A 57,671-nucleotide genomic window follows, 5' to 3' on the forward strand; every position below is an offset into this window, starting at 1 on the left:
AAAGATAAACAAGAGCAATTTTATTACATTATGGATGATTTAATGTCATTTGATTGTATCGAAAAAGCTTAAACCAAAAGAAAAGAATTGTCTTATGACAGTTCTTTTTTTGTGTTAAAGAGATGATTTTATTAAGCAAAAACGCTATAATGTAATAACTGAAAAAAATACGACCTTCAAATCGTAGTAGATTTTCAGAATCTATAAAAAGAAATGATGGTGAGAAATTTGACAGATAATAGTCAAATTAAAGTAGTAGTTGGTATGAGTGGTGGCGTAGATTCTTCAGTAACTGCCCTAATACTAAAAGAACAAGGATATGATGTAGTTGGAGTCTTTATGAAAAATTGGGACGATACGGATGAAAATGGTGTCTGTACGGCAACTGAAGATTACAAAGACGTGGCGAAAGTAGCGAATCAAATAGGTATCCCTTATTATTCTGTGAATTTTGAAAAAGAATATTGGGACCGTGTATTCGAGTACTTTTTAGCTGAATACAAACGTGGTAGAACACCAAATCCTGATGTCATGTGTAACAAAGAAATTAAATTTAAAGCCTTTCTAGATTATGCCATGCAGCTTGGTGCTGATTACGTGGCGACAGGTCACTATGCGCAAGTTGTGCGTGACGAAAAAGGAATATCTCATATGTTACGTGGGGTAGACCAAAATAAAGATCAAACGTACTTTTTAAGTCAACTTTCTCAAGAACAATTATCTAAAACAATGTTTCCACTTGGACATATGGAGAAAAAAGAAGTTCGTGAGATTGCCGAAAAAGCTGGACTTGCAACTGCTAAAAAGAAGGATTCAACAGGTGTTTGTTTTATTGGTGAAAAGAATTTTAAAGAATTTCTTGGGGAATATTTACCAGCACAACCTGGTAAAATGATCACGTTAGATGGTGATATTAAAGGCAATCATGCTGGATTAATGTACTATACCATTGGTCAAAGACAAGGATTAGGAATCGGTGGAGGTCAAGGTGAATCGAGTGAACCGTGGTTTGTTGTAGGGAAAGAGTTATCAACAAACACTTTATATGTAGGACAAGGATTTCATCATGAAAACTTGTATTCAACACACCTTGAAGCAAGTGAAGTACATTTTACTGTTGATACACCAAAACCAAAAGAATTTAGATGTACAGCTAAATTTAGATATCGACAACAAGATATTGGTGTACGTGTGGTATTGTCAGATGATCAAACACAAGCAACCGTTTATTTTGATGAACCAGTAAGAGCAATTACCCCAGGACAAGCCGTTGTTTTTTATGATGGGATGGAATGTTTAGGTGGCGGATTAATCGATGCGGCATTTTATGAAGATAAACAACGTCAGTACATTTAATTAAAAAAGGTGTTGACAGAATGTTTTTAATACGATATAGTTCTGTGTGTAAGAAAAATAGATTAGTTAGGTGAGGCTCCTATACAAACATAGGCTACTGCCCAAAAATGTCGAGAGACGCCAATGGGTATAACAGAGATGATCGATATAAGGTTTTCTTTAACGTAGCTAAAGTTCTTTGTAACTTTTACGTTGTATAGTGCTAAAACTCAACGATTGGATCTCACAAGTTTATTTAATGTGTCTTTATGCCTTTCGTCGAGTTTTTGGACGGAAGGATTTTTTGCGTTTTCTAATCAATCAAAGGAGGGTTAACTGTTTTTTTTAAAACTATTATTCTTATAAAAAATAACACACAAAGGAGATGGAAACACATGGAAGATAGTAGTCACGGTCGAAGTTACAAGGGTCATGTAGAGTGGGAAATAAAAAAAGTTTATTATTATCTATCTGTTTCTACCTCAGAGAGATAAGTTGATAGCTTGTAACCACTTCTCAAAAGGACCCAATAAAAAGGGGGAATACACATGATTCATACAAATATGAGTGGCATACTCTTTTTTATGATCGGGTGTTTCTTATGGACACAACAAGTGGGAAAGAAGGTTACAACAATGGAAAAAAAAGAAGTAGCAAACTACAAATTTTTTGCACAAACTAGTATTGATAAATTATTTTCAACATTTAAAACAAGTCTTAGTGGTATAAATAACAATGAAGCAGAAGTATTAAGAGATGAGTACGGTGAAAATGTTATTTCACATAAAAAGAAAACACCCTTTATTATTGAAGTATTAAAAGCATATTTTACACCGTTTACTACCGTATTATTAGCTTTAGCTATTATTTCGTTTATTACAGATTATGTGATTGTTCCAGCTGATGAAAAAGATTTAACTGGCGTATTAATTATTGTAGCAATGGTGCTGTTAAGTGGCACAATGACACTTGTTCAGTCAGTTAAGTCAAATAATGCGGCTGAAAAATTAAGCAATATGGTCAAAGTCACAGCGACAGTTCTTAGAAAAGGTGAGGAAGTTGAGTTACCTATCGAAGAAATTGTGTGTGGCGACATTATTAAATTATCAGCAGGAGATATGTTACCAGCAGACGTTAGATTGATTCGTACAAAAGATTTGTTCGTCTCACAAGCTGCTATGACTGGTGAAAGTTATCCTGTTGAGAAAAAAGACACATTTACTATGAGAAACAAAGACACAGAAACAGATTATGAAAATATTGCATTTATGGGAAGTAACGTAGTAAGTGGTAGTGCAATAGGTTTAGTTATTGCTGTTGGAAATGGCACATTATTTGGTCAAATTGCGAAAGATGTGTCCGAAAAACACACGATTACTAGTTTTGATGTAGGGATTTCAAAAACATCTTGGTTATTAATTCGTTTCATGATGGTGATGGCACCAACAGTATTCTTGATTAATGGTTTAACAAAAGGTGATTGGTTAGAAGCATTTCTTTTTGGTCTATCTGTTGCAGTAGGATTAACACCTGAAATGCTACCGATGATTGTGACAACGAACCTTGTAAAAGGTGCGTCAACTATGGCAAAAAAAGGAACAATCATTAAAAATTTAAACTCTATTCAAAACTTTGGTGCCATCGATGTGTTGTGTACAGATAAAACAGGAACCTTGACACAAGACAAAATCATTTTAGAGTATCATTTAGATGTTGATGGAAAAGAAGATGATAGAGTTTTAAGACATGCCTTCTTTAATAGTTATTATCAAACAGGTTTAAAAAACTTAATGGATAAAGCAATTATAGAATCAGCTGAAGAAGAGTTAAATATGAATGTCAATGCGTATAAAAAAGTCGATGAAATTCCATTTGATTTCCAACGTCGTCGTATGAGTGTGGTGATTGAAGATGCGTTTGGCAAAACGCAAATGATTACAAAAGGTGCCGTTGAAGAGATGCTTGACGTATCAAGTTATGTTGACTACCGTGGTAGTGTGGTTCCTTTAACAGAAGAAATCAAATCAACTATTTTAAAAACAGTAGACGAGTTAAATGAAGATGGATTACGTGTGATTGCGGTTGCTCAAAAAACAAATCCAAGTGTAGTTGGTGAGTTTTCTGTCAAAGACGAAAGCGACATGGTATTAATTGGATACCTTGCTTTCCTTGATCCACCAAAAGAAACAACGAAAGACGCTTTAAAAGCATTAAAAGAACATGGTGTTGGTGTTAAAGTATTAACAGGGGACAATGCTTTAGTCACTAAATCTGTGTGTAAACAAGTCGGATTAGAAGATGAAGAGTTAATTACAGGATCTGAGATTTCTCGTATGAATGATGTAGAATTAAAAGTCATTGCAGAAAAATACAATATTTTTGTTAAATTAACACCGTCTCAAAAAACACGTTTAGTAAAAGTATTACGTGATGCTGGTCACACTGTTGGCTTTATGGGTGATGGTATCAATGATGCACCTGCTATGAAAGAAGCTGATGTAGGTATTTCAGTAGATACAGCCGTTGATATTGCTAAAGAAAGTGCGGATGTTATTCTATTAGAAAAAGACTTAATGGTGTTAGAACGAGGTATTTTAGCAGGACGTACAACGTTTGGTAACATTATGAAATATGTCAAAATGACAGCAAGCTCAAACTTCGGAAATATGTTCTCCGTTGTTGTTGCCAGTATTTTCTTACCGTTTTTACCAATGTTACCAATTCAACTGCTATTCTTGAATTTAATTTACGATATTTCTTGTATGTCAATTCCATGGGATAATATGGATGCCGATTATTTAGAAGAACCTAAAAAATGGGATGCAAGCCGTATTGGGTCATTTATGAAATGGCTTGGACCTACAAGTTCAGTGTTTGATATTACTACGTATGCTTTAATGTATTTTGTCATTTGTCCAGCAGTGGTTGGTGGCTCATATCACACATTAGGAGCTGAACAACAAGCATTGTTTATTGCTGTATTCCATGCTGGTTGGTTTGTTGAGTCATTATGGTCTCAAACATTAGTTATTCATACATTAAGAACACCAAAATTACCATTTATTCAAAGTAGAGCATCATTTATTTTAACAACGATTACGTCTATCGGTATTGCAATTGGTTCATTCTTACCATTTACAGCGTTTGGTCAAGATTTAGGATTGATGCCATTACCAGGGCAATACTGGATTTATTTAGCACTGACTATCGTTGCTTATCTAATGCTAGTAATGGTTGTTAAAAAAATCTATGTAAACCGTTTTGGTGAGCTATTATAATAGAAATTTAAAAAGAAACGAGTGATAACTTGTTTCTTTTTTTTTAACACGATAAAATAGATAAGTCGTAAGATTTGTCAATTTAGACATTTTCACATAGTCTATAAGTAAAGTGTAAAAGAAGGGCGGACAAATAGATGTATCAAGTTATTCAGACTTATAGTGAAGATGAGCCTTGGTGGTTTTTTGAAGAATGGGAAAAAAATATAAAATCAGAAGAGGTTTTTGATAAATTTCATGATGCAGAACAAGCATTTATGAAACAATATGATCAATTAAAACAAGACTACGAAGAAGTAAAATGTAAAGATCCTTATTTAGTCGCTTTTTGGAACGATGAAGAATACGTATATTGTGAAGACTGTGATGAAGATTTACAAGCATACAGAGGATTAATGCTGGTAAGTGAGTACAAAAAATTAGATTTAGGAGATAATAACTCAGATGAAGCAACTGGTAATAGCAGAAAAACCAAGTGTTGCCAGAGATTTAGCCAAAGTGCTAGGGGCAACCAAGAAAACTAAAAATTATATCGAGGGCGATAAATATATCGTGACTTGGGCTTTAGGTCATTTGCTTGGCTTAAAGATGCCTGAAGATTATAACAAAGATTGGGCAGAGTGGAACATGAATACCTTACCAATGATTCCTGAACGAGTAGGGATAAAACCACTACCTAAAACACGTCCACAATTAAAAGCAATTAGTCAATTAGCTAATCGCAAAGACGTATCTGAAGCCATTATCGCAACTGATGCAGGACGTGAAGGAGAGCTAGTTGCACGCTGGATTTTACAATTTGTCAAGTTCAAAAAGCCGGTGAAACGTTTATGGATTTCTTCTCAAACAGATAAAGCCATTAAACAAGGATTTAAACAATTAAGACCGAGTAAAGAGTATGATAATTTATATTATTCAGCTGTGGCTCGTGCCGAGGCTGATTGGTTAGTTGGGTTAAATGTGACACGAGCGTTAACTGTAAAATACAAAGACAGTTTATCAGCAGGACGTGTTCAAACACCGACGCTAGCGATGGTTAGACAACAAGAAGAAGTCATTGAGAAATTTAGACCGGAAACCTATTTTACGCTAGACGCTGAATATGATGGTGTCATAGGACATTTGCAATTAAAAAATCCTAGACAGTATAAAGAGAGACAAGCATTAGAAGATTTAGTCGCATCATTTGATGGAAAATCGTTAATGGTTGACGAGATTCAAGTGAAGGAAAAAACAGAGCATGCACCGCTTCCTTATGATTTAACAGAAATTCAGCGTGAAGCAAATCAACGTTACCAATATTCTGCTAAAAAAACACTGTCAATTATTCAACGTTTATATGAAACGCATAAAATTGTCACGTATCCACGAACTGATTCGAAACATTTGACGACCGACATGAAATCAACAATGAAAGAACGTTTGACTGCTGTTACTCAAATGTCACCAGAATTAGTGAAACGACTTGTTAAAGATGGTGCAGTAGTAAAACAGCAAAAAGTGTTCCAAAATGCAAAGGTAACTGATCATCATGGATTGATACCAACAGAACAATCGGCTCGCCTTGAAAAATTAGACAATGATGAGTTGAAAATCTATCGCATGATTGTAGAACGTTTCTTAGGCTTGTTTTTACCGCCATATAAAGTATCAATTGAAACGATTACAGCTAAAGTAGACCAATCAGCGTTTGTCTTTAAACAACAACGTGTCCTTGAAACTGGATGGAAACAATCAGAAGAAACAGCCAAACAATCTGTTGTTTTTAAAAAAGGAGCTGCAATCAAAGCTGTTTATAAGATTAATAAACAACTGACAACTCCACCAAATCCATTATCAGAGGGAACGTTACTTGGAAAAATGGAAAAACATAATTTAGGAACACCCGCAACACGTGCCGAAATTATTGAAAAATTAATCAGTTCAGATTTAATTGAACGTCAAACCAATCGTTTAGTGGTTACAGCAAAAGGAAAACAACTATTACAATTAGTTAATCCATCACTTGTCACACCAGAGCTGACACAACAATGGGAGCTTTCTTTAGAAAGAATTGCGAATGGTGATCTTAAACATCAAGTATTTATAAAAGATATTGAAAAAGAAACTACTCGTTTAGTTAAAGAAATTAAAATGAGTGAAGAAAAGTATGTCGATCATTCATTAACCAATAAAACCTGTCCAGATTGTGGTAGCCAATTAAAAGAAAAAAATACAAGAGATGGCAAAATCTATGTATGTAGCAGTGAGACTTGTCATTACAAACGACGTAAAGATCCAAAAGTATCCAATAAGCGTTGCCCGCAATGTAAAAAGAAAATGATGATATTAGAAAATAAAAATGGATCATATTTTAAATGTGGTGGCTGTCAATACACAGAAAAAATGCAAAGTGGCTCAAAAGGTAAGAAAAAAATCTCGAAACATGAAGAAAGAAAATTGATTAAAAAATATAATCAAGCAGAAGAGATGGAAAGCCCACTTGCGGCAGCTTTAAAAGCAGCAATGAAAGAAGACTAATAAAAAAGGAATGACACAAGGGTTATCACCTTACTGTCATTCCTTTTTATTATATGTTTAATACTTTATTTAAGAAGTCTTTTGTACGGTCATGTTGAGGATTTTCAAAGACTTGTTCAGGTGAACCATCCTCTAAGAAATTACCCCCATCAATAAACATCACACGATTTGCCACTTCTTTAGCAAATCCCATTTCATGAGTGACAATCACCATTGTCATCCCTTGCTCAGCTAAATCTTTCATAACGTTTAGCACGTCTCCTACCATTTCAGGGTCAAGTGCTGATGTTGGTTCATCAAAGAGCATAATATCAGGATTCATGGCTAATGCTCGGGCAATGGCAACACGCTGTTTTTGTCCTCCTGATAAAGAGTCTGGATAGCTATCTTTTTTATCAGCTAAGCCAACTGATTCAAGTAAACTAATTGCTTTTTCATTTGCTTCAGCTTTAGATAATTTACCCAAGTCAACAGGAGCAAGGGTCACATTTTCTAAAATGGTTAAATGAGGAAATAGATTGAAATGTTGGAAAACCATTCCAATGTGTTGACGGACTTTATTGATGTTAGTATTTTTGTCAGTCAAATTAGTTCCATCCACAATAATATTTCCACTCGTAATTTCTTCTAATTGATTTAAGCAACGAAGAAACGTGCTTTTCCCAGAACCTGATGGGCCAATGATACAGACCACATCGCCTTTTTTGATAGAAACATTAATATCGTTTAATACAGTGTGTTCATCATATTTTTTTACTAAGTGCTCAACTAATATTTTTTCAGCCAATTAGTTCACCTTCTTTTCTAAAACTTTTGCTAATTTTGTTAATGTTGTAATCAAAATCAAATAAATCAATGCGATAGTAAAGTAAACCATCGTACTTTGTAAGTTTCGTGCCACAATAATTTTACCTGATTGAAGTAATTCAATTAAACCAATTGATGATAGAATGGTTGTATCTTTTAGAGAAATAACAAATTGATTAACAAATGATGGAATCATGATTTTAATGGCTTGAGGTAAAATAATCTTTTGCATTGCACGATGATACGAAAGACCTAAACTTCTAGATGCTTCCATTTGCCCTTTAGGAACAGCATTTATCCCACCACGTACGATTTCTGATAGATAGGCACTTGAGTTTAATGTTAGTGTGATGATACCAGCTAAGAAGACAGGAATATTAAAACCTAAAATCCCTGGCATACCAAAGTAAATGAAGAAAGCTAGCACCATAAGTGGAATACCACGAATAATATCCACATAGATTGTTGCGATAAGACGTAGCACTTTTGATGGTGAAACACTAAATAATCCAATTAAAATACCGATAATAAGTGCTAAAACAAATGATACTAGAGTTAACTTAATTGTCATCCATAGTCCATCGAGTAAACTTTTCCAGTTATTTTTTAAGAAACCAGTAAAACTTGTTTCGTCAACAACGGTTTCTTCTGTACTTGTATCTTTTCCAGTTGAAATATATTTATTGATAATTTTGTCGTACTCGCCAGACGCTTTTAAATTCTTAAGACCAGCGTTGAATTTTTCCAATAATTCTTGATTCTGCCCTTTTTTAACGGCAAATCCATAGGCACTACCAGTCTCTTTTTCACCAACTAATTGAAGAGCTTGCCCATTTGTAATGGCATATCCTAAAACAGGGTAATCATCAAATATGGCAACAGTTTCGCCATTTTCTAATGATTTATACAGTCCAGTGGCGTCATCAAAGTTTTTGATTGTATAACCATATTTTTTTTGATTCTTTTCTAAGAAAGTCGCACTTTCAGTTCCAACTTTTGCAGCGACCGTTTTTCCTTTTAAATCGTCATAACTTTTGATTGAGTTATTTCCTTCTTTAACAGCCATTGAAATACCGCTATCAAAATAAGGATCAGAAAAATCAAATGATTTTTTTCGTTCCTCGGTAATACTCATACCAGCAACCATACCATCCGCTTGATTTGATTGGACAGCTTGTACCGCACTATCAAATCCTAAAGGTTTTAAATCCACTTTAAATCCTTGATCTTTCGCGATAGCATTGATTAAGTCAACGTCAATCCCAATATATGTTCCACTTGAATTTTGGTATTCAAAAGGGGCAAAGGTTAAATCAGTTCCAATTGTGTAAGTTTTTTCTTCTGCTTTGACGTTGACTCCAAAAACTAAAACAACTAAAGAGGCAAGTAAAGCTACGAATGAAAATAAAGAATATTTATTTTTCATAAAGTTTCTCCTTTTTTTCTATTTTTTTCATTATAATTTAAAAAAACAGAAAAACACAAATTTTATGTCAGATTATCTTACATGAAATTTGTGTTTTTACAAAAAATACCAAAAAACGGTTTAATTTTTACACTAATATCTATATACAACTTCTGCACCAAATGGCATCAGTGCTAATTTTGCCAATTTAAAAGATTGTTTTCCAAAAGGAATCCCAATAATGGTGATGCATAAAAGTATACCGCTAGTAACGTGGACAATGGCTAATGGAAGTCCTGATATGATAAGCCAGAGTATATCAACAACAAATGAGATACCACTTCCATTGTAAACAATGTCTTTTCCAAAAGGCCAAAATGAAAGACCAGCAATTTTAAAGCATTGAAGTCCTATTGGAATCCCAATAATAGTAATACACCACGTGCACCCAGCGATAAACCAAGAAATTCCACCAGCAAATCCTCCAAAAATTAACCAGATAATGTTTCCTAAAAAAGTCATTGTCATTCTTCTTTCTAAAATATGATAGATTAATAAAAGCATTTTGTTCATCATTCTGATAGAATGTAGTTAATCGATTATAACATAGACATATAATGTATACAAAAGGGGAAATGATAGTGGAAAATATCTTTATGACATTTATTACCTATTCCATTGTAGGATGGCTGTGGGAAAGTTTTTATTGTTCGTTAAAAGCGCGACATTTTGTGTATCGAGGCTTCTTATTAGGCCCATATTGTCCTGTTTATGGGTTTGGTGTGACAGCTGTCTTATTACTTGTCCCAGACAAATCAGGTACACTTTTAAATCTTTATTTTAATTCTGTTGTGATTGTGACTATTATTGAATTTATAACAAGTTGGTTACTAGAAACATTATTTAATATGTCATTGTGGGATTATAAAAATGTTCCCTTTAATATTGAAGGACGGGTAGCTGTCCCTGTTTCAATGTTCTGGGGAGTGGGATGTTTGTTCCTAATTAAAGTGATTAATCCAGTCATACAAGATGGCATTACAAACTTTATACATGCAACTAACAATATTGGACCCATTATTTTATTTGTTTTATTTACGGTAGATGTTATCTCAACATTAATTTTTACAGCGACTACGAAAAAAGAAGTTGCTTCATCAATTGATACGAGTGATAAGGAAAATGCTGGTATTAAAGAATATCGGTTAAAACACTTATTTGAAAACAAAGAATCAGACCATAATAGATTGAAAGTTTTACAAGACTTGAAAAATAAACCACTGAAATTAAAACATCACAATCTAAATCGTTTGCTTAAAAACTATCCAAATTTAAAATTAAAAAAATAGGGTTAGGCCTATTTTTTTTGTTGCTCATAAATGAAGTGGCTATGTTATAATGGTTCTATTACATAAAAAGAGGTATGGTATGAATAATAATGATCGGTTAACGCGTTTAAGATACGCACTTGATATTAAAGATAATGATATGGTCGAGCTTTTTTCATTAGGTGGCGTGACTGTTACAAAAGAAGAGTATTTATCAATGTTAAATAAAATAGATGACGACTTATATGAAAACATGTTAGAAGATGAAATGTTTGAGCGATTTTTAAATGGCATGATTATGTCACAGCGTGGGAAAAAAGATGATGACAAGGTAGTCTATGAATTGCATGAAGGAAATGCAAATAATGTCTTTTTAAAGAAAATAAAAATTGCATTATCTCTTACAACTGATGATATGCTTCATTATTTAGATGAGGCAGGGGTGAGTGTTTCCAAAAGTGAATTAAGTGCTTTTTTAAGAAAAGAAGGACATCGAAATTACAAAGTATGTGGAGACAACTACACAAGACATTTTTTAAAAGGCTTAATGACTGATTATAGATAATGATTATTTTAGGAGGTGACTTATGCGTTTTGTCATTGATGGGGATGGGTCTCCGGTAAAAAATGAAGTGATCCAATTAGGAGAAACGTATCAAATTCCTGTTGTTATCGTGACAAGTATTGATCACTACACAAATAAAATTTATCCAGACTTTATTGAGTTTATTTACGTAGATAAAGGAAGTGACAGTGCTGATTATCGTATCGTAAAAGAAGTAGAGGATCATGATATTATTATTACTCAAGATTATGGTTTGGCTTCTCTTTTACTAACAAAACCAGTACGAGTATTTCATCATAGCGGACAAGAGTATACAACACGCACGATTGATACATTACTTAATCAACGTTTTATAGGTAGTCAAATGCGTAAAGCAGGAAAGAAAACAAAAGGTCCTAAAGCATTTACCCAAAAAGATAAAGAGATATTTATTGGGAAAATGTTGGATATTATTAAGACCAAAAATAACCTTGGCTAAAAAGTTAAGGTTATTTTTATTGACATGTTCAAAAAATACAGGTATAGTCATTTTAATAAAAAGATTAAAACACGATGAGAAAGAAAGTAAGATAGTGATATTTTCCATTAGAGAGTCTTGGTAGCTGAAAAAAGACGTTAATAAAACTATTTGAAAATGGCTTTTGAGTGGACTTTCTAACATGATTGAGGAAAGTACGGCTTGTTCCGTTAGAAAACAGCAGTCTCCAATATTAAAGGGTACTGTTAGAGGTTGCTTTTGTGAAAAAGCAACAAATTAAGGTGGTAACACATGTCAATTATGTCCTTAGATATCAATCTAGATATCTAAGGATTTTTTATTTTTATATAATAAGGAGGAAAAATGATGAGTGAAATTCCGTTTCGTTATGATCAAGTAGGAAGTTTATTAAGACCAAAAGAATTAAAAGAGGCTAGAAAAAAATTTCAAAATGGTCTATTAACTAAAGAAGAACTAACTACGATAGAAGATGTTGAGATTATTAAAGTTATAGAAAAACAAAAAAAGATAGGCCTAAAAGCAGTCACTGATGGTGAGTTTAGAAGAAGATGGTGGCATTTGGATTTTATAGCTGGGTTGAATGGTATTACAGTTTATGATTTCGTAACGACAGCTTTTGGTATCACTACAGAAGCTCAAGGAACTTATGTTTCCGGGAAATTGTCATACAATAATCTGCATCCTTTTATTCATCATTTTAAATTTACCAAAAAGCATGCAGGTAATGATGTCGTTGCTAAACAAACAATTCCTGGACCAAACATGATTTACTTAGATTCATTTATACTATCTAAACAGTATAATGAAAAACCTGTTTATTCAGATAAGGACGGTTTTGTTGAGGATTTAATTAAAACCTATCAAGATGTCATTCTAGCATTTTATGAAGTAGGATGTCGTTATCTTCAATTAGATGATACTAGTTGGGGAGCACTTTTTGATGACCGTTTTAGAGAATTAATTAAAAATAATGGTTATGATCCGGATGAACTCATTCAAGAATTTGGAGATATTACAGAAAAAGTTTTAGAAAATAAACCGACAGATTTAGATATTACATTTCATTTTTGTAAAGGGAATTTTCAATCAAAATGGTTATACAACGGTTCATATGAAATGATAGCAAAAAGATTATTCAGTATTGAAGCGTTTTCTGGTTTCTTTTTAGAGTTTGATGATGAACGTTCTGGCGGTTTTGAACCACTGAGGTTTATTGGTAATCAAAAAGTAGTTTTGGGTCTAGTCACTACTAAAACACCAGAATTGGAAGATAAAGAAGTCATCAAAAATAGAATTATTGAGGCAAGTAAAACAGTGCCACTTGAGCAGTTATGCTTGAGTCCACAATGCGGATTTTCATCAACACATGAAGGAAATAAAGTGACTGAAGACGACCAATGGAAAAAATTGTCATTAGTAATTGATATTGCCAAAGAAGTGTTTTAAGAAAGGAAGAGAGACATGACAATTATTGATACGATCAATCAACTAAAACAAAGAGAATGGGTTGACTTGACACACACATTATCAAAAAGTATTCCATACTTTTCTGCATTTTCACCAATGAAAGAAAAAACATTATTTACAATAAAGGAAGATGGCTTTTATGCGAAAGAATATACTTTGGCAACGCAATATGGTACTCATATTGATCCACCAGGTCATTTTTCTGAAGGCAGTGGTTTGTTAGATGTTTTAACATTAAAAGATGGGATTTTGCCATTATATGTGATTCACAAAGAAAAAGAAGTTGAGAAAAACTCAGATTATGAATTGACGGTAAAAGATATTCAACATTTTGAGAATGAAAACGGAAAAATCGAAGCAGGAAGTTTTGTTGCATTTTCAAGTGGTTGGTCAAAAAAATGGGAGGATCATGAAGCATATTACAATAAGGATGATAAAGGGCAAGCACACACTCCTGGTTGGTCAATAGAGGCGTTAAAATTTTTGCATGAAAAACGCAATGTTCGAGCTATTGGACATGAGACACTTGATACTGATAGCGGAAAAGCATTTTTTGAAAATCAAGCGTTGTTAGGAGAATTATACTGGTTATCTACCGGAAATTTTCAAGTGGAAGCTTTAAGTAATTTGTCTAATGTACCAAGTAGTGGTAGTGCTATTGTAATAGGTATTCCTAAAATAGAAGAGTCTCCAGGATTTAGCGTCCGAGCTTTTGCTATTATTTAAATTAGATATTAAAACAAAAAAGACAAAGTGTTGACATTGATCATTACATTGTCTTTTTTGGGCTTTGATAAGCTTTTTAAGAATATATTTTTGTACTTTGTAAAAAGAATTGAGAATTAACATAATGATAGATTTTTTTAGAAAAATCAAAAGCTTCTCCTGAGGATAAGTAAAATAACTCGTCAATTAATAATCCTGGATCACCTTCTTTTAATTCTAATAGATCACTTTCATCTTTATTTAATTTTATGACATGGATATATTTATCTGAAAAACTAATATTTAATTTCAAAGCTGTTTTACAGTAATCAAAAATAGAATGCTCTGCTATTTCAACATTTAAGTAAGGGATGATCGTTTTATTGTAATAGGATTCTTCTATACAGAGCACTTGGGAATTGATATATCGCATTCTCTTAACATAATAAACACTCTCTTTATCATCTAAACTTAAATGCTCTCTAACTTCCAATGGTGGAATGACTTCACTAAGTTTTAATACTTTAGATGTAATATCAAATTCACCTAAATCAGCTGTAAACCCTTGATTTTCACTGAAATTAATATAGCCTTTTCTTTTTTTCTCCTAACAAATACACCACTACCTTGTATTTGGTAGATAATTCCTCGTTTTTCTAATAAATCCAATGCTTTAACAATAGTACTTTTACTGACATGATAAGTCTCTATCAATTCTTTAAAGTTTGGTAACCTACTACCATGGTTTAAGTTGTTTTCAACAATTGATTCCTCAATTAATAATGCAATTTTTTCGTATTTTAACATCATAATAATTCCCTCATTTATATCCCCTAAGTTTTGTTACGATAGTTTTCTTTATTTTATCACAAAAAAATAAAAAAGATAGGCATTGACAAATTGTGCATGCACAATTATTATTTGTATATAAAGTTTAGAGAGGAAGGCGAATCATGAGTAAAGTGAGAGACTATTCAAAGTTGGCACAAGATATTGTTGAAATACTCGGTAAAGATAATATTTTAAATGCTACACGTTGTGCAACAAGATTAAGATTGGTGTTAAAAGATATTCCAACTGATGCAAAAGAAAAAATTTCAACATTACCTGGTGTTATATCGGTCGTCATAAATAATGGACAATTTCAAATAGTGATTGGTCCACACGTAGGGGAAGTGTATGATGCGTTTACTGAATTAGTAAATGTTGATACAACTGAGGAAGAACCAAAAGGAAGTATTCTAAATCGTATAATTGCTACGATGTCTGCTGTATTTGCACCATTTGTTTATATTTTAGCCGCAGCGGGTATTCTACAAGGTGCACTTATCTTGATTAATTTAGCTTATCCTGCCTTTGCGACAACTGATACTTATCGTGTTTTTAGTTTCATTTCTTGGGCACCGTTTACATTCTTGCCTATTTTTATCGCAATTACGGCATCCAAGCATTTTAAAGTAAATACATATATCGCTGTGGCAATATCAATGGCACTTGTGTCACCTGATTGGACAACAATGGCTGGAGAAATTGCATCCGGAAAACATTTAACATTTTTAAATATTCCGCTGAGCGAGACCGTTTACACTTCATCTGTACTACCACCGCTTATTATGGTTTGGCTATTGTCTTATTTAGAAAAATTTGTAGAGAAAAGATTGCCGGGAGTTGTTAAGCCATTACTTACTCCTCTGATTTGTATGGTTATCATGGTTCCTGTGACTATTTTAGTATTTGGCCCGGCATCAGCTTTCCTTGCAAACGGTATCGCAAATGGTTATAACAGTTTAGTACAAGTGGCACCTCCCCTAGCAGGCGCATTAATCGGTGGATTCTGGCAAGTAGTTGTTATTTTTGGGGTTCATTGGGGAATTACGCCAGTTGTTATGGCAAACTTTGATATGTATGGAAGAGATTCATTCCAAGCATTTCAAACCATTGCAGTCGTAGCACAAGTAGGAGCTGTTTTAGGAGTGTTCTTGAAAACTAGAAACAAAGAACTTAAAGGGGTGTCGTTATCAGCCTTTATTACTGGTTTGTTTGGTATAACAGAGCCAGCCATCTATGGTGTAACACTTCGATTTAAAAAACCATTTATTTTTGGCTGTATATCTGGAGCAATCGGTGCGATAGTTGCTAGTTTCTTCAATCCATACTATTTTGCTTACGCTGGGTTACCAAGTTTATTAACGGTTGTTAATGGAATTAATAGTGAGTTTCCAACTTCATTCATCGGAATCGTAATTGGATGTCTGATTGCACTTGTTGGTTCAGCTGCATTAGTCATGATTTTCGGATTTGGTGAAACAAATGAAACAGATAAAGAGTTAAGTGAAGACATTGAAGGAAAAGTAAAAAAAGAGACATTAGTTAATTATGATATGCCAACCCCAATTATTGGAGAAGTCATGGCTTTAACTGATGTACCAGACGAAGTATTTGCTAGTGGTGCGATGGGGTCTGGAGTTGCCGTTAAGCCAACTGATAATAAAGTTTATGCCCCATTTGATGGTGTTGTAACGATGGTGATTGATTCAAAACATGCCATTGGTTTAACGAGCGATACTGGAATCGAATTACTGATTCATGTTGGATTAGATACTGTTAAATTGGAAGGAAAACCATTTAAATGTCATATTGTTCAAGGTCAATCTGTTAAAAAAGGTGACCTGCTATTAGAATTTAATGCAGAAGAAATCGAAGAAGCGGGTTATTCATTAATTACGCCAGTTATTATTACGAATTCTTTTGAATTTAAATCTATTCAAACAGAGGAAAATAATATAGTTAATGTAAACGATAGTCTTTTAAAATTTAATTAGAGGTGATAAAAATGGATAAAAACTTTTTATGGGGTGGCGCATTAGCTGCTCATCAATTCGAAGGCGGATGGAATCAAGATGGAAAAGGACCAAGTGTTATTGATGTTATGACAGCAGGCGCACATGGTGTACCAAGAGAAATTACAGACACAATTGAGGTAGATAAATTCTATCCAAACCATGAAGCAATTGATTTTTACAATCGGTATAAAGAAGACGTAGCATTGTTTGCTGAAATGGGATTAAAGTGTTTAAGAACATCTATTGCGTGGTCACGTATCTTTCCAAATGGAGATGAAGACACACCAAATGAAGCTGGGTTACAATTTTATGATGATTTATTTGACGAGTTATTAAAAAATGGTATCGAACCAGTTATTACATTGTCTCATTTTGAAATGCCGTTGCATTTAGCTAAAGAGTATGGTGGATTTAGAAATCGTAAAGTGATTGACTTTTTTGAAAAATTTGCGATTACATGTTTTGAGCGTTATAAGAATAAAGTAAAATACTGGATGACTTTTAATGAAATCAATAACCAAATGGATACAAATAATCCTATCTTTTTATGGACAAACTCTGGTGTAAGTGTGGCAGAGGGTGAAAATGCGAAAGAAGTCATGTATCAGGTTGCTCATAATGAATTAGTTGCTAGTGCTAAAGCAGTTATTGCTGGTAAAAAAATAAATTCTAATTTTGAAATAGGTTGCATGGTCTCTCATGTTCCAATTTATCCCTATTCATGTAATCCAGCTGATATTATGGCTGCTGAAGAGGCGATGCATCAACGATTCTTTTTTGCTGATGTTCATGTACGTGGTTACTACCCAAATTATGCCATGAAAGAATTTGAACGTGAAGGATACAATTTGGATATTCGACCAGAAGATTTAGAAATATTAGCTAAGGGAACAGTTGATTATGTTGGATTAAGTTATTATATGTCAACAGTTGTTAAAGCTGATGTGAATAACGATAACCTAGGTAATGTGGTGAATGGTGGATTACCAAATAGTGTAGAAAATCCATATATCGAAATAAGTGATTGGGGATGGGCAATTGATCCTGAAGGCTTACGTTATGGTTTGAATCGCTTGTATGATCGCTACCAAATCCCATTATTTATCGTAGAGAATGGATTTGGCGCAATTGATGAACTAACTGAAAATAATGAAGTGCACGATCAAAATAGAATTGACTATTTAATGAAACATATTGAAGCCATTAAGACTGCGATTGACTATGATGGCGTTGAAATCATGGGCTACACACCATGGGGGATTATTGATTTAGTGTCCTTTACAACTGGTGAAATGAAAAAACGCTATGGAATGATTTATGTTGACCGCGATAATGAAGGAAATGGTTCGATGAATCGTTATAAAAAAGATTCGTTTGATTGGTATAAAAAAGTGATTGAAACAAATGGAAAAGAGCTTTAAACAAATGGAAAAGAGCTTTAAACATAAAAAACTATTAGTCTGTACTGGCTAATAGTTTTTTAATGGCAATTAATTAACCTATTTTTTAAAGTGTGTTATCCTACTATATAAGAAGAGCTTCATATAGGAGGAAAAAACATGGGAGACAATAAATCTGCCAAAACAAATCAGTCTGAAACAAAATTTATTAAGTATATCAGTTGGATTGCAACGATTACAGCAATTCTAATGTATGTATCGTACATCCCGCAAATAAGTAATAATTTAGCTGGAGATAAAGGTAGTCCTGTTCAACCCTTAGTTGCTGCAATTAATTGTTTACTTTGGGTTGTGTATGGTTTTTTTAAATCACCAAGGGACTGGCCACTTGTTTTAGCTAATTTTCCTGGTATCGTCTTTGGACTTCTTACTTTTTTTACTGCTTTGTAGTAAAAAACTTAGATTAAACCAAAAAATTTGAAAATTGACGTAAATTTGCCTTGGAATAGTTATAATATGAAAAGAGTCTATGACTTAAGTAGTATTATATTGTTTCAGGGGGTTGGATCAATGGATATTTTAGAGATAACAAGTATCATTGGGACGATTGCTTTTTCGTTTTCTGGAGCACTTGTTGCCATAGAAGAAAAATATGATTTATTAGGGATTGCAGTATTAGGATTTGTCACGGCATTTGGTGGTGGTGCGTTAAGAAATTTGATTTTAGGATTATCAATGGATATTTTTTGGAGTCAGACAACACTGTTTTATGTGTCATTTGCAACGATTGGCATTGTTTATTTATTTCCAAAAAGGTTATCTTCAATGAAAATGCTAGAACTTATTTCTGATGCGATTGGATTAGCGGCATTTAGTATTCAAGGGGCTTTATATGGCTTGGGAATTAATGGTCATATTGGACCTGTTATAATGGCGGCACTTCTGACTGGTACAGGAGGAGGATTAATACGTGATCTTCTTGCGGGAAAAAAACCAAGTGTGTTATGTGCTGAAATATATGGTAGTTGGTCGATTTTAATAGCAATCGCTCTTTATGTGTATCGTCCAACACATTCATTAGTGTATCTTTTTATCATTGTGTTAACAGTGTTACTAAGAGTTGTTGGGTTAACATATGATTGGAACTTACCGAAGTCTAAATTTAATAAACATGATGATGACAATAGCCACCCAACTCTAAAAATTGACTTATAAAACGTTGCGTGATATATTTTACAGATAATATAGACTAAAGACGTTATATAGAATCATAAAGTGTTAAGTTGAAAACAATTGATTGATTTTTCAATTGTTTTCTTTTTTTATGATGATTTTAGTAAAAAGGAGAGTCAAAAGTGAGTATTTTAGAGATTGATGACTTAAAGTATGAATTACCAGATAAGATGCTTTATGAAAATGGATCACTTCGTTTAAATAAGGGTGAACATCTTGGTTTAACAGGAAAAAATGGGGCAGGAAAATCAACTTTATTAAAAATGATTCAAGGTGAGATTATGCCTGATGAAGGTCGGATTGTTTGGCAAAATAATATAACGATTTCCTATTTGGAGCAACAATTAACCTATAGTGAAGGTGACACAATGTTTGATTATTTAAAACAAGCATTTAGTCATTTATATAAAATTAGTGATGAAATCCAAGAGATGTATGAAGAGTATGCCACAACTTATGATGATGAGTTACTTGAAATAATTGGGAAAAAACAAGAAAAACTTGAAGCCAGTGATTTTTATTCAATAGAAACACAAATCGAACAAGTTGCAAATGGACTAGGATTGACTGCAATTGGTTTAGATAAAGAAGTGGCTAAGTTAAGTGGTGGACAACGTTCCAAAGTTAGTTTGGCAAAATTATTACTAGAAAAAGCAGATGTGTTTTTACTAGATGAGCCGACAAACTACCTAGATGTTTCACATATTGACTGGCTATCAGATTATTTAAATCAATTAGATAGTACTTATATCGTGATTTCTCATGATAGAGACTTTTTAAACAACGTAACGACATGTATTTGTGACATTGATTATCATACGTTGACGAAATACAATGGTAATCTAGAAGCTGCGATGAAACAAAAACAAGCAAAAGCAGAACAACATCAAAGAGATTATGAAAAACAACAAAAAGAAATTGATAAATTGGAAGCTTACGTTAGAAAGTATAAAGCCGGAAGTCGTTCGAATATGGCAAAAAGTCGTGAGAAACAGTTAAATAAAATTGATAGACTGGCTGCGCCACCAAGTGGTAAACCAGGTAAATTTGAATTTCCATATGAAATGAGCCATAGTCATTTGGTTCTTGAAACAAATGATTTATCAGTAGGTTATGAGTTTCCTTTATTAGAAGACATTAATTTCAGACTTCATAAGGGTGAGAAAATTGCGATTAAAGGATTTAATGGGATTGGAAAATCAACTTTATTAAAAACGTTAATCGGTGAGATAGATAAACTGTCAGGAACGATTGAAATTAGTAATGATGTGAAGATTAATTACTTTTCACAAGATTTAAATTGGGAACACCCAAACCAGTCAGCAATTGATTGGTTACAAGTTGTTCATCCAAAATTATCTAATAAAGAAGTGCGTCGTGTTCTCTCAAAAAGTGGGATTAATGATGATAATATGAGTAAACCTTTATCCCAACTTAGTGGGGGAGAGCAGTGTAAAGTGAAATTGTGTCACTTGACTTTAATCAAGAGTAACTTATTAGTACTTGATGAACCAACCAACCATTTAGATCAACAAAGTAAAGATGCATTAAAAGAAACACTGAATCAATTTGAAGGAACGGTGTTACTTGTTTCTCATGAGATGGACTTTTTGGAAGACTTAGTAGATCAAGTTTATGATGTTGCATTAGGAAAAATGATGTAAAACGTAAGACCTCGAGAAATTGAGGTCTTTTTTTAATGCACAAAATTGTATTTTATTTTAATATCTATACGATTTTTGTGTTATACAAGTGAAACAATTAATTAACAATACATTAAAATACGATTAATGTTTGAAATAACGAGTTTGTAAACGTTGTATTAACAAAGTTTATAGAACCTATAAATAAAACCAATAGTAAGATAAAAAACAACAAATTGTATGCGTTTACATTAGTTGGTACAGTATGAGTGTAGTCACAAAGAAATAAATGAGGTGAATAAAAATGATAACAGTATCAATCGCCGGAGGTTCTCAACCAGAGATTTTAACGTTGGTAAACGAAGCGAAAAATCGTTTTAAAGAAAGTCTGAATTTTGTTGTATTTGACCAAACAGAAGATATAGGAAATTCAGATACGTGGGAATATATCCACTGTAAAGACGAGGCTGAAATAGTTCAAAAGGCAGTGCAATATGTAGCTGATGGACATGCTCAAATTCTCCTCAAAGGTATTATTCAAACACATACATTATTAAAAGAATTACTAAAAAAAGAGTATGGCTTAAAAACGCAATCTGTTTTATCACACGTTGCCATGGTAACAGTTCCTTCCAAAGATAAAACATTTCTGTTAACTGATTGTGCAATGAATATCACACCAGACACTCAAACAATGATTGAAATTGTTGAAAATGTGAAATCTGTTGGACACAAAATTGGATTAGATCATCCTAAAATCGCGTTACTAAGTGCGGCGGAAAATTACAATCCAAAAATGCCATCATCGGTATTAGCGACTGAAGTAACAGAAGCATTTAAAGATGAACAAAATGCCACAATATTTGGACCAATATCATTTGACTTAGCAATGTCTAAAGAAGCAGTTGAGCACAAACGATTCGTTGGACCAATTATGGGGGATGCGGATGTATTGGTTGTGCCACAAATAGATACAGGAAATAGTTTATATAAATCACTGACACTATTTGCTGACGCGACAGTCGGTGGAACAATCGTTGGGACAAAAGTTCCAGTGGTATTGACTTCAAGAAGTGATACAACGGCAAGTAAACTTGACTCTTTAGAGTTTGCCATGAAACAAATTTAGAAAAGAGGTTTTTTGATGGAACATATATTAGTTATTAATCCTGGCTCGACATCGACTAAGATAGCTATTTTTTCAAATCATGAACAAATTGCAGAAGAAACGATTCGCCATACAGTAGAAGAAATTTCGCAGTTTGAAAATGTGATTAGTCAAACGGATTTTAGAGCAGAATTAATAAAAGAATTTATCACAAAACAACAAGTAGAAGACAGTTTAGTTGCTGTAGTTGGTCGTGGTGGGTTATTAAAACCAATACCAGGTGGCACATATAAAGTAAACGAGGCTCTACTAAGTGACTTGATAGCTGAAAAATATAACACACATGCGTCTAACTTAGGGGCTATCTTAGCCAATGAGTTTGCAAAAGAATACGACATTCCAGCATTTATCGTAGACCCAGTAGTAGTCGACGAAATGGAACCGATTGCAAAAGTATCTGGACTAAAAGGAATTAATCGTAGAAGTGTGACACATGCACTTAATCAAAAAGCTGTTGCACGTGTGACAGCAGAAGAATTAGGTAAAGAATATGAAACCTCATCTATGATTGTCGCTCATTTAGGCGGTGGGATTAGTGTTGGTGCTCATAAAAATGGGAAGATGATTGATGCTGTAAATGGTTTAGATGGTGAAGGTCCTTTTTCACCAGAAAGAAGTGGCGAATTACCACTGGTTGATTTCGCTCATCTGATTATTGAAGAAAATCTATCGTTAGATGATGTGAAAAAAATCATAGCAGGTAATAGTGGGCTGAAATCATATCTTGGGGAAACTGATTTAAGAGAAGTCGAAAAACGTATTAAAGCTGGCGATACTGAAGCAGCATTTTACGAAGAAGCCATGTCTTATCAGGTAGCTAAAAGTATTGCGGAAATGTCTGTTGTACTAAAAGGTGAAGTAGATAGCATCATCTTAACAGGCGGTGCCGTTTATTCGGACTCAATTCGCAAACAAATTACTTCGCGAGTTGAATGGATTGCACCAGTTAAAGCTTTCCCAGGTGAGATGGAAATGCAAGCTCTATATGAAGGAGCATGGCGTGTACTAAAAGGAAAAGAAGAAGCAAAAGATTACGCTTTAGTGTAACAAATAGAAGGAGTGAAAAAGATGGCAGAACAAACAGACTTGCTTATTTTAGGTGGCGGAACTGGTGGTTATGTTGCTGCAATTAGAGCAGCGCAAAAAGGGTTGGATGTCACGATTGTTGAAAAAAGTAAATTAGGTGGAACATGTCTACATAAAGGATGTATCCCAACAAAAGCATTATTAAGAAGTGCAGAAGTATTTGACACAATCAAAGATGCACAGGAATTTGGTATTGAGAATGTAACAGACTTTTCTGTCGACTTTAAAAAAGTACAAGAAAGAAAACAAGGGATTATTAATCAACTTCACCAAGGTGTTGAAGGATTAATGAAAAAAAATAAAATCCGAGTTCTTGAAGGTGAAGGGGCGATTTTAGGACCATCTATCTTCTCGCCGGTTTCTGGAGCAGTTGCTGTGACATTTAATGATAAATCAAAAGAAGAAGAAATCATCGTCCCAAAAAATGTCATTATCGCGACAGGTTCATCACCGAAAACTTTACCTAATTTGCCATTAGATGAAGAATTCATACTTTCATCAGACGGAATGTTAGAAATTGAAACATTGCCTAAATCAATTGCGATTGTTGGTGGTGGCGTAATTGGTGTTGAATGGGCGTCTCTATTAAATAGTTTAGGCGTTGAAGTAACCATTATTGAATTCTTAGATCGCTTGTTAATTAATGAAAGCCCAGCCATTTCAAATGAATTGAAGAAAAGCCTAGAAAAACGCGGGATTAAGGTACTTCTAAGTAGCAAAGTATCTAAAGCAGACATCAAAGGCAAAGAAGTTGTGGTTGATATAGAAGGCCAAGATAGTCTAACAGTTGATAAAGTTATGGTTGCTATCGGACGCAAGCCGAATGTAAACGGTATTGGCTTACAAAACACATCAGTTAAGTTTGATGATAAAGGCATTCAAGTAAATGAGTTCTACCAAACAACTGAAGATCATATTTACGCAGTAGGAGATTGTATTAATACACTTCAATTAGCACACGTTGCGATGAAAGAAGGAGAAATTGCCGTTAGTCACCTACTAGAAGAAGACGTTGACACAATCAACTATACAAATGTTCCACGTTGTGTTTATACAAATCCAGAAATCGCAAGTGTTGGGTACTCAAAAGATGATGTCCCAGAAGGTGTGAAAGCAAAAGTTGGAACATTTAGTTTTGCTGGAAACGGAAAAGCACTTGTTTATGGCGGCGAAGGTGGATTTGTTGAAGTTATAAGAGATGAAGAAACAGATGATTTATTAGGTGTATCCATTATCGGTCCACATGCGACAGATTTAATTTCTGAAGCAAGTACGTCTATTTATTTAGATGCAACACCAATTGAATTAGGGGAGGCGATTCATCCACATCCAACATTGTCAGAAGCAATTCAAGAAGCAGCACTCGATACATATAAAAAAGCAATTCATAAATAAAGGAAAGGTTGATGAAAAATGAAAACGTTAAAAAAATCAGGTTTAAGTAAAGAAGAAATTATACAAGCTTATTACGAGGTTAAAAGAGGTCGTCGTTTAGATGAACGTTTATGGCAATTAACTCGTATTGGTAAAACGTCATTTAACATTTCAGGACAAGGAGCAGAAGTTGCTCAAGTTGCTATGGCTATGGCTTTTGAACACGATAAAGATATTTTCTTACCATACTACCGTGATATGACTGCTTGTTTAGTATGGGGGATGACTTCTAAAGACATTATCTTAGGTTCATTTGGTAAAGATGCAGACCCTTCTTCACATGGTCGTCAAATGCCTAACCACTATGGTTCAAAAGAACATAATATTGTGTCATTTGCTTCTACTGTAAGTACACAAATGCCTTTAGCAACTGGTGTAGCATATGCAGCACAATTAGAAGGAAAAGACTATATTGCTTTAACAACAACAGGTGAAGGATCAGCTAACCAAGGTGAAGTACAAGAAGCAATGAACTTTGCTGGAGTTAAGAAATTACCAGTTATCTTCGTGGTAGAAAATAATAACTATGCGATTAGTGTTCCGATTGAAGAGCAATATGCTAACGAGAACATGTCTGACCGTGCTCATGGCTATGGATTTGAAGGAATCACTGTTGATGGAAATGACTTTACAGAAGTTTACTTAACATTTAAAAAAGCAGTTAAAGATGCTCGTAGTGGTAAAGGTCCAAAATTAATCGAATTGAAAGTATACCGTTTAACTTCTCACTCTGCAGATGATGATCAAACGATTTACCGTTCTAAAGAAGACATCGAAAAAATGAAAGAAAGTGACCCAATTGATGTATTTGAAAAACAATTAATCGACGAAGGTTACTTAACTCAAGCAGAGATGGACAAAATGGATGAAGAAATTCGCGCTGAAATCGACAAAGCAACTGACGAAGCAGAAGCAATGCCAGATCCAGCTCCAGAATCATTATTAGACGAAGTATACGCGAAATAATTTTAGGAAAAAGAGAGGAATGAATGACAATGGCTGAAATGACATATTTAGAGGCAATTAATTTAGGAATATCTGAAGAAATGGCTCGTGACGAAAAAGTTGTAATCTTTGGTGAAGACGTAGGTGGAGATAAAGGTGGCGTATTTGGTGTAACAAAAGGTTTAGCAGCCAAATATGGAGATAATCGCTGTTTTAACACACCATTAACTGAAGGATTGATTGGTGGATTAGCAGTTGGTTTAGGTGTTATGGGATACCGTGCAATTGGAGAATTCCAATTTGCTGACTACATTTTACCAGCGACAAACCAAATTTTATCTGAAGCAAGAACAATGCGTTACCGTACTAAAGGTGATTGGACAGCACCAATTGTTTACCGTACGCCTTATGGTGGTGGAGTTCGTGGTGGATTATATCACTCTCAGTCAACTGAAAAAATCTTTGCAGGTCAACCAGGATTACGAGTGGTAACACCATCAAATCCATATGATGCAAAAGGAATGATTAAAGCAGCAATTCGTTCAGACGATCCAGTTATCTTCTACGAACACAAGCGTCTATATCGTTTGTTAAAAGCAGAAATTCCAACTGATGATTATATTGTACCAATTGACAAAGCAAACGTTGTTCGTGAAGGTAGCGACATTACAGTAATTAGTTATGGAATGATGTTACAATACGCTATTTCTGCAGCTGAAAAACTTGCTAAAGAAGGCATTGATGCAGAAGTTGTTGACGTTCGTTCATTGTATCCTTTAGATAGAGAAACACTAGTTAACGCGGCTAAGAAAACTGGAAAAGTTTTATTAGTAACAGAAGACAACAAAGAAGGAAGTATTATGAGTGAAATCGCAGCAATGATTTCTGAAGATGCGTTATTTGATTTAGATGCACCAATCAAACGTTTAGCTGGTCCTGATGCACCAAGTATGGGCTACGCTTTAACATTAGAACGTGAATTCTTAGTAAATGAAGACCAAGTAATCGAAGCAATGAGAGAATTGGCAGAGTATTAAAAATTTAGGAGGAAGTTAGTTATGGCTATTAAAGAAATTAAAATGCCCAATTTAGGGGAAAGTGTTACAGAAGCAAGTGTTGTTTCATGGATTGTTAAACCAGGTGACACAGTAAAAAGATATGACCCATTAATGGAAGTTGTATCAGACAAAGTAACGACTGAAATTCCTTCAGACTTTGCTGGTGTTGTGAAAGAAACATTAGTTGAACTAGATGTAGATGTTCCAATCGGTACCTCTTTAATGACGCTTGAAGTTGAAGGCGAAGATGATTCAACACAAGAAGTTGAAGAAGTGAAAGAGGAAGTAAAAGAAGAAGTAATCGCATCTTCACCTGCTCCAAAAGCGAAAAAATCTGTTAATAAAGCAGCAGGACGTTTCTCTCCAGCAGTGGTTCGTTTAGCGCAAGAAAAAGGCATTGATTTAAATGACGTTGAAGGTACTGGAAAAGATGGACGTATCACTCGTAAAGATATTATGAACTTTGATCCTGCGAAAGTTGTTCAATCAGAGCCAGTTGTTGAAGAAACAGTTATTAAAGTTGAAGAAACAACAACAGCACCAAAATCAGAAACAGCAGCACCAGTTGCAACATCACCTGCTTCTCAAGACGTTGTACCGGCTGATGGTGTAAGAAAAGCAATCGCTAAGAAAATGGTACAAAGTGTTAATGAAATTCCTCATGCTTGGATCATGGTCGAAGCTGATGTAACAAATATTGTTAATTTACGTAACAAAACAAAAGATGAGTTCAAGAAAAATGAAGGGATGTCTTTAAGCTTCTTCCCATTCTTTGCTAAAGCTGTTGTACAAGCAATGAAGAAAAATCCAAAAATCAACACATCTTGGGATAATGGAAACATTGTTTACCATAAAGACATTAACTTATCAATTGCTGTGACAACTGACGAGCATTTATATGTTCCAGTAATTCACAATGCTGATAATTTATCTCTAGCTGGTATTACCAAAGAAATTAACCGTCTAGCAACTGATGTAAGAGATGGCAAATTGCAAGGAAAAGATATGCAAGGTGGCACATTTACATTGAACAATACTGGTACTTTAGGGTCAGTTCAATCAATGGGAATCATCAATCACCCACAAGCAGCTATCTTACAAGTTGAATCAATTAATAAACGTATTGTTCCAACTAAAGATGGTGGATTCAAAACAGCAGATATGGTTAACCTATGTCTGTCAATCGACCACAGAATTTTAGATGGACAACAAGCAGGTCAATTCTTAAGAGATGTGAAAGAAAACCTAGCTAACTTCTCATCTGAATCTGATATCTACTAAAAAACTATCATTATCTATTAAACTGTCATGTAAAGAATTAGATTTCTCAATTTACTTTGGGAAATCTCCTTCTTTCTTTAAGTAAGTGCAATCATTCTCAAACTAATTTAAAAATAATATTAATAGGAGTTTTTGATATGACAAAAACAGAAGAAACAAAATTAACCCCACGCCTATTTCTTAATAAGGTTTTAGCAGGTACAGCTCAAGGTACGATTATTGCCTTGATTCCAAACGCGGTATTAGGAGCAATTTTAAAATATTTTTCACAATATGACATTATACAAATGATTATCCATGCAGGACTTATTTTCCAATTAGCGACACCACTAATTATTGGGGCGTTAATTGCTCATCAATTTGGTCTTAGTCCGGCAAAAATGATGATAGCAGGTGGTGCAGCATTTGCTGGATCAGGTGTGATTAAATTTAATACTGAAGTGAGTTCGTATGTTGGAGCTGGAACAGGTGACATCATTAATATTATGATTACAGCTTCTGTCGCTGTTTTAATGATGCTATATATTGGAAGTAAATTTGGTTCTGTTGAAATTATTGCGATGCCTATTGTTGTAGGGATTGGTGCAGGTTTAATTGGGATGTTAACTTATCCATTCGTGACACAAATCACTGTAGCAATTGGAAAATTAATTAATAACTTTACTGATTTCCAACCAATCGTGATGAGTATTTTAATCGCGTGTTCTTTTGCCGCACTGATTATTTCACCAATCACAACAGTCGGAATTGGTTTAGCCATTGGATTAAACGGCGTATCAGCCGGTGCAGCCGCTATGGGAATAGCAGCTACAACGATTGTATTAGTTATCAACTCATGGAAGATTAATGAGTCAGGTGTGACATTAGCTATTGCATTAGGCGGAATGAAAATGATGATGCCTAACCTATTTAAATACCCAATCATATTAGTGCCAGTGTTATTTACAGCGGTGATTTCAGCAATCCCAGTTGCATTATTAAATGTATCTGGTACACCACAATCAGCTGGTTTTGGTTTAGTTGGTCTTGTTGGACCACTAGCATCACTTGATTCAGGATTAAATATATTCCTATTAATTATTTGCTGGTTCTTAGTTCCAATTGCTGCTGGATTGTTATCTAAATTTATCTTTGAAAAAGTTTTAAAACTTTATGATAGCAAAGTAGTCTTTGCTTACCAAGGTTAGTTTTGCTTAATTGCTTGTATGAAGTCTTCTATATCAGAAGTGATATTAAAGTCTTTTCTTAAAGCAATACCAATTGGAAAATGAGCATATCTATCTTTAAGAGGAATCCACTTAACATTGTCACTTTTTCCAACAATTTCATATTCAATTGGTAACAAGCAGATGGAGTCGTTTTTTTGCAAACTATGGATTAAAACTTGCAGATCATCATTTTGCAAAATAATGTTAGGTTCGTATCCAAAGAAACGACTTCTTTCTAGTAGTAAACGGCCAATCATATACTTCGTTGATAGAGATGAAAAACGTTGGCCTTTTAAGTCATTGAACGTCAATTCATGTTTCTTAGATAATGGATTATTTTCAGGAACAACGACATAAACGTTATAACCTTTTGTTGTTGTTTCTAATGGCTCTATATTTATTTGTTCTGGATGATTATTTGGAAAAGAGATTAAACCAATATCAATTTCCTTATTTTTAAGTTTAGTTTGTAATTCAGGTGATCCATCTTGAATGATATTTAAATCTATGTATGGATGCGTTTGCAAAAATGTTGAAATTTCTTTCATAAACTGTACAGAGAATAGGGTCGTTAAACCAATCTTGATTCGTTTTTTTTCAGTTCGATCATTCATTTGATGAATGTCTTCAATCAATTGGTCGAACTGTTCAACGATATCAACCCCTTTTTCATATAAGTAAGCCCCAGAAGTTGTTAATTGGAAGGGTTCATCAGTATGAACAAATAATGATGTATTTAATTCGCTTTCAAGTTTTTTTATAGAAAGTGACAAAGTTGGTTGTGTGACAAATAAGTTTCTTGCCGCACTTGATAAGTTACGGGTTTGTGTAATCTCAATAAAATACTTTAATTGTTGAATATTCATAGTTGGACCTCTTTTCAAAATAGTGTTCATATTATTAAATATACGTTTATTATATTAAATAAATAATACAAAACAATACGTTTGTAAACGATTTATACTTATAATAACATAAAGATTGAAAAATATTAATAAGAATAATTGGAGGAATTATAGATGAATATAGTTATTGCAGGTGCTGGAGCAATGGGAAGTCGTTTTGGTATTATGTTAAAACAGGCAGGAGAAAATGTGATCTTAGTTGACGGTTGGCAACAACACATTGACGAGATTAACCAAAATGGATTAAAAGCTAATTTCAATGGTAAAGATGTAACAGAATTCATTCCTGCATATAATCAAAATGATTTATCAGATGTTGATTTCTCAGCAGATTTAGTTATTTTATTTACAAAAGCAATGCAACTAGATAACATGCTTCAATCACTTGATAACATGTTAGGCAAAGATACAATTGTACTATGCTTATTAAATGGTATTGGTCATGAAGATGTGATTAAAAAATATGTTGATTATGACAACATTCTACTAGGTAATACAATGTGGACAGCTGGAATGGAAGGTCCTGGTAAAGTGACTCTCTTTGGTAATGGAAGTGTTGACTTACAAAACTTAGGTGAAGGCAAAGAAGATGTGGCACAAAAAGTAGCTGACGTATTAACGAATGCGGATTTAAACGCCCGCGTCTCATCAGATATTTTAACATCAATTTATCGTAAAGCCTGTGTGAATGGTACGATGAATGGTTTATGTACAATCCTTGACTCAAATATGGCAGACTTTGGCGATACATCAGTTGCTAACCCAATCGTACAAAAAATTGTATCTGAATTCTTAGCTGTAGCAAGAGCAGAAAATGTCTTTTTAGATGAAGAAGCAGTGATCGAACAAATCAATGGTTGTTTCAACAGAGAAACAATAGGATTGCATCACCCATCAATGTATCAAGATTTGATTATTAATAATCGTTTAACAGAAATTGATTACATCAATGGTGCGATTGTCCGTAAAGGTAAAGAATATGGTATTCCGACTCCTTACTGTGAGTTCTTAACGCAATTAATTCACTCGAAAGAAGAAATCGTAGAAGCAAAATAAAATATAATATAATACATCCTAGACTTTGAGTATATTATAAAGTTTAGGATGTCTTTTTTTATACAATCTTATATAGTTTGTTATATTAAAACTTTAATTTGTTCATTAAAACCTCTTTATGTAAGCGTTATTATTATGGTGAATTAAATATAATAATTAGGGGGAATATGAATGCTAGGAAAACAAATCAAGCATTCATCAATTGTGATGATGTTGATGTCAACAGGTTTAGTGGTTTCAGGATGTTCGAATAGTAAATCAGCCAATGACTTTGTCTATTCAGAAACACCATCAAGCAAAATAGATCGTGGGATGGATAATCAACCAGAGTCTTCTTATTGGTTTCCAGAAGATTTTTTAGCATGGGATGTTACGAAAGACCCAGATGCAAAATATAATGTCAGTAATATTCCGTTAGCAAAACGAGTGAATAAAAAAGAATTAACACCATCAAATGATAGTCAAGATAAACAAACTAAAGTGGTTGCTTTATCTATTATGAATAGTAGTACAAGTGGTAACGCCCCATTTGGTATTAACACATTTGATGCAAATGTTTTTTCATACTGGCAGTACATTGATCAATTGGTGTATTGGGGTGGCTCTTCAGGGGAAGGGATTATTGTTCCACCTAGTCCGGATGTGATTGACGCCTCCCATAAAAATGGTGTACCTGTTTTAGGAACAATCTTTTTCCCTCAAACAGAGCACGGAGGAAAAATTGAATGGTTAGATGAATTTTTACAAAAAGATGATAAAGGTCATTTTCCAGCAGTTAATAAAATGATTGAGGTTGCTGAAACATATGGTTTTGATGGCTGGTTTATCAATCAAGAAACAGATAATCTTGTGACTAGCTTTGATGATGTCAAAGATGGAAAAGAAATAGAGAATACGACAGAAGATGGTTTAACAAAAGAACATGCTACGTTAATGATGGAGTTAATCAAAGAATTTAAAGAAACAGCACCTGAAACACTAGATATTATGTGGTATGATTCGATGACATCTGAAGGGAAAATGGATTGGCAAAATGCGTTAACAAATGAAAATAAATCCTATCTTGTTGATAGTCAGATGAATCCGTTATCTGATTCCATGTTTTTAAATTTCTGGTGGAATACTGAAAAATTTGCTAAAGATGAATTATTAAAAGAATCAAATATTAAAGCAAAAACAGAAGGAATTGACCCTTATTCGCTTTATGCAGGAATAGATGTTCAAGAAAATGGTTATTCAACACCTGTTAAATGGGACTTATTTATGGATGAGAAAGGGAAACCTTATACATCATTAGGTCTTTATGTTCCTAGTTGGACGTATGCCTCAACAGATAACCCTGATGATTTCCAAATGAAAGAAAATATTTTCTGGGTAAATCCACAATTAGATCCAAGACAATCTACATTACCAAAAGAGGGTGAATGGCCAGGTATTTCCACTTTTTCTATTGAACAAACTGCAATTACTAGTGTGCCATTTAAAACGAATTTTAATCTAGGAAACGGTTATAATTATTTCATTGATGGAGAAAAAGTCTCTAGTAGAAGTTGGAACAACCGGAGTTTACAAGATATTATGCCAACATATCGTTGGGAAATAGACTATAGTAAAGGAAATGAGGGCAGTATGTCGATTGACTATGCCGATGCTTATAACGGAGGAAATTCACTAAAATATCGTGGAAACATGAAGAAAAATGCCACCAATACGATTCATTTATATCGAACAGATATGACCATAGATAAAAATACGTTGATATCTACAACGGCTAAAGCTAATGAAGAAACAGAATTAAATTTGGTTGCAACATTAAAAAATGGTAAAAAACAAGTTCTTAGTCCAAGTGGTACAATTAAGGAAGATTGGACACGAGTGACTTATGACACAGATAAACTAGTAGGAAAAACGATTACTGATATCTCTTATGAGTGGAAAACAACATCAGATGCATCTGATTATGAGTTTAAGTTGGGTGAATTGGCTATGTTACCAAAAGAAGAAAAGTCAGAGATGGAGGTTAAAAAGTTAACAATAGAAGACGCCATGTTTGATGAAGAAGAAAACAATTTTGCTGGTGTGCGCTTAACGTGGGAATCAGATAAAACAGATGGTTTAAGTCATTATGATATTTATCAAGTGAACGATGACAAGTCTCGCTCTTTTATTGGTGCAACATTATCAACCACTCATTATATTAATGCATTAGAAAGAGTAGGAGAATCCAATAAAACAACACTTGAAGTTGTGCCTGTTGATGTATTTGGTAAAAGAGGCAAACAAACAGAAAAAATCATTTTGGAATGGCCTGATAATAGTTTACCAAAAGCTGACTTTACAGCTTCTCAAACATTAATTGCACCAGGTAAAAAAGTAACATTTACTAACCAATCAACAGACAATGCTGAGGAACTTGTTTGGGAATTTGAGGGGGGCGACATAAAATCTAGCACGAAAGAAAATCCCGTTGTAATCTTTGATAAAGAAGGAAGTTATAAAGTTAAATTAACAGCTAAAAATAAATCTGGTGAGTCAGTGATGGAACAAGAAAAATTCATTGTTGTTAGCAACGAAATCAAAGATGAACTTGAAAAGTTATCAACAAAAGATAGTCAAGTTGAAGCATCATCATTTATTAATGATGGTGAAGCCCCACAATTTGTTTTAGATGGTAATTTAGAGACAAAATGGTGTGCAGTTGGTTCAGCACCACATGATATTACAATTGATTTAGGTGCTGTTAAAACAGTAAGTCAAGTAAACATGTTTCATGCAGAGGCAGGTGGAGAAAGTCCAGATATGAACTCAAAAGCTTATAAAATCGAAGTGAGTGAAGATGGAAAAGAGTTCAAACAAGTTAAGCGTGTTATTAGTAATGCTTCTGCTGAAACAACAGATACCTTTGCACCAGTTAAAGCACAATATGTTCGTATTACGCTTGATAAGCCAAGTCAAGGGGCTGATTCGGCTGCCAGAATATATGGAGTAGATATACTAGGGATGAAATAGTAAAAATTTATTTTTCATAAACACATAGAGATAAATGTTGATAAAATAAAAATACGACTACTTGTTTTAATTAAAACCATTGAAACAAATAGTCGTATTTTTTTATTATAAATAATTCAGATTATATCTTGATGCGTGTTTATTTTAGGTTTATTAATAATATGCTATTTTGTTTTAAAGTCTGATTTTAACAGACTGTATTTATTCATCGTCACAAATTTGTTTTGTCTAAATAGATCTTCTCGCTCAATACCATCTAAGTAAAATCCTACCTTTTTAGCAACTAAGTTACTTGCCGTATTTGTTTCCTCAGCAAGAATAATCAATTTGTTAAGTTTTAATTTATCGAATGCTAGTTGGCAAATTTTATTTACGCAGTCACTGGTAATATTATTTCTCGTGTAATCTTTATCTAACCAATAGCCAATTTCAGCTTTTTTATGTGTCATATCAATATTATGTAAATCAATACAACCGATTATTTTATCATTATCAGTTATAAAAAAGACATTTTCTTTTCCTTGTGCTTCCTGGGAAATAGATCGTTTTATAAAATTCTCGCTATCTTTTACTTCTTTAGTAAGACTAACAAAATCTAAAAATTCAGCTAAATGTTCACTATTTTTTTGAACTAAATTGAAAAATTCGTTAGACATATTGATTTCTGGTTTGACTAAACTAACTTTATGGTTAACAGGTAACTTGAAATATAGCATAGGCACCACGTCCTTTTCTTTTTTGTCATTATACCATAAGTTTTATTTAACAAATAAATAACTAGCTGATGATTTATAGAGATTAAATTCTTTATTATTTTATTAAGAAACTAATATATTAATAGTAAAAAAAACCTTAATTAACGAATGGTTTCTCCTTGTAAAACGCTTATAAACAGATAGTTCGTTTTATAACCGAACGTTTTTAGATATAAAAGCTAGTTTCGTTAAACTTTACATATATTTTACATAAACTTTACAAATGGAATTTATACTTTGATTAGTCAGCAAAATAACTGACAAAGAAAAGGAGAGAAAGAAATGAGAAAGTCTAGGTTCACTTCGCGTTTGTTGCTAGTTCTAGCAAGCGCAATGTTTGTTTCTGTTTCAGTTGGAGCTGAAACAGCACTTGATAAAGCACCGGAGATAAACGCTTCAAGTGTGGCAATCAATCATAAGAAAGTGTTGTTTGATAACACACATGGTCAAACAGCAGGAGCGGCAGATTGGGTAATTGATGGTGCTTTTTCTGATTTTGCAAACGCTTTAGCAAATAAAGGGTATTTTGTGAAAGAATTAAGAAAAACAACCCCTATTACTTTAGATGACTTAAAAGAATATGATGTCTTTGTTTTACCTGAAGCTAATATTCCTTATAAAGTTGGTGAACAACAAGCTATCGCAGATTACGTGAGCCAAGGCGGGGCAGTATTTTATATAGCTGATCACTATAACGCCGATCGAAATAAAAATCGTATTGATTCAAGTGAGGCTTTTAATGGTTATCGTCGTGGAGCATATCATGATATGACAAAAGACATGAGTGCAGAAGAAAAAAATTCTGACGCAATGAAAGATGTTAAAAGTAGTGATTGGTTAAGTGATACGTTTGGTATTCGTTTTAGATATAATGCTTTAGATAATATAGATAACAACAAACAAGAGTGGATTATTGAAGAGGCATTTGGTATTACAAAAGATGTGAAAAAGGTTGGTTTACATGCTGGAAGTACGCTAGCCATTACAGATAATACAAGAGCAAAAGGTTTAGTCTACCCACCAAAAGGCTTAACAAGTGCTCATAAATGGGGACACGCAGTTGACGATGGTGTTTATAATGGTGGTGGTATTGAAGAAGGTCCATATATTGCTATTAGTAAACGTGATAATGGTAAAGCGGCCTTTTTAGGCGATACATCATTAGTTGAAGATGCTTCTCCAAAATATTTAAGAGAAGAAAACGGTAAATCGAAAAAAACATATGATGGGTTTAAAGAAGCAGATGATGCCAAAATTTTAATGCAGTTGGTTAATTGGTTAGCTGAAAAAGAAACATATAAAAACTTTACTCAAAGTGATATTGTTTTATCAGAAATGACTAAGATACATGACTATGAACAACCAGAAAAAACGACTGAACCCCAAAATGAACCATGGGCGGCTCCACAAGCTGGATATAAATGGTTTGATTCTTCGACGTTTGCTCCTGGAAGTTTTGGTTCAGCTGATAAAGCACCAGCACAACCAAGAACAACCGTTGTCTTTACAGATAAACCTGTTGCTAATCAATTAAACAAAGCGACAATCACGATGGAAGGTTTAACACCAAATTCAGAAGTTAAAGATTATCAGTTTGGTGTTTATACACCAACAGCTCAGAATGGGTTTGAACTTGGAAATCAAGTAGCTAAAACAAAAATTGCTGACGGACAACTAAGTGAAAAAATTGGTTATTCTGATAAGTTCTCAGTGAAAGCTGATAGTAAAGGAACAGCAAGCGTTGAGGTTTCTTATTTTGTTGAATTTGACGGAGAGTATAATTTCCGAGTAAAACTTGGTAAAAACAATGTTCTAACTCAAAGTATCAGAATAGAAAAAGAGTCGGACACGCCACCAACGCCAGAAGATAAACCATCACTTGATTATAATATTATTGGACAAATTAAGTTCAATAAATCTGATGGTGTAGTGAAACCAGTTGACCCTGAAAATCCTAATGACACCTTAACACCAGTCAATCCTGATGGAACAGATACTAAACCAGGAACAGGTGGATTATTATCAATTGATTATGCATCTAATTTTTCTTTCGGTCAGCCAATGATTGAAACAACATTAAAAAATTACGGTGCATTTGCACAACGCTTTAAAGATAGTGATGTATTAAGAGGTAATTACGTACAAGTCAGTGATAAACGTGGTTCACAAGCTGGATGGGTGTTACAAATTGTACAGGATAATCAATTTAAATCATCTAACAATGATGAATTAACGGGTGCAAAATTAGTACTTGGTAACGGAAATATCCAATCTCCAAACATGTTACAAGAAGGTTTTGATGTAAAAACAATGCCAGTACATACTGCCTCATCTCTAAAAGCAACTGACTCCAGCTTAACAGGTGGGCTTGAATTAATTCCAGGGCAAAGTCATATCGTCTTAAAAGCTGATAAAGGTCAAGGTATGGGAACATGGGTACTTTCTTACGGACAGTCGAAAGATGGAAATATTGGGTTGTTAAACGATAACACACCACATAAATCATCTGTTATCTTAAGTGTGCCAAGTACAGCTAATCCTAAAGAAGCGTTGTATGAATCAAGTATTACTTATAAATTATCAATGGTGCCAACACCATAATGATACTATCGTTCGATGGAGTAAGATTATTCTTATTCCATCGAATTTAAGTTTATTGTAAGGAGAGTTTTAATGAAACACGTACTAAAAAAAATTTTTGTCTTGCTATTATTTTTTATGATTACGTTGTCTTTTTATGACACAACAGAGGCAAATCAGGTGGGGTTCTCCGTTGATCCAAAGTTTCCTTCCAATCAATTAGATAAAGATAGTGGGTATTTTCATATTCAGTTAAAACCAGGGAATAAACAGCAATTAAGTATCGAATTAAAAAATTACACTGACAAAGAAATTACTTTAAAAACAACAGTGGCAAGTGCCACTACTAATGTAAATGGAGTGGTTGACTATACACCAACTACTAACAAAACGGACAATAGTTTACCAGTTGATTTATCAAAGTTAATAAAAATTGATAAGGAGATTGTATTAGCAGCTACTGAAACAAAACAAGTACCTGTGTTTGTTTCAATGACCAATGAATTTGTTCCAGGCGTGATTGCTAGTGGGATTTCATTTGAAGAGATTAATTCAACCAATCAAAAAGCATTGACAAACCAAACAACGGTGAATAATAAATTTTCGTATGTATTAGCATTATTAATGCAACAAGAAGCGAGTTTGGACGTTCAACCTGAACTTAATCTTGGTAAAGTGATGGCAAAGGATATAAATACCAAAACAAGTATTTCAGCATATATTAGAAACGTTGCTCCTGCGTATTTGAATCAAGTAAAAATAGAAACTACCTTAACAAAAAGAGGTGCGGATAAACCTTTTTATCAATATAAAAAGGAAAATATGCAACTTTCACCAAACTCAGTTTTTGAATTTCCAACATTTTTGAATGGTAAAAAACTAGAAAGCGGTGAGTATAAGTATAAAGCAGTGATTTCAGGTATGACAGCAGAATTAAACAAAGAAGAAAGAGAGAAATTGACATGGGAATTAGAAGACGTGTTTCATGTTGAGAAAAAGCAAGCGAAAGAATTAAACGACCATGATTATCAAGTTGAAACAACTAAAAAGACATCAACAAAATGGTTAATGTTAGCTATTGTTCTAAATATCGTTTTAATTACTTCTTTTGTTAGTTATATTCTCTTTAAAAAGAAAAAATCGTCAAATTAGCATAAAATCGTTCTTATTTTTCCTTTTAATGTGGTAGGATACGTTAAAGACGATATAAAGTTTAAAAGGAGAAAAGAAATGAGATTATGGCATGAACGAATCATTCCCAAATTGCCAAGACAACAATTATTAGGGCAACATAGAGAGTGTTGTGCGTTAAGAGGAAAAGGATGGGGGAAACCTCATTCGACTGTTAACTATGTTTTTGATTATTCACCTTATAAATTGTTTCAATATCATTGGTTAATCATGGAAGAAATGAAACATCGAGGATACAAACCTGATGAAAGTTGGGAAAGCCCACTTTATCGCGGTAAATCAATAGAAGCATATACTTTTCTACCAGAAGTAGAGCTTGAAACGCCTATTTACCCGGAACATAACGAAGCCTATTTGAAAGAATGTCTTGATAATTTGGCACAAAAAGATATTTATCTATAAAAAAAGAATCGACTAAGATTTTTCTTAGTTGATTCTTTTTATTGTTTTGAGTCCATTCCAAATATCAGACCTAAAGCTAACATGGTTGATACAAGAGCAGTTCCACCTTGACTTAAAAACGGTAGAGGAATACCTGTTAATGGAAGTAATCCAATTGATGCTCCAATATTCTCAACAGTTTGGAAAACTAACATGAATACTATGCCGACGCATATGTAAATATTAAAGGTTGAGTTACTTCGAATACCGGTATAGAAAATTTGGAAAAATAGATAGAAGTACAATAGTATTACTGCGGTTGCACCGACAAATCCGTATGCCTCTCCGATAAAGGTAAAGATCATATCAGATTCTCTAACGGGAACATAAACTTGTACCCCTGTCGTTCCAGTTCCAAACATCCCACCTGAGCCAATAGCAAGTAATCCTTGTACTTGTTGATACGCAATAGACGTTGCATACTCAAAAGGATCTACCCACGCTCTAATACGGTTTAATTGGTATTCTTTGAAATGCAGTGAAGATAGAATCGATTGTCCGAACTCTGTGAATACTAAAAAGATAAGTGTTCCACCTAGTAAAGCAGAAATCCCACCTAATACGGCGACAATACGCCAATTAATTCCAGATGCTATTATCAGTGCACCTAGAACGCAAATAAACACAAGACTTGTACCAAAATCTTTTTGGACAAACATTAAAAAGAAAAGAGGTAACGAATATAAAAAGAGTTTTTTTACCATATTAATATCGCTATGCAAGTCTTTAACAGGAACATTTTTATTATATTTTACCAACTCTTTTGACATAAACAGGATATAGGCTGTTTTAGCAATTTCTGATGGTTGGAATTGAAATCCGAAAATATCCAACCAACGTTTGGTGTTTGTTAACTCATACATATGTGGATCATAGAAAAAATAAAGTGACCCCATCAATAGAAGAGAAAAAACATAAAACCAGGGGACGGCCTTCCAAATAAAGTCTCGCTTAATGTACTTAACACTAAACATTAAGACAGTTCCTAATCCAACAAAGGCGAGCTGTTTAAGTGCTTGTTTTACCGGATTATTTTGATCATAGTAGGCTACCCAATACTGAAGCCAAATACTTAAAATAAGCATTAAAAAAATTGGCAGTAATAAGGCGTAATTAAAATTATTTTTTTGTTGATATTCTCGTCGCTTCATGCTGTCATCTTGTCCTTTTATTTAGTTATATTAATTTAATTATAAATAGTCATACTTGTAATAAGCTACCACTTTTGATTTGATTAGTATATAGTAAAAGTGAAATTAAATGAATTTTTAACTTTTTCATTGTTATTTGGTCGAAGTTGTTGATAAAAGATCTTGTTATTTTAATAGTCAAGACGAATAAATAGACAATAAAAAAAGAAAAGGTTAAAGTATGAGTAGAAAACGATAGGGGGTATTAATTATGTATGATGTAATTATTATTGGGGCTGGACCAGGAGGGATGACTTCTGCTTTGTATGCGTCACGTTCTGGATTGTCTGTTTTAGTCATTGAACGCGGAGCTCCTGGAGGACAATTAATGAATACTGATGAGGTTGAAAACTATCCGGGATTCAACTTGATATCAGGCCCAGACTTAGCATTAAAAATGTATGAAAACTCGTCAAATTTTGGTGCAGAGCATGTTTATGGTAATGTGGTAAACATTGAAAACAATGGTGATGTAAAAAAAGTTGTGTGTGATGATGCAACTTATGAAGGTAAAACAGTGATTATCGCCTCAGGTAGTGAACATCGTAAAATCAATATTCCAGGAGAAGAAGAGTATTCAGGTCGTGGTGTTTCTTATTGTGCGGTTTGTGATGGGGCATTCTTTAGAGATCGTCATTTAGTGGTAATTGGCGGTGGAGATTCTGCAATTGAAGAAGGAATGTATTTAACACAATTTGCCAGTAAAGTAACAATTGTGCATAGAAGAGATGAACTAAGAGCACAGAAAATATTACAAGACCGAGCATTTAAAAATGAAAAAATTGAGTTTATGTGGAATAAAGTACCAATTGAAATTAATGGAAATGATACAAGTGTTCAATCAATCAAACTAGAAGACACTAAAACAGGTGAAGTAGAAGACTTGCTTGCAGATGGTGTGTTTATCTATATTGGTCTTGATCCATTAACTGACTTTGTTAAAGATTTAGGTATTACTACTGAACATGGATGGATTAAAACAGATGCCCATATGTCTACAGATATCCCTGGTATCTATGCTATTGGAGATGTTCGTGATACAGTTCTAAGACAAATAGCTACAGCTGTTGGTGATGGAAGTATCGCTGGTCAAGAAGTTTATAACTATTTAAGTAGTCTAGATGATTAAGTAATAGAATAAATGAGATTCCCCTTTGATAGTCGTAACATCATCAAAGGGGTTTTTATCGTATATATTTCACTAGTTTTTTGTAATTTTCAAAACTTTTCATGAAAACGACTATAAACCGCTTGCAAAGTGAATAGTTTTCTGATAATCTATGTGTGACTTATGAAATGACAGTATTCTACTAAAGGAGAACATAGACATGGAAAAACAAACCATCACAATTTATGATGTGGCAAGAGAAGCAGCTGTTTCTATGGCGACGGTATCTCGTGTCGTTAATGGAAACCCAAATGTAAAACCAGCAACTAGAAAAAAAGTTCTTGAAGTAATTGAGAGACTTGACTACAGACCAAACGCTGTAGCAAGAGGATTAGCAAGTAAGAAAACAACAACAGTGGGTGTTATTATCCCTGATGTAAGTAATGCTTATTTTGCCTCATTAGCTCGAGGTATTGATGACGTGGCAACAATGTATAAATACAATATTATCTTAGCTAACTCTGATGGCAATGATGTTAAAGAAGTAAATGTATTAAATACATTACTTGCTAAACAAGTAGATGGTATTATCTTCATGGGACATCATTTAACTGAACAAATTAGAGGAGAATTTTCTCGCTCGAAAACACCAGTTGTGTTAGCTGGCTCAATTGATCCGGATAATCAAGTTGGCTCAGTTAACATTGATTATGAAGCAGCAACAAAAGATGCCACAACTCAACTCATTCAATCAGGAAATAAAAAAGTAGCCTTTATCTCTGGTTCTTTATTAGATCCAATTAATGGTATCCAACGATTAAAAGGATATAAAGATGCGTTGAAAGAAAATAATGTAGACTTTAATGAAGGGTTAGTATTTGAAGCTGAATACAACTATAAAGCAGGCCTTGCGTTGTATGAACGTGTTGTAAATAGTGGTGCAACTGCAGCTGTTGTAGCTGATGATGAACTAGCAGTTGGTTTATTAAATAGTTTAACTGATAATGGTGTGAAAGTACCTGAAGAATTTGAAATCATTACAAGTAATAACTCACTATTCACAGATATTGCACGTCCAAGCGTGACAAGTATTTCTCAACCTTTATATGATATTGGTGCGGTATCTATGCGTCTATTAACGAAATTAATGAATAAAGAAGAAATTGATGAAAAAAATATTGTTTTACCTTATGGATTAATTCAAAAAGGTTCAACAAAATAAAAAAGCACTGACCAAAATGTCTTAAAATAGAAAAATCCCATGAAATCAGTTTATTAAAACATTGATTTCATGGGATTTCTAGTTTCATTAAAGCAGTGATTTTCCTTTAAGTAAATATCTTTTGGGTCATCTGTTTTCTAAGTATAGAGATAAACAGAAAAGAAAATAAATATAGCACCAGCTAACACAAATAAGTGCCAGATAACATGCATAAATTTTAAATGTTGTTTGCTATAGAAAAAAGTGCCAGCAGTATAAGATACCCCGCCCAGTACTAATAATAGTAGTCCGTTAAATCCAAGACCTTCGTATAGAGGTTTGATGGCAATGACACATAACCATCCCATCAAAATATAAAGAAAATAATCAGCTTTTCCACGTTTTTGTAAAAAAATAGCCTTGTAAACAATCCCTGATATAGCAAGTAACCAAATAATGATACACATGGACCAACCAAGAGGACCACCAATTGTTACTAAACTATAGGGAGTATAGCTTCCTGCAATCAATAAATAAATTGAACTGTGGTCAAAGACTTGAAAAACTTTTTTAGCTTTAGTAAAAATTAAACTATGAAATAAAGTTGAAAATAAAAATAGAAGGATCATGGATGCACCGAAGATAGAGTATGACACAATTCGGATAGGTGAGTGCATTTGAACTCCTTTTATAATAAGTAAAACAAGTCCGGCTATACTTAGCCCAGTTCCAATCCCATGGGTGATAGCATTGAATATTTCGTTGACAACTAGATACTTTTTTGAGAAAGATGGATTGTGCATGTTGTATACGCCCTTTCGTTTTTTAGTGAAAAATAGATGCTTTTCTGTTATACTAATTAAACAGAAAACATTAAATTAATTGTACATGAATATTGTTGGTTTTGAAAGAGGTTTGATGATGACAAAAATTAAAATAGTGACAGACTCATCTTGTATTATTCCAGAAGAGAGAAGAAAAGAAGTGGAGATTTATACGATTAGCTTATCAATTATGATTGATGGTGTTATATATGCTGACCAAAATGAGTTGGATCCTTTCGACTTTATGACGATGATGTCTAATTCTAAAACATTACCTAAAACAAGTCAGCCCCCAATTGGTGAATTTGTTGAATTGTATGATAAATTGGGAGAAGACGGCAGTGAGATTATTTCGATTCACTTAACTGAAAAGTTGAGTGGGACAGTGAATACCGCAAAACAAGCCGCCCAACTATCTCAATCAAGTGTAACGGTTATTGATAGCGACTATATTGACCAAGGTCTTGGCTTCCAAGTGTATCAAGCTGCTAAGATGGCGAAAGAACAAAAGTATAGTGTATCTGAAATAGTAGAAGCGGTTGAATACGTGAAAGAACATACGCAACTCTATATTGGCGTTGCGACCCTTGAAAATCTTGTTAAAGGTGGTCGGATTGGTAAATTAGTAGGGGCTGTATCTGGCTTTCTCAATATGAAATTGTTAATGCAATTAAAAGATGGCGAACTCGAAGTAGTGAGTAAAGGCCGAGGAAATAAAACCTTTATAAAATGGGCAAAAGAGTTAGAAAGCAAATTGTCTAATATGTCTATCGAGTATTTAGGTATGTCAGAGGCATCAGGAGTTGAAATATGTGAGGAAATGAAAACAATTTTTAAACAAGCATTACCAAATTTAACACTTCCGATTGTACATACCACACCACTTGTTGCGACACATACTGGTAAAGGTGCATTTGCGGTAATGTTTTACACAGATTAAGATAACGATAGCAGATCAACAATGGTCTGCTTTTTTGAATGAGGGATTAGGATGAAGCATCTTACGTATCACTTGAAATATGTAATGTTTTTTGTGGTAATGGTTATTATTTTTAGCACACTCGGATTAGTCTTAGTCCCAAGAGCTGATAATATCCATCTAAATAATGAAACGAAAGAAACGGAAAAGCGTATTGAAATGATTCGCTTAAGTGCAGTAGGAGATTCTTTAACTGAAGGGATTGGCGATACGACAAAGTCAGGAGGATATCTACCTTTACTTCAAAAAGATTTATCAGATATGTATCCCGTTGATGTGTTTCAAATTGAAAATTTTGGAAAATCTGGTGATCGAAGTGACCAAATACTGAAGCGTCTAAAAAAGAATGAAGAAATGCAACAGTCTGTTCAACAAGCTAATGCTATTCTCTTGACTGTTGGAGGCAATGATTTGCTACAAGCTATACAACCTAAAATATTTAGTAAAATGACAACGAAACGTTTGGAAAGTGAAAAAGAAACATATTATGGTAGACTTGAAAAATTGTACGCTGAACTCAGGACACTTAATCCTGATGCTCCGATTTATCAATTAGGTATTTACAATCCATTTTACTTAAATTTTTCAGATATTACAGAACTTCAGGAAATTGTTGATTTTTGGAATAAAAGCTCACAAAATTTTGTCAACGAGCAAGAAAATGCCTATTTTGTGCCTATAAATGATGATATTTATCAGGGGATTCCAGAAATTGAAAAAAGTGATGATAAAAAGGAAGCATTAAAATCAAGTGATAGTTCATCTCTTAATGATTTAATCTCCTCCGAAGACACATTTCATCCAAATAATTTAGGTTATCAAATTATTGCCAATGCATTCGAATTAAAAATGTCAGCAACGAAGAATAAATGGTTAAAGTAGGAGATGTGCGTTCAGTGATAAATAAACAAACAGGTAAAAAAAAGGTTAAAATAAATAATTTTTTTCATAATCCTTGGAAGATAGCTTTTTTAGTTCTTTTATCCATTGTGTTGGCTTTTATTTTAGTTATTGGGTACCGTGTTAGTACACCTAGAGTGACCTATGATTCTAAGACTGAAATAAAAACTAATTTGAAGGATCCGATTTTGGAAGTATCTATGACTAAGGACCAAGTGAGTCGAGCTATCAATTTTTATATCAAAGATTTATTTGATGATTCAGGTGTTGATTACGTTTTTCACCTTGATAAAGATGCCTTGATTGATGGAACTTTTTCATTGCTTGGACATGATACTCACTTTTATTTATATTTTGAGCCATTTGTTCTGGCAAATGGCGATATTCAACTTAAAGCAAAAGATTTAACTGTTGGCACTTTAAATGTTCCAATATCTGCTATGATAAGCTATATCTCCCATTCAGTTGATTTTCCTAAATGGATAGAAATAAATGCTGATGAAAAGAATGTAGTGTTACATTTGCAGCAACTAAAATTAGCTAATGGAATGCGTGTAAAAGCTGAACAAATTAATCTAATAAATGATCAAATTCGCTTTAATCTCTATCTATCTGAGAACAATAAGAAATAAAGGAGCCGTTTATGAGTTTTTATCATTATGTCCAAATTCATCGAGGTAAATTAGAACCATCAGATATTTCAATGCTGGCGGAAAATATATTTGAAGATTTACAGTTTCCAAAGCAAGAAACCACGTATCATAAATTATCTGATTACCTAGAAACAAATGCTTATTATGTTACAAATATGGATGTGTTTGATGAACTTTGGGAGATGTATGTGGAAGCAACTAGATAAGGATGTGTGTAAATGACAGGAAATAAACAAAAAAAGGAACAGTATCTATCACAAAATATATCGTGACAAACATTATCGTCGCTCTTTTAGCTGTTGGTGGAACGGTATTTATATATGAATCAAAAAATGGTATCTCTTCTTCATCACAGCAAGATCAGTTAGATAACTTGGCTGATTTGGCAACGCTAATTGAGCAAGGTTATATCAAAGATATCGATTCGAAAAAATTATATGAAGGTGCAATGAAGGGAATGGTCGCAGCTATTGATGATCCCTATTCAACTTATTTTACTGCCGAAGAGGCAAAAGGATTTGAAGAAGATATCAATGGCAATTTTGAAGGAATTGGTGCTGTCATGACCATGACGAATGACTTACCAACTGTAGCAGAACCACCCATTAAAGATTCTCCAGCTGAAAAGGCAAAACTTCAAGTTGGAGATGTTATTTTAAAAGTTGATGGAAAAAGTATTGAAGGACAAAGTTTAAGTGACGTTGTTAAAAAAGTAAGAGGTGAAAAAGGAAGCAGCGTTAAGTTAGATATTAAACGTGGCTCTGAAACATTTCCTGTAACGATTACTCGTGATGTTATTCCAGTTGATTCTGTAACAGGTAATATTGATGAGAAGAACAAAGATATTGGGTATATAAATATCAGCAGTTTTAATTCGACAACGTCTGAAGAATTTGACAAGATGGTAACAAAATTAAGAAAAGATGGTGCAAAATCGTTTGTCATTGATGTTAGAGGTAATCCTGGTGGGATGTTAGATCAGGTAGAAAAAATAACAAGTCGATTCTTAAAAGATGGTAAACCAATTGTTAAATTTGAGAGTAAACTTGAAGATGATGAAGAACACGTAGCCAGTAAAAAATTAGATGGTGGCGAAAAAATCACTGAGCCAACTGTTTTATTAGTGGACGAAAATAGTGCTAGTGCTTCTGAGATTATGGCCGGAGCATTTATTGATTCAGCTAATATTGAGGTAATAGGGACTAAAACATTTGGTAAAGGAACGGTTCAAACAGTCATTCCGATGAACGACGGTGGGGAAATTAAATTAACCATTAAAAAATGGCTAACACCAAAAGGTAAGTGGATCCATAAAAAAGGGGTCGAACCAACTATTAAGGTAGACAAACCAGACTACATTCAACACAAATTGATTGATACCACATTAGATTATAAACTTGGTGCAGTGAATGAACATGTCAAAGTCATAAATGAGTACTTAAAAGTTTTAGGTTACGATGTTGATGTGACGGACACTTACAGTGAGAAAACAGAAGCAGCAATTAAAGCTTTCCAAGAAAAGAATAAGCTAGAAGTAACAGGAAAAGCTGATGAAAAAACAATTAATGTATTAGAAAAACAAATTGTAGAATATTGGAACACACATGATAATCAATATGAAAAAGCAATTGAAACGTTAGTAAAAGACTAGTGAAAACTAGTCTTTTTTCAGGCAAACGAGAAAAATCATGAATTGTTATGGTATTTTAGGTCAAATTTTTATATCATAGACTTTGGAAAGGTAGGTGGGACTTTGGAGAAAAAGATAGTTGAGACCATTTGGCATTGGTTGAAGATGTTTGTTTTATGTACGGTTGTGATATTTATTATGCAAGCATTTATTTTTGTACCGTTGGAAGTGACAGGAAACTCAATGTCCCCTACTTTAGAAGAACATGATTTTGTCGTTGTTGAAAATATTTCAAGAGTCAAGCGATTTGATATTATTGTGTTTCACGCACCTGATGGGAATACATATGTTAAGAGAGTCATCGGACTTCCAGGAGATCGTATTTCTTATAAGAAAGATAGTCTTTATATAAACAACCAATTGATAGATGAGCCCTTTCTAAAAGATATTAAAAAAAAGAAAAATGAATATGTTTTAACTGCTGATTTTGACACAAGCGAGTTATTAGGTGTTAAGACGATTCCAAAAGATCAGTACTTTGTGATGGGGGATAATAGACGGGTGAGTAAAGATAGTCGCTCATTTGGTACGATATCATCTTACTCTATCATTGGTAAAGCAAGACTAGTCTATTATCCAATTCAGGATATGAAAATTATTAAAAATTAAAGGAGTAATAGTATGACAATTCAATGGTTTCCAGGTCATATGGCCAAAGCCAGACGTGAAGTGGCGGAAAAGTTAAAATTAGTTGATATAGTATTGGAGATTGTTGACGCGAGACTTCCTATTTCAAGTAGAAATCCTATGTTGGATTCGTTAATTCAGCAAAAACCACGCTTGATGCTATTAAATAAGTCTGATTTAGCGGACGTGAAAGAAACACAAAGATGGCATGATTATTTTGCCTCTCAAGGAATTCATTGTTTAGCAATTAATGCGAATCAAGGAAAAGGGATTAATAAAATCACACCAAAAGTTAAAGAAATACTAGCTGAAAAAATCGAAAGACAAGCTGCTCGTGGAATGAAACCTAGGCCAGTTCGTGCAATGTGTATTGGGATTCCCAATGTTGGTAAATCAACGTTATTAAATCGTTTGGCTAACAAAAATATGGCAAAAACTGGTAATACACCTGGTGTGACAAAAGGGCAACAATGGCTTAAAACTGGAAAAGATTTAGAACTTTTAGATACACCAGGGATTTTATGGCCAAAATTTGAAGACAAAGAAATTGGAAAAAAATTAGCTTTAACAGGAGCAATAAAAGATGCATTGTTACACATGGATGACTTGGCTTTATATGGTATCGAGTTTTTTAAAGAGTATTACCCAGAGCAATTAGCCGAACGTTATAAATTAACAGATGAAGACATGACATTAAATAACGTAGATATGTTGATGTTAATCACAAAAAAACGAGGTTTCCAAGAAGATTATGAACGAGGTAGTGTGATGATAATCCAAGAAGTACGTGATGGCAGACTTGGTAAATACACACTAGACAGAGTTGAGGATATGTCTCATGAGTGAAACAATTCAATCTATTAAAGAAAAATTTTCTCATGTTATTAATTTTTCAGATAACTTATTCGAAGAGTATTCGTCAGACGAACGAAAAGGTGTACAAAAGATTATTGAACAAACCAAAAAACGTTTAGAAAAAGAAGAGTCTCTTAGAGTAAAATTTGAAGAGATGACGTCGTATGAAAAACAAGCTCGAAATAACGGGTATCAAACAATTGTTGGAATTGATGAGGTTGGTCGAGGACCTTTAGCAGGGCCTGTAGTCGCAGCGGCAGTAGTCTTACCAACTGATTTTGATGGAGTTGGAATCAATGATTCAAAACAATTGTCTCTGAAAAAACGTGAAGAATTTTTTGATAAAATTATGGCAGATGCTTTGTCTGTCGGAATTGGTATTATAGATGAGGAAACGATAGACCGCGTTAATATCTATGAAGCCACAAAACTAGCTATGGTTGATGCAATCAATCAATTGGACGTGTCACCTGATTATTTATTAATTGATGCGATGACTTTACCAGTCGATATTGCACAAGAAAGTATCATAAAAGGTGATGCCAATAGTATCTCAATTGCTAGTGCGAGCATTATCGCGAAAGTGACACGTGATAGAATGATGGTAGAATACGATAAAGAGTTTCCTGGTTATGGCTTTGCTAATAATGCTGGTTATGGAACAAAAGAGCATTTAGACCAATTGAAAACCAATGGAATCACGCGAATTCATCGCAAATCATTTGAACCAATTAAAAGCATGATAAAATAAATTAAAGCTCTTTTGCGTATGTTAATTAAAAACATATAGCAAAGGAGTTTTTTTATGCATCAATTAATTATATTTCGTTTAAAACACGTCAAAGGGATTGGCAATATTGGAAGATTAAGGCTGTTAAATTATTTACTAGAAAATAACGAAGAGGTTTGTTTTCAAACCATGATTCATTTAGCTAAAGTAAAACCAATTCATCAGTCAATTTTTATTGAAAGTTTTAAAGAAAGTCAAAAAATAACCTCTCAAGACTTAGATTGTTTTTTGGAACAATATGGTTTGTTAACTTATTTAGATGAGGATTATCCTGAACCATTATCTGAAATCTACAATCCGCCAATTGCGCTATTTTATAAAGGAAGAAAAGAATTATTAAAAACTAAAATGATTTCAATTATTGGGTCAAGAGAACAAACAGATTTTGGAAAAAGTATCATTGAAACCATGGTTCCACCTATTGTCGATGAAGAGATTACTGTAGTGAGCGGTTTGGCAAAAGGCAATGACACTTGTGCACAAAAATTGGCTATTAGAAGACAAGGAAATACTATTGGAGTTTTAGGATTTGGTCTTGATAGAGTTTACCCTAAAGAAAACTTTCGCTTACAAGAATACATGTATGACCATCAACTTGTCGTGACGGAATATTTACCTCATGAATCACCATTAGCGTATCATTTTCCTGAAAGGAATCGAATTATTGCAGGACTGTCTTCTGCGACACTTGTTGTTGAGGCGAAGAAAAAGAGTGGAACTTTTATTACTGCACACCTTGCACTAGAGGAAGGGCGAAATGTTTTTGCTATTCCAAATAGTCCGTTAGTAAAAGAATCTGAAGGGTGCTTGTCGTTGATTCAAGACGGAGCAAAATGCATTAGTCATGTGAAAGATATTTTAGAAGAAATGTAGAAATCCTTGACAAATACTATATCAATAGATAATATGATAAACGATTGCCGAAATGGTATATATAGAAGTATAAATTGTAAAAAAAGAGAGGAAGAGGGGCATGAGTTACAAATATTTAGTGATTGTGGAATCCCCTGCTAAAGCTAAAACGATCGAGAAATATCTCGGTAAAAACTATAAAGTCGTAGCAAGCGTTGGGCATATTAGAGATTTGCCTAAAAGTAAAATGGGTATTGATATAGAAAATAATTTTGAACCTCACTACATAAACATTCGAGGAAAAGGTCCTGTTATTAAGGATTTAAAAAAACATGCAAAAAAAGCTCAAAAAGTTTATCTCGCAGCCGATCCGGACCGCGAGGGGGAAGCGATTGCATGGCATTTGGCTCATATATTAGAGTTAGATTTAGAAGATAATAATCGAGTGGTATTTAACGAGATTACCAAAGAAGCGGTAAAACAAGCGTTTAAAGAACCACGAAAAATAAATATTGATTTGGTCGATGCACAACAAGCTAGACGTATATTAGACCGTTTAGTTGGTTACTCAATTAGTCCTTTATTATGGAAGAAAGTTAAAAAAGGATTGAGTGCAGGTCGTGTGCAATCTGTTGCGCTAAAAATGATAATTGACCGTGAAGAAGAAATTAGAAACTTTAAACCTGAAGAGTACTGGAGTATTCCAGGAACATTTTTAAAGAATAAGGCAAAATTCTCTGCTAACTTTTATGGTTTAGACGGTAAAAAAGTAAAACTGTCAACTGAAAAAGATGTTAAAGAAGTCACTGCAAAGTTAACTGGAAGAGATTATGACGTCGTGAAAGTAACCAAAAAGGAACGTAAAAGAAATCCGGCGAATCCCTTTACAACAAGTAGTTTGCAACAAGAAGCTGCTCGTAAATTAAATTTTAGAACTAGAAAAACAATGATGGTAGCACAACAACTTTACGAAGGAATTAAACTAGGTAAAGGGCAAGGAACAGTCGGTTTGATTACTTATATGAGAACGGACTCAACTCGACTATCAGACACAGCAAAAAGTGAAGCATATGATTTTATCGTAGAAAAATATGGTCAAGAGTTCTTTGATTCAAAGAAAAAACCTGTTAAAAAAGCAGAAGGCGCGCAAGACGCACATGAGGCAATTCGTCCATCAAGTGTGATGCGTACACCTGAATCAATTAAAGACTACTTGGATAAAGACCAATTTAAATTGTATTCATTAATCTGGTCACGTATGATAGCAAGTTTAATGTCACCAGCAGTTATGGATACGATGCGTGTTGATTTAGCGCAAAATGGTGTGACGTTTGTTGCAAACGGATCGAAAGTTAAATTCCCTGGATTTATGAAAGTCTATGTTGAGGGAAAAGATGAAGGCAAAGAAGAAAAAGATAATATTCTTCCTGAGTTAGAAGTTGGCGATGTTGTCAAATCTGTTGATATCGAACCAAAACAACATTTTACTCAACCACCAGCACGATACAGTGAAGCAACACTAGTTAAAACATTGGAAGAGCAAGGTGTGGGACGTCCATCAACATACGCACCAACTCTTGAAACGATTCAACGTCGTTACTATGTAAAATTAAATGCTAGACGCTTTGAGCCAACTGAGCTTGGTGAAATTGTGAATACGATTATGTGTGAGTACTTCCCACAAATTGTTGATACAACCTTTACTGCTGAGATGGAAAAAGAACTTGATGCTATAGCTGAACATAAAGAAAAATGGGTCGATGTTATCAGTCGTTTCTATCATCCATTTGAAAAAGAATTGGCTACAGCAGAAGAAAAAATGGAGAAAATCCAAATTAAAGATGAGCCGGCCGGTTTTGACTGTGAAGAATGTGGCTCACCAATGGTTATAAAACTAGGTAAATATGGGAAGTTTTATGCATGTAGTAATTTCCCTGATTGTCGAAATACGAAAGCCATTGTTAAAAAAATCGGCGTGACATGTCCAACTTGTAAAAAAGGTGATGTCATCGAGAAGAAAACGAAAAAGAATCGTATTTTTTATGGATGTGACCGATACCCTGATTGTGAATTTACATCGTGGGATAAACCAATTGGACGCGACTGTCCTAAGTGTAGTCACTATCTTGTACAGAAAAAAGTTCGTGGTGGTATGCAGATTATTTGTAGTAACTGTGACTATCAAGAAGACGTGCAAAAATAAAGATAGGTTTCTTTTTATAAATTGTGTATAATGCATAGGAGGACAAGAGAACTCACTCTTGTCCTTTACTTAATTACTGAGAAAGAGGTAACTAAATGACAGAGAATAGAGTAACGGTTATTGGGGCAGGATTAGCTGGAAGTGAAGCAGCATGGCAAGCAGCAGAGTCAGGAGCCCAAGTTGATTTATATGAAATGAGAAAAATAAAAAAAACACCAGCACACCACACGGATCAATTTGCTGAATTAGTTTGTACGAACTCATTAAGAGCGAATGGTATTACAAATGCTGCTGGTTTATTAAAAGAAGAGATGAGACAATTTGGCTCAGTTATTATTGCAGCTGCAGATAAAACACAAGTTCCTGCTGGTGGTGCGTTAGCTGTTGATAGAGAAAGCTTTTCTGAAGAAGTAACAAAACAAGTATCAAATCATCCAAACATTACTGTTCATCATGAAGAGATTACTGAAATTCCAACTGAAGGTATTACAGTCATTGCGACTGGCCCTTTAACAAGTGAGCCTTTAGCGGAAAGTATCAAAGAATTTACTGAGTCAGAAGGATTATATTTTTATGATGCAGCTGCACCAATCATAGAAAAATCATCTATTGATATGGATAAAGTGTATTTAAAATCTCGTTATGATAAAGGTGAAGCAGCCTACCTTAATTGTCCTATGACAAAGGATGAGTTCTATGCGTTTAGAGAAGCGCTTGTTAACGCAGAAGTAGCACCTTTAAAATCATTCGAAAAAGAAAAATTCTTTGAAGGATGTATGCCGATTGAGGTGATGGCAAATCGTGGCGAAAAAACAATGACATTTGGTCCGTTGAAACCAGTTGGATTAGAAGATCCAAAAACAGGTAAGCGTCCATATGCAGTTGTTCAACTTCGACAAGACAATGCAGCAGCGTCACTTTATAATATTGTTGGATTTCAAACGCATTTAAAATGGGGCGAACAAAAACGTATTATTCAAATGATTCCAGGATTAGAAAATGCAGAAATTGTAAGATATGGTGTGATGCATCGAAATACATTTATGAATTCACCTGAATTACTTGATCCAACGTATCAATCACGTAAGAAACCAACGTTATTCTTTGCTGGTCAAATGACTGGTGTAGAAGGTTATGTTGAAAGTGCAGCAAGTGGTATCTTAGCAGGACGAAATGCAGCAAGACTTGCCCAAGGTAAAGAACCAATTGTACTGCCACAAGAAACAGCGATTGGTGGTATGGCACACTACATCACACATACATCTGGTAAACATTTCCAACCGATGAATGTAAACTTTGGTTTATTCCCAGAGTTACCAGAGAGAATTCGTGATAAAAAAGAACGTTACACACAAATTGCTAATAGAGCACTTGAAGCGACAAAAGAGTCGTTAACATTATTTGAGAAATAGTATGTCATTTGACATGCTATTTTTTTATGGTTTGTTTAAAAATTTGTATAAATTACTTAAAACATATAAATATATTGGTAAAAAAAAAATTTGTATGTTACATTAATTTTATAATTTGTAATGAAAGGGGTTGATTTCGATTGATCACTTAGTGTTATTTTTAAGATATTTAGTAGATGAGCGACATTATTCATTACAAACAAAACACGCCTATGAGGATGATGTCACACATTTTTTTGAGTTTTTGGAAGAAACAGGAAATTCTGACTATTTAAACATCACGTTTCAAGATGCTCGAGTGTATCTAGCTTATCTTCATGATAAAGAATATAGTCGTAATACAATTAGTCGGAAAATTTCGAGTCTTCGGTCATATTATCATTTCTTAATAAAAAATGAGTGGATGACAGACAATCCTTTTAGCTACATACAGATGAAAAAAAAGCAAAGTAAGTTACCAAGCTTTTTATATGAAAAAGAATTGGCTATCTTATTTGAATCGGTTTCTGGTGAAGCACCATTAGATAAACGTAATCGAGCGATTTTAGAGTTACTTTATGCTACAGGAATTAGGGTATCCGAGTGTGTGTCGATTGAATTACGTGATATAGATATGGAAAATTCAATTGTGTTAATAAATGGTAAAGGTGGCAAGCAACGTTATGTGCCGTTTGGTTCGTTTTGTCACGATGCTATTTCTGATTACCTATCAACTACACGTAAAGACTTGATGGAAAAATATCACGAAGAACATGATAATTTATTTATTAATCACCGAGGACAGCCGCTGACAGCAAAAGGCGTTCAATATATTTTGGATCATTTAATTAAAAAAAGTAGTTTAACAACGAATATTCATCCGCATATTTTTAGGCATACATTTGCCACACATTTATTAGATAATGGAGCTGATATGAGAACGGTCCAAGAGTTATTGGGTCATTCAAGTTTATCCTCCACACAGATATATACGCATGTGACAACCAGTGCGTTACAAAAGAATTATCGGAATTTTCATCCGAGAGCTTAATTTAGAATAGGAGAAAAAATTATGGGATATACAACATTTCATTCAACAACAATTTGTGCAGTAGAAAAAGACGGAAAATTTGCAATGGCTGGTGATGGCCAAGTAACAATGGGCGAATCAGTCGTGATGAAAGGGACTGCCAGAAAAGTTAGACGTATTTATAACGATGAAGTGGTCGTAGGATTTGCCGGTAGTGTGGCAGATGCGTTTAATCTTGAAGGGAAATTTGAAGAAAAATTAAATCAATATAAAGGAAACTTGATGCGTGCGGCTGTGGAACTTGCGATGCAATGGCGCAGTGATCGTGCGATGCAAAAATTAGAAGCGATGCTAATCGTAATGAATGATAAAGAGATGCTAGTAGTGTCAGGTACAGGTGAAGTAATCGCACCAGATGATGGTATTTTAGCGATAGGTTCTGGTGGTAACTATGCATTAGCTGCTGCAAGAGCACTTAAACGAGATGGCCGTGAAGATTTAACGGCTGGTGACATCGCAAAAGCTGCGCTAAATGTCGCAGGAGATATTTGTGTTTACACAAACCACAACATTATTGTAGAAGAATTATAGGAGATGACTTTAATGAGTACAGTAACAAAAACACCAAGACAAATTGTAGAAGAATTAGACCAATATATTATTGGACAAAATAAAGCGAAAAAATCTGTAGCAGTGGCATTACGTAATCGTTATCGCCGTATGCAATTAGACGAAGTGATGCAACAAGATATCACGCCTAAAAACTTGTTAATGATTGGACCAACTGGTGTAGGTAAAACAGAAATCGCTAGACGACTAGCAAAAATTGTTAATGCACCATTTGTAAAAGTTGAGGCAACGAAATTTACAGAAGTTGGGTACGTTGGTCGTGACGTTGAGTCAATGGTTCGTGACTTAGTTGAAGCAAGTATTACCATTGTGAAAAAAGACCAATACAGCCAAGTATATTCACAAGCTAAAAAAGCTGCGGAAGATAGATTGGTTAAATTATTAGTACCTGGTATCAAAAAAGAAAAACGTCAATCAACGAACCAATTTGATATGATGATGCAAATGATGAATGGTTTCCAACAAAACAATGACGAAGAAAAAGAAGAAGTGACTGATTCTATCAGAGTAAGCCGTGAAACAGTCCAATCTCAACTTGAAAAAGGTCAACTTGAAGATAGAGAGATCACAATTGAAGTCGAAGAGAAAAAACAAACACCAACCATGAATAATGGATTAGAACAAATGGGAATAGATTTAGGAGATGCTTTAAATTCATTAACACCTAAGAAAAAAATCAAACGCACAGTGACTGTAAAAGAAGCACGCGAAATCTTAATTAATGAAGAATCTGAAAAATTAGTTAATAGTGCTGACATTCATAGTGAAGCAATTAAACTTGCTCAAAATCATGGGATTATTTTTATTGATGAGTTTGATAAAATTACGTCTAAATCTGAAAGTAATGGTCAAGTTTCTCGTGAAGGTGTCCAACGTGATATTTTACCAATCGTTGAAGGCTCAATTGTGAATACTAAATATGGTACGATTGCAACAGATCATATTCTATTTATCGCTTCAGGAGCGTTCCATTTAAGTAAACCAAGTGATTTAATTCCTGAATTACAAGGACGTTTCCCAATTCGTGTTGAATTAGATGATTTAACAGCTGAAGATTTTGTTCGCATTTTAACTGAACCAAACAACGCGTTAATCAAACAATATATTGCGTTACTTAAAACAGAAAATATTGATGTAACATTCACCAAAGAAGCAATCGAACGTTTATCTAATATAGCGTATAATGTGAATAGTGAGACAGATAATATCGGCGCACGACGTTTACACACTATTTTAGAAAAACTGTTAGAAGATTTATTATTTGAATCTCCTGATATGTCGATGGGTGAAATTACAATTACTGAGCAATACGTAAATGAAAAACTTGGAGAAATATCTGAAGATGAGGATTTAAGTCGTTATATTTTATAAGAATCGTTTAGGAGTGGTGGTATGAATGATTTATTGCAAAAAACACGTATGATAAATGAATTGCTACAAAAAGAAAATACCATTCAAGAAGAAAAAGAGATGCCTTACTTGCAAATGGCACAGGTATTATCTGATATTATGGAATGTAATACCTATATTTTGTCAAAAGAGGGCGTATTGTTAGGGTATTCTGTTGTGCATGATTTTAATAATGAACGCATAAATGAGATGA

53 protein-coding genes, 1 riboswitch and 1 other annotated feature (2 of these 55 only partly in view) are annotated in these 57,671 nt (G+C 33.8%); of the genes, 44 read left to right on the forward strand and 9 right to left on the reverse strand.

Going from position 1 to position 57,671, the window contains the following annotated elements:
- The 5 genes from BW731_RS10875 to BW731_RS10895 form a co-directional block, all read left to right on the forward strand.
- Positions 1 to 72, forward strand: partial view of a cysteine desulfurase gene (locus tag BW731_RS10875; protein WP_079348116.1) — the 3' end only. The gene continues 270 nt to the left of window position 1, outside the view; 72 of the gene's 342 nt are visible here — the last part of the coding sequence; its start codon lies off the left edge, out of view; its stop codon occupies positions 70 to 72.
- A gap of 156 nt (positions 73 to 228) precedes the next feature.
- Entirely contained in the window at positions 229 to 1,356 is a 1,128-nt protein-coding gene (gene mnmA / locus BW731_RS10880; RefSeq protein ID WP_079348118.1) for a tRNA 2-thiouridine(34) synthase MnmA, read from the forward strand.
- 55 nt (positions 1,357 to 1,411) lie between these two features.
- Positions 1,412 to 1,584: riboswitch (M-box (ykoK) riboswitch) on the forward strand.
- 386 nt (positions 1,585 to 1,970) lie between these two features.
- Positions 1,971 to 4,613: a magnesium-translocating P-type ATPase gene (gene mgtA, locus BW731_RS10885; RefSeq protein WP_079348637.1), complete on the forward strand. Its 2,643-nt coding sequence runs from the start codon at positions 1,971 to 1,973 to the stop codon at positions 4,611 to 4,613.
- Positions 4,614 to 4,750: 137 nt separating this feature from the next.
- A complete protein-coding gene (locus BW731_RS10890; protein ID WP_079348120.1) occupies positions 4,751 to 5,137 on the forward strand; it encodes a DUF1033 family protein in 387 nt (128 codons plus the stop codon).
- Positions 5,058 to 7,133: a DNA topoisomerase 3 gene (locus tag BW731_RS10895; RefSeq protein ID WP_079348122.1), complete on the forward strand. Its 2,076-nt coding sequence runs from the start codon at positions 5,058 to 5,060 to the stop codon at positions 7,131 to 7,133. The genes BW731_RS10890 and BW731_RS10895 overlap by 80 nt, the downstream gene beginning before the upstream one ends.
- A gap of 49 nt (positions 7,134 to 7,182) precedes the next feature.
- On the opposite strand, the gene BW731_RS10900 is transcribed toward BW731_RS10895, so the two are convergent.
- The 3 genes from BW731_RS10900 to BW731_RS10910 all read right to left on the reverse strand — a co-directional run bounded on the left by BW731_RS10900 (position 7,183) and on the right by BW731_RS10910 (position 9,867).
- Positions 7,183 to 7,920: an amino acid ABC transporter ATP-binding protein gene (locus tag BW731_RS10900; RefSeq protein ID WP_071456725.1), complete on the reverse strand. Its 738-nt coding sequence runs from the start codon at positions 7,918 to 7,920 to the stop codon at positions 7,183 to 7,185.
- A complete protein-coding gene (locus BW731_RS10905) occupies positions 7,921 to 9,366 on the reverse strand; it encodes an amino acid ABC transporter substrate-binding protein/permease (protein ID WP_079348124.1) in 1,446 nt (481 codons plus the stop codon).
- A 132-nt stretch (positions 9,367 to 9,498) separates the two neighbouring features.
- Complete coding sequence (locus tag BW731_RS10910; protein ID WP_079348639.1) at positions 9,499 to 9,867, reverse strand: YccF domain-containing protein; 369 nt, start codon at positions 9,865 to 9,867, stop codon at positions 9,499 to 9,501.
- Positions 9,868 to 9,980: 113 nt separating this feature from the next.
- On the opposite strand from BW731_RS10910, the gene BW731_RS10915 reads away from it, so the two are divergent.
- The 5 genes from BW731_RS10915 (at position 9,981) to BW731_RS10935 (ending at position 13,930) form a co-directional block, all read left to right on the forward strand.
- On the forward strand, positions 9,981 to 10,694 hold the full coding sequence (locus BW731_RS10915) for a putative ABC transporter permease (RefSeq protein ID WP_233120463.1): 714 nt from the start codon (positions 9,981 to 9,983) through the stop codon (positions 10,692 to 10,694).
- 79 nt (positions 10,695 to 10,773) lie between these two features.
- Positions 10,774 to 11,238, forward strand: coding sequence for a YehS family protein (locus BW731_RS10920; protein ID WP_079348126.1), 465 nt, complete (start codon positions 10,774 to 10,776; stop codon positions 11,236 to 11,238).
- A 22-nt stretch (positions 11,239 to 11,260) separates the two neighbouring features.
- Complete coding sequence (locus BW731_RS10925; RefSeq protein WP_079348128.1) at positions 11,261 to 11,716, forward strand: YaiI/YqxD family protein; 456 nt, start codon at positions 11,261 to 11,263, stop codon at positions 11,714 to 11,716.
- 65 nt (positions 11,717 to 11,781) lie between these two features.
- Positions 11,782 to 12,027: a binding site (T-box leader), on the forward strand.
- Between the two features lie 55 nt (positions 12,028 to 12,082).
- The gene (locus BW731_RS10930) at positions 12,083 to 13,183 is read left to right on the forward strand and encodes a 5-methyltetrahydropteroyltriglutamate--homocysteine S-methyltransferase (RefSeq protein WP_079348130.1); all 1,101 of its coding nucleotides are present in this window, start codon (positions 12,083 to 12,085) and stop codon (positions 13,181 to 13,183) included.
- 15 nt (positions 13,184 to 13,198) lie between these two features.
- Positions 13,199 to 13,930: a cyclase family protein gene (locus BW731_RS10935; RefSeq protein WP_198931942.1), complete on the forward strand. Its 732-nt coding sequence runs from the start codon at positions 13,199 to 13,201 to the stop codon at positions 13,928 to 13,930.
- 76 nt (positions 13,931 to 14,006) lie between these two features.
- Here BW731_RS10935 and BW731_RS12885 read toward each other — a convergent pair whose 3' ends face one another.
- Positions 14,007 to 14,402, reverse strand: coding sequence for a UTRA domain-containing protein (locus BW731_RS12885; protein WP_233120464.1), 396 nt, complete (start codon positions 14,400 to 14,402; stop codon positions 14,007 to 14,009).
- A gap of 53 nt (positions 14,403 to 14,455) precedes the next feature.
- Positions 14,456 to 14,719: a GntR family transcriptional regulator gene (locus BW731_RS12890; protein ID WP_233120469.1), complete on the reverse strand. Its 264-nt coding sequence runs from the start codon at positions 14,717 to 14,719 to the stop codon at positions 14,456 to 14,458.
- 143 nt (positions 14,720 to 14,862) lie between these two features.
- On the opposite strand from BW731_RS12890, the gene BW731_RS10945 reads away from it, so the two are divergent.
- The 12 genes from BW731_RS10945 to BW731_RS11000 all read left to right on the forward strand — a co-directional run bounded on the left by BW731_RS10945 (position 14,863) and on the right by BW731_RS11000 (position 29,187).
- Entirely contained in the window at positions 14,863 to 16,731 is a 1,869-nt protein-coding gene (locus BW731_RS10945) for a beta-glucoside-specific PTS transporter subunit IIABC (protein ID WP_079348132.1), read from the forward strand.
- 11 nt (positions 16,732 to 16,742) lie between these two features.
- Positions 16,743 to 18,173, forward strand: a complete 1,431-nt coding sequence (locus BW731_RS10950) for a 6-phospho-beta-glucosidase (protein WP_079348134.1) — start codon at positions 16,743 to 16,745, stop codon at positions 18,171 to 18,173.
- Positions 18,174 to 18,311: 138 nt separating this feature from the next.
- Positions 18,312 to 18,602, forward strand: coding sequence for a SemiSWEET family transporter (locus BW731_RS10955; RefSeq protein WP_079348136.1), 291 nt, complete (start codon positions 18,312 to 18,314; stop codon positions 18,600 to 18,602).
- Positions 18,603 to 18,722: 120 nt separating this feature from the next.
- Positions 18,723 to 19,367 carry a trimeric intracellular cation channel family protein gene (locus BW731_RS10960; protein ID WP_079348138.1) on the forward strand — a complete coding sequence of 215 codons (645 nt, stop codon included), beginning with the start codon at positions 18,723 to 18,725 and terminating at the stop codon, positions 19,365 to 19,367.
- 140 nt (positions 19,368 to 19,507) lie between these two features.
- A complete protein-coding gene (locus tag BW731_RS10965; RefSeq protein WP_079348140.1) occupies positions 19,508 to 21,049 on the forward strand; it encodes an ABC-F family ATP-binding cassette domain-containing protein in 1,542 nt (513 codons plus the stop codon).
- 283 nt (positions 21,050 to 21,332) lie between these two features.
- Positions 21,333 to 22,157: a phosphate acyltransferase gene (locus BW731_RS10970; RefSeq protein ID WP_079348142.1), complete on the forward strand. Its 825-nt coding sequence runs from the start codon at positions 21,333 to 21,335 to the stop codon at positions 22,155 to 22,157.
- Between the two features lie 15 nt (positions 22,158 to 22,172).
- On the forward strand, positions 22,173 to 23,243 hold the full coding sequence (gene buk, locus BW731_RS10975) for a butyrate kinase (RefSeq protein WP_079348144.1): 1,071 nt from the start codon (positions 22,173 to 22,175) through the stop codon (positions 23,241 to 23,243).
- Between the two features lie 21 nt (positions 23,244 to 23,264).
- Positions 23,265 to 24,677, forward strand: a complete 1,413-nt coding sequence (gene lpdA / locus BW731_RS10980) for a dihydrolipoyl dehydrogenase (protein ID WP_079348146.1) — start codon at positions 23,265 to 23,267, stop codon at positions 24,675 to 24,677.
- Between the two features lie 18 nt (positions 24,678 to 24,695).
- Entirely contained in the window at positions 24,696 to 25,682 is a 987-nt protein-coding gene (locus BW731_RS10985; RefSeq protein ID WP_079348147.1) for a thiamine pyrophosphate-dependent dehydrogenase E1 component subunit alpha, read from the forward strand.
- A gap of 29 nt (positions 25,683 to 25,711) precedes the next feature.
- On the forward strand, positions 25,712 to 26,698 hold the full coding sequence (locus BW731_RS10990; RefSeq protein ID WP_079348643.1) for an alpha-ketoacid dehydrogenase subunit beta: 987 nt from the start codon (positions 25,712 to 25,714) through the stop codon (positions 26,696 to 26,698).
- A gap of 21 nt (positions 26,699 to 26,719) precedes the next feature.
- Positions 26,720 to 28,000 carry a dihydrolipoamide acetyltransferase family protein gene (locus BW731_RS10995; RefSeq protein ID WP_079348149.1) on the forward strand — a complete coding sequence of 427 codons (1,281 nt, stop codon included), beginning with the start codon at positions 26,720 to 26,722 and terminating at the stop codon, positions 27,998 to 28,000.
- Between the two features lie 137 nt (positions 28,001 to 28,137).
- Positions 28,138 to 29,187 (forward strand): PTS sugar transporter subunit IIC, encoded by a 1,050-nt coding sequence (locus BW731_RS11000; RefSeq protein ID WP_071456739.1) that lies wholly within the window; start codon positions 28,138 to 28,140, stop codon positions 29,185 to 29,187.
- On the opposite strand, the gene BW731_RS11005 is transcribed toward BW731_RS11000, so the two are convergent.
- Positions 29,184 to 30,074: a LysR family transcriptional regulator gene (locus tag BW731_RS11005; RefSeq protein WP_079348151.1), complete on the reverse strand. Its 891-nt coding sequence runs from the start codon at positions 30,072 to 30,074 to the stop codon at positions 29,184 to 29,186. The genes BW731_RS11000 and BW731_RS11005 overlap by 4 nt on opposite strands.
- 153 nt (positions 30,075 to 30,227) lie before the next feature.
- Between BW731_RS11005 and BW731_RS11010 the strand changes: the two genes are divergently transcribed.
- Positions 30,228 to 31,169 (forward strand): 2-dehydropantoate 2-reductase, encoded by a 942-nt coding sequence (locus BW731_RS11010; protein WP_079348153.1) that lies wholly within the window; start codon positions 30,228 to 30,230, stop codon positions 31,167 to 31,169.
- A gap of 171 nt (positions 31,170 to 31,340) precedes the next feature.
- Entirely contained in the window at positions 31,341 to 34,178 is a 2,838-nt protein-coding gene (locus BW731_RS11015; RefSeq protein WP_079348155.1) for an endo-beta-N-acetylglucosaminidase, read from the forward strand.
- Between the two features lie 164 nt (positions 34,179 to 34,342).
- Here BW731_RS11015 and BW731_RS11020 read toward each other — a convergent pair whose 3' ends face one another.
- Positions 34,343 to 34,894, reverse strand: coding sequence for a GNAT family N-acetyltransferase (locus BW731_RS11020; RefSeq protein WP_079348157.1), 552 nt, complete (start codon positions 34,892 to 34,894; stop codon positions 34,343 to 34,345).
- A 321-nt stretch (positions 34,895 to 35,215) separates the two neighbouring features.
- Here BW731_RS11020 and BW731_RS11025 point away from each other — a divergent pair, with 321 nt between their 5' ends.
- The 3 genes from BW731_RS11025 (at position 35,216) to BW731_RS11035 (ending at position 39,106) form a co-directional block, all read left to right on the forward strand.
- Positions 35,216 to 37,534 carry a WxL domain-containing protein gene (locus BW731_RS11025; protein WP_079348158.1) on the forward strand — a complete coding sequence of 773 codons (2,319 nt, stop codon included), beginning with the start codon at positions 35,216 to 35,218 and terminating at the stop codon, positions 37,532 to 37,534.
- Between the two features lie 72 nt (positions 37,535 to 37,606).
- Positions 37,607 to 38,665, forward strand: a complete 1,059-nt coding sequence (locus BW731_RS11030) for a DUF916 and DUF3324 domain-containing protein (protein WP_079348160.1) — start codon at positions 37,607 to 37,609, stop codon at positions 38,663 to 38,665.
- A 78-nt stretch (positions 38,666 to 38,743) separates the two neighbouring features.
- Complete coding sequence (locus BW731_RS11035) at positions 38,744 to 39,106, forward strand: TIGR02328 family protein (protein ID WP_079348162.1); 363 nt, start codon at positions 38,744 to 38,746, stop codon at positions 39,104 to 39,106.
- A 38-nt stretch (positions 39,107 to 39,144) separates the two neighbouring features.
- On the opposite strand, the gene BW731_RS11040 is transcribed toward BW731_RS11035, so the two are convergent.
- A complete protein-coding gene (locus tag BW731_RS11040; RefSeq protein ID WP_079348164.1) occupies positions 39,145 to 40,296 on the reverse strand; it encodes an FtsW/RodA/SpoVE family cell cycle protein in 1,152 nt (383 codons plus the stop codon).
- Between the two features lie 250 nt (positions 40,297 to 40,546).
- Between BW731_RS11040 and trxB the strand changes: the two genes are divergently transcribed.
- Positions 40,547 to 41,464 (forward strand): thioredoxin-disulfide reductase, encoded by a 918-nt coding sequence (gene trxB, locus BW731_RS11045; protein ID WP_079348166.1) that lies wholly within the window; start codon positions 40,547 to 40,549, stop codon positions 41,462 to 41,464.
- A gap of 199 nt (positions 41,465 to 41,663) precedes the next feature.
- Positions 41,664 to 42,665, forward strand: coding sequence for a catabolite control protein A (ccpA, locus tag BW731_RS11050; RefSeq protein WP_079348168.1), 1,002 nt, complete (start codon positions 41,664 to 41,666; stop codon positions 42,663 to 42,665).
- 137 nt (positions 42,666 to 42,802) lie between these two features.
- Here the strand turns inward: ccpA and trhA are convergent, their stop codons facing one another.
- Positions 42,803 to 43,447, reverse strand: coding sequence for a PAQR family membrane homeostasis protein TrhA (trhA, locus tag BW731_RS11055; protein ID WP_079348170.1), 645 nt, complete (start codon positions 43,445 to 43,447; stop codon positions 42,803 to 42,805).
- A gap of 118 nt (positions 43,448 to 43,565) precedes the next feature.
- Here trhA and BW731_RS11060 point away from each other — a divergent pair, with 118 nt between their 5' ends.
- The 15 genes from BW731_RS11060 to codY all read left to right on the forward strand — a co-directional run.
- Positions 43,566 to 44,408 (forward strand): DegV family protein, encoded by an 843-nt coding sequence (locus BW731_RS11060; protein WP_079348172.1) that lies wholly within the window; start codon positions 43,566 to 43,568, stop codon positions 44,406 to 44,408.
- 51 nt (positions 44,409 to 44,459) lie between these two features.
- Positions 44,460 to 45,329 (forward strand): SGNH/GDSL hydrolase family protein, encoded by an 870-nt coding sequence (locus BW731_RS11065; RefSeq protein WP_079348174.1) that lies wholly within the window; start codon positions 44,460 to 44,462, stop codon positions 45,327 to 45,329.
- Between the two features lie 14 nt (positions 45,330 to 45,343).
- A complete protein-coding gene (locus BW731_RS11070; RefSeq protein WP_158080217.1) occupies positions 45,344 to 45,979 on the forward strand; it encodes a YpmS family protein in 636 nt (211 codons plus the stop codon).
- Between the two features lie 11 nt (positions 45,980 to 45,990).
- Positions 45,991 to 46,206 (forward strand): YozE family protein, encoded by a 216-nt coding sequence (locus BW731_RS11075; RefSeq protein ID WP_079348178.1) that lies wholly within the window; start codon positions 45,991 to 45,993, stop codon positions 46,204 to 46,206.
- 62 nt (positions 46,207 to 46,268) lie between these two features.
- Complete coding sequence (locus BW731_RS11080; protein ID WP_233120482.1) at positions 46,269 to 47,651, forward strand: S41 family peptidase; 1,383 nt, start codon at positions 46,269 to 46,271, stop codon at positions 47,649 to 47,651.
- 102 nt (positions 47,652 to 47,753) lie between these two features.
- Positions 47,754 to 48,299 carry a signal peptidase I gene (lepB, locus tag BW731_RS11085; RefSeq protein ID WP_233120485.1) on the forward strand — a complete coding sequence of 182 codons (546 nt, stop codon included), beginning with the start codon at positions 47,754 to 47,756 and terminating at the stop codon, positions 48,297 to 48,299.
- Between the two features lie 12 nt (positions 48,300 to 48,311).
- Positions 48,312 to 49,163, forward strand: a complete 852-nt coding sequence (gene ylqF / locus BW731_RS11090) for a ribosome biogenesis GTPase YlqF (RefSeq protein ID WP_079348181.1) — start codon at positions 48,312 to 48,314, stop codon at positions 49,161 to 49,163.
- Positions 49,156 to 49,923, forward strand: coding sequence for a ribonuclease HII (locus BW731_RS11095; protein WP_079348183.1), 768 nt, complete (start codon positions 49,156 to 49,158; stop codon positions 49,921 to 49,923). Before ylqF ends, BW731_RS11095 begins: the two co-directional genes overlap by 8 nt.
- Before the next feature lie 54 nt (positions 49,924 to 49,977).
- Positions 49,978 to 50,835, forward strand: a complete 858-nt coding sequence (dprA, locus tag BW731_RS11100; protein WP_079348185.1) for a DNA-processing protein DprA — start codon at positions 49,978 to 49,980, stop codon at positions 50,833 to 50,835.
- A 100-nt stretch (positions 50,836 to 50,935) separates the two neighbouring features.
- On the forward strand, positions 50,936 to 53,017 hold the full coding sequence (gene topA / locus BW731_RS11105) for a type I DNA topoisomerase (RefSeq protein ID WP_079348187.1): 2,082 nt from the start codon (positions 50,936 to 50,938) through the stop codon (positions 53,015 to 53,017).
- A 95-nt stretch (positions 53,018 to 53,112) separates the two neighbouring features.
- Complete coding sequence (gene trmFO / locus BW731_RS11110; RefSeq protein ID WP_079348189.1) at positions 53,113 to 54,429, forward strand: methylenetetrahydrofolate--tRNA-(uracil(54)-C(5))-methyltransferase (FADH(2)-oxidizing) TrmFO; 1,317 nt, start codon at positions 53,113 to 53,115, stop codon at positions 54,427 to 54,429.
- A 130-nt stretch (positions 54,430 to 54,559) separates the two neighbouring features.
- The gene (gene xerC / locus BW731_RS11115) at positions 54,560 to 55,459 is read left to right on the forward strand and encodes a tyrosine recombinase XerC (protein WP_079348191.1); all 900 of its coding nucleotides are present in this window, start codon (positions 54,560 to 54,562) and stop codon (positions 55,457 to 55,459) included.
- Positions 55,460 to 55,480: 21 nt separating this feature from the next.
- Positions 55,481 to 56,029 carry an ATP-dependent protease subunit HslV gene (gene hslV, locus BW731_RS11120; RefSeq protein ID WP_079348193.1) on the forward strand — a complete coding sequence of 183 codons (549 nt, stop codon included), beginning with the start codon at positions 55,481 to 55,483 and terminating at the stop codon, positions 56,027 to 56,029.
- Between the two features lie 12 nt (positions 56,030 to 56,041).
- The gene (gene hslU, locus BW731_RS11125) at positions 56,042 to 57,439 is read left to right on the forward strand and encodes an ATP-dependent protease ATPase subunit HslU (protein ID WP_079348195.1); all 1,398 of its coding nucleotides are present in this window, start codon (positions 56,042 to 56,044) and stop codon (positions 57,437 to 57,439) included.
- A gap of 21 nt (positions 57,440 to 57,460) precedes the next feature.
- On the forward strand, positions 57,461 to 57,671 hold the 5' end (the start) of the coding sequence (gene codY, locus BW731_RS11130; RefSeq protein ID WP_079348197.1) for a GTP-sensing pleiotropic transcriptional regulator CodY. It continues 584 nt past the right edge of the window; 211 of the gene's 795 nt are visible here — the first part of the coding sequence; its start codon is at positions 57,461 to 57,463; the stop codon falls past the right edge of the window.

Source organism: Vagococcus martis (genome assembly GCF_002026305.1).
Lineage (GTDB): Bacteria > Bacillota > Bacilli > Lactobacillales > Vagococcaceae > Vagococcus > Vagococcus martis.

Bases quoted from the DNA above. Each gene is read 5' to 3' on its own strand.
- BW731_RS11020 (WP_079348157.1), bottom strand. From the start codon at position 34,894: ATGCTATATTTCAAGTTACCTGTTAACCATAAAGTTAGTTTAGTCAAA.
- BW731_RS10915 (WP_233120463.1), top strand. From the start codon at position 9,981: ATGATAGTGGAAAATATCTTTATGACATTTATTACCTATTCCATTGTA.
- BW731_RS10990 (WP_079348643.1), top strand. From the start codon at position 25,712: ATGGCTGAAATGACATATTTAGAGGCAATTAATTTAGGAATATCTGAA.
- BW731_RS10995 (WP_079348149.1), top strand. From the start codon at position 26,720: ATGGCTATTAAAGAAATTAAAATGCCCAATTTAGGGGAAAGTGTTACA.
- BW731_RS11060 (WP_079348172.1), top strand. From the start codon at position 43,566: ATGACAAAAATTAAAATAGTGACAGACTCATCTTGTATTATTCCAGAA.
- BW731_RS11095 (WP_079348183.1), top strand. From the start codon at position 49,156: ATGAGTGAAACAATTCAATCTATTAAAGAAAAATTTTCTCATGTTATT.
- BW731_RS10985 (WP_079348147.1), top strand. From the start codon at position 24,696: ATGAAAACGTTAAAAAAATCAGGTTTAAGTAAAGAAGAAATTATACAA.
- BW731_RS10955 (WP_079348136.1), top strand. From the start codon at position 18,312: ATGGGAGACAATAAATCTGCCAAAACAAATCAGTCTGAAACAAAATTT.
- BW731_RS11025 (WP_079348158.1), top strand. From the start codon at position 35,216: ATGAGAAAGTCTAGGTTCACTTCGCGTTTGTTGCTAGTTCTAGCAAGC.
- BW731_RS11005 (WP_079348151.1), bottom strand. From the start codon at position 30,074: ATGAATATTCAACAATTAAAGTATTTTATTGAGATTACACAAACCCGT.
- BW731_RS11000 (WP_071456739.1), top strand. From the start codon at position 28,138: ATGACAAAAACAGAAGAAACAAAATTAACCCCACGCCTATTTCTTAAT.
- hslU (WP_079348195.1), top strand. From the start codon at position 56,042: ATGAGTACAGTAACAAAAACACCAAGACAAATTGTAGAAGAATTAGAC.
- topA (WP_079348187.1), top strand. From the start codon at position 50,936: ATGAGTTACAAATATTTAGTGATTGTGGAATCCCCTGCTAAAGCTAAA.
- BW731_RS10890 (WP_079348120.1), top strand. From the start codon at position 4,751: ATGTATCAAGTTATTCAGACTTATAGTGAAGATGAGCCTTGGTGGTTT.
- buk (WP_079348144.1), top strand. From the start codon at position 22,173: ATGGAACATATATTAGTTATTAATCCTGGCTCGACATCGACTAAGATA.
- hslV (WP_079348193.1), top strand. From the start codon at position 55,481: ATGGGATATACAACATTTCATTCAACAACAATTTGTGCAGTAGAAAAA.
- ccpA (WP_079348168.1), top strand. From the start codon at position 41,664: ATGGAAAAACAAACCATCACAATTTATGATGTGGCAAGAGAAGCAGCT.
- BW731_RS10945 (WP_079348132.1), top strand. From the start codon at position 14,863: ATGAGTAAAGTGAGAGACTATTCAAAGTTGGCACAAGATATTGTTGAA.
- BW731_RS10925 (WP_079348128.1), top strand. From the start codon at position 11,261: ATGCGTTTTGTCATTGATGGGGATGGGTCTCCGGTAAAAAATGAAGTG.
- ylqF (WP_079348181.1), top strand. From the start codon at position 48,312: ATGACAATTCAATGGTTTCCAGGTCATATGGCCAAAGCCAGACGTGAA.
- BW731_RS12890 (WP_233120469.1), bottom strand. From the start codon at position 14,719: ATGATGTTAAAATACGAAAAAATTGCATTATTAATTGAGGAATCAATT.
- BW731_RS10930 (WP_079348130.1), top strand. From the start codon at position 12,083: ATGAGTGAAATTCCGTTTCGTTATGATCAAGTAGGAAGTTTATTAAGA.
- dprA (WP_079348185.1), top strand. From the start codon at position 49,978: ATGCATCAATTAATTATATTTCGTTTAAAACACGTCAAAGGGATTGGC.
- BW731_RS11010 (WP_079348153.1), top strand. From the start codon at position 30,228: ATGAATATAGTTATTGCAGGTGCTGGAGCAATGGGAAGTCGTTTTGGT.
- BW731_RS11075 (WP_079348178.1), top strand. From the start codon at position 45,991: ATGAGTTTTTATCATTATGTCCAAATTCATCGAGGTAAATTAGAACCA.
- trhA (WP_079348170.1), bottom strand. From the start codon at position 43,447: ATGCACAATCCATCTTTCTCAAAAAAGTATCTAGTTGTCAACGAAATA.
- BW731_RS10960 (WP_079348138.1), top strand. From the start codon at position 18,723: ATGGATATTTTAGAGATAACAAGTATCATTGGGACGATTGCTTTTTCG.
- BW731_RS10950 (WP_079348134.1), top strand. From the start codon at position 16,743: ATGGATAAAAACTTTTTATGGGGTGGCGCATTAGCTGCTCATCAATTC.
- BW731_RS10935 (WP_198931942.1), top strand. From the start codon at position 13,199: ATGACAATTATTGATACGATCAATCAACTAAAACAAAGAGAATGGGTT.
- BW731_RS10905 (WP_079348124.1), bottom strand. From the start codon at position 9,366: ATGAAAAATAAATATTCTTTATTTTCATTCGTAGCTTTACTTGCCTCT.
- BW731_RS10910 (WP_079348639.1), bottom strand. From the start codon at position 9,867: ATGACTTTTTTAGGAAACATTATCTGGTTAATTTTTGGAGGATTTGCT.
- BW731_RS10895 (WP_079348122.1), top strand. From the start codon at position 5,058: ATGAAGCAACTGGTAATAGCAGAAAAACCAAGTGTTGCCAGAGATTTA.
- BW731_RS11040 (WP_079348164.1), bottom strand. From the start codon at position 40,296: ATGAAGCGACGAGAATATCAACAAAAAAATAATTTTAATTACGCCTTA.
- BW731_RS10920 (WP_079348126.1), top strand. From the start codon at position 10,774: ATGAATAATAATGATCGGTTAACGCGTTTAAGATACGCACTTGATATT.
- lpdA (WP_079348146.1), top strand. From the start codon at position 23,265: ATGGCAGAACAAACAGACTTGCTTATTTTAGGTGGCGGAACTGGTGGT.
- BW731_RS11035 (WP_079348162.1), top strand. From the start codon at position 38,744: ATGAGATTATGGCATGAACGAATCATTCCCAAATTGCCAAGACAACAA.
- mgtA (WP_079348637.1), top strand. From the start codon at position 1,971: ATGGAAAAAAAAGAAGTAGCAAACTACAAATTTTTTGCACAAACTAGT.
- BW731_RS11065 (WP_079348174.1), top strand. From the start codon at position 44,460: ATGAAGCATCTTACGTATCACTTGAAATATGTAATGTTTTTTGTGGTA.
- trxB (WP_079348166.1), top strand. From the start codon at position 40,547: ATGTATGATGTAATTATTATTGGGGCTGGACCAGGAGGGATGACTTCT.
- BW731_RS11030 (WP_079348160.1), top strand. From the start codon at position 37,607: ATGAAACACGTACTAAAAAAAATTTTTGTCTTGCTATTATTTTTTATG.
- trmFO (WP_079348189.1), top strand. From the start codon at position 53,113: ATGACAGAGAATAGAGTAACGGTTATTGGGGCAGGATTAGCTGGAAGT.
- BW731_RS11015 (WP_079348155.1), top strand. From the start codon at position 31,341: ATGCTAGGAAAACAAATCAAGCATTCATCAATTGTGATGATGTTGATG.
- BW731_RS10970 (WP_079348142.1), top strand. From the start codon at position 21,333: ATGATAACAGTATCAATCGCCGGAGGTTCTCAACCAGAGATTTTAACG.